This window comes from Asprobacillus argus, from assembly GCF_032248395.1.
Classification (GTDB): domain Bacteria; phylum Bacteroidota; class Bacteroidia; order Flavobacteriales; family Flavobacteriaceae; genus Polaribacter; species Polaribacter argus.
The window spans coordinates 57,672-115,342 of sequence record NZ_JAVTTO010000002.1 but is presented as its reverse complement, the minus strand read 5'-3'; the positions used below and the strand labels follow the sequence as shown (position 1 = coordinate 115,342).

26 protein-coding genes (2 of these 26 cut by a window edge) are annotated in these 57,671 nt (G+C 36.4%); 5 read left to right on the top strand and 21 right to left on the bottom strand.

Annotated elements, in window-relative coordinates:
* Together RQM59_RS04340 and RQM59_RS04335 are read right to left on the bottom strand one after the other, a co-directional pair.
* Positions 1-4,897: the 5' portion of a BspA family leucine-rich repeat surface protein gene (locus RQM59_RS04340; RefSeq protein ID WP_349240854.1), read on the bottom strand. It extends 2,567 nt beyond the left edge of the window; only the first 4,897 of its 7,464 coding nucleotides appear in the window; the start codon lies at positions 4,895-4,897; its stop codon lies off the left edge, out of view.
* A gap of 365 nt (positions 4,898-5,262) precedes the next feature.
* On the bottom strand, positions 5,263-12,285 hold the full coding sequence (locus RQM59_RS04335; RefSeq protein WP_349240853.1) for a BspA family leucine-rich repeat surface protein: 7,023 nt from the start codon (positions 12,283-12,285) through the stop codon (positions 5,263-5,265).
* Positions 12,286-12,632: 347 nt separating this feature from the next.
* On the opposite strand from RQM59_RS04335, the gene RQM59_RS04330 reads away from it, so the two are divergent.
* Positions 12,633-13,679 (top strand): nucleoid-associated protein, encoded by a 1,047-nt coding sequence (locus tag RQM59_RS04330; RefSeq protein ID WP_349240852.1) that lies wholly within the window; start codon positions 12,633-12,635, stop codon positions 13,677-13,679.
* Between the two features lies 1 nt (position 13,680).
* On the opposite strand, the gene RQM59_RS04325 is transcribed toward RQM59_RS04330, so the two are convergent.
* The 19 genes from RQM59_RS04325 to RQM59_RS04235 all read right to left on the bottom strand — a co-directional run bounded on the left by RQM59_RS04325 (position 13,681) and on the right by RQM59_RS04235 (position 51,760).
* Positions 13,681-14,331: a response regulator gene (locus RQM59_RS04325; RefSeq protein WP_349240851.1), complete on the bottom strand. Its 651-nt coding sequence runs from the start codon at positions 14,329-14,331 to the stop codon at positions 13,681-13,683.
* Entirely contained in the window at positions 14,328-16,313 is a 1,986-nt protein-coding gene (locus RQM59_RS04320) for a tetratricopeptide repeat-containing sensor histidine kinase (protein ID WP_349240850.1), read from the bottom strand. Before RQM59_RS04320 ends, RQM59_RS04325 begins: the two co-directional genes overlap by 4 nt.
* Positions 16,314-16,689: 376 nt before the next feature.
* Entirely contained in the window at positions 16,690-18,609 is a 1,920-nt protein-coding gene (locus RQM59_RS04315) for an OmpA family protein (RefSeq protein ID WP_349240849.1), read from the bottom strand.
* Between the two features lie 15 nt (positions 18,610-18,624).
* Complete coding sequence (locus tag RQM59_RS04310; protein WP_349240848.1) at positions 18,625-19,548, bottom strand: PorP/SprF family type IX secretion system membrane protein; 924 nt, start codon at positions 19,546-19,548, stop codon at positions 18,625-18,627.
* A 6-nt stretch (positions 19,549-19,554) separates the two neighbouring features.
* Positions 19,555-20,790 carry a T9SS type B sorting domain-containing protein gene (locus RQM59_RS04305; RefSeq protein WP_349240847.1) on the bottom strand — a complete coding sequence of 412 codons (1,236 nt, stop codon included), beginning with the start codon at positions 20,788-20,790 and terminating at the stop codon, positions 19,555-19,557.
* Between the two features lie 138 nt (positions 20,791-20,928).
* Positions 20,929-24,321 carry a beta strand repeat-containing protein gene (locus RQM59_RS04300; protein WP_349240846.1) on the bottom strand — a complete coding sequence of 1,131 codons (3,393 nt, stop codon included), beginning with the start codon at positions 24,319-24,321 and terminating at the stop codon, positions 20,929-20,931.
* Positions 24,322-24,350: 29 nt separating this feature from the next.
* Entirely contained in the window at positions 24,351-30,521 is a 6,171-nt protein-coding gene (locus RQM59_RS04295) for a phage tail-like protein (RefSeq protein ID WP_349240845.1), read from the bottom strand.
* A gap of 246 nt (positions 30,522-30,767) precedes the next feature.
* Positions 30,768-31,607, bottom strand: a complete 840-nt coding sequence (locus RQM59_RS04290) for a transglutaminase-like domain-containing protein (protein ID WP_349240844.1) — start codon at positions 31,605-31,607, stop codon at positions 30,768-30,770.
* 146 nt (positions 31,608-31,753) lie between these two features.
* Positions 31,754-32,506, bottom strand: coding sequence for a LytR/AlgR family response regulator transcription factor (locus RQM59_RS04285; RefSeq protein WP_349240843.1), 753 nt, complete (start codon positions 32,504-32,506; stop codon positions 31,754-31,756).
* Complete coding sequence (locus RQM59_RS04280) at positions 32,503-35,358, bottom strand: sensor histidine kinase (protein ID WP_349240842.1); 2,856 nt, start codon at positions 35,356-35,358, stop codon at positions 32,503-32,505. The genes RQM59_RS04285 and RQM59_RS04280 overlap by 4 nt, the downstream gene beginning before the upstream one ends.
* Positions 35,359-35,586: 228 nt before the next feature.
* Positions 35,587-37,701 carry a glycoside hydrolase family 97 protein gene (locus tag RQM59_RS04275; RefSeq protein ID WP_349240841.1) on the bottom strand — a complete coding sequence of 705 codons (2,115 nt, stop codon included), beginning with the start codon at positions 37,699-37,701 and terminating at the stop codon, positions 35,587-35,589.
* Between the two features lies 1 nt (position 37,702).
* Entirely contained in the window at positions 37,703-39,346 is a 1,644-nt protein-coding gene (locus RQM59_RS04270) for an alpha-amylase family glycosyl hydrolase (RefSeq protein WP_349240840.1), read from the bottom strand.
* Position 39,347: 1 nt separating this feature from the next.
* The gene (locus tag RQM59_RS04265) at positions 39,348-40,754 is read right to left on the bottom strand and encodes an alpha-amylase family glycosyl hydrolase (RefSeq protein ID WP_349240839.1); all 1,407 of its coding nucleotides are present in this window, start codon (positions 40,752-40,754) and stop codon (positions 39,348-39,350) included.
* A 4-nt stretch (positions 40,755-40,758) separates the two neighbouring features.
* A complete protein-coding gene (locus RQM59_RS04260) occupies positions 40,759-44,247 on the bottom strand; it encodes a TIM-barrel domain-containing protein (RefSeq protein WP_349240838.1) in 3,489 nt (1,162 codons plus the stop codon).
* A 1-nt stretch (position 44,248) separates the two neighbouring features.
* On the bottom strand, positions 44,249-46,192 hold the full coding sequence (locus RQM59_RS04255) for a glycoside hydrolase family 13 protein (protein WP_349240837.1): 1,944 nt from the start codon (positions 46,190-46,192) through the stop codon (positions 44,249-44,251).
* Positions 46,193-46,215: 23 nt separating this feature from the next.
* Positions 46,216-48,522, bottom strand: coding sequence for a glycoside hydrolase family 65 protein (locus RQM59_RS04250; protein WP_349240836.1), 2,307 nt, complete (start codon positions 48,520-48,522; stop codon positions 46,216-46,218).
* Between the two features lie 22 nt (positions 48,523-48,544).
* The gene (gene pgmB, locus RQM59_RS04245; protein ID WP_349240835.1) at positions 48,545-49,222 is read right to left on the bottom strand and encodes a beta-phosphoglucomutase; all 678 of its coding nucleotides are present in this window, start codon (positions 49,220-49,222) and stop codon (positions 48,545-48,547) included.
* The gene (locus RQM59_RS04240) at positions 49,212-50,594 is read right to left on the bottom strand and encodes an MFS transporter (RefSeq protein ID WP_349240834.1); all 1,383 of its coding nucleotides are present in this window, start codon (positions 50,592-50,594) and stop codon (positions 49,212-49,214) included. The genes pgmB and RQM59_RS04240 overlap by 11 nt, the downstream gene beginning before the upstream one ends.
* Positions 50,595-50,740: 146 nt before the next feature.
* On the bottom strand, positions 50,741-51,760 hold the full coding sequence (locus RQM59_RS04235) for a LacI family DNA-binding transcriptional regulator (protein ID WP_349240833.1): 1,020 nt from the start codon (positions 51,758-51,760) through the stop codon (positions 50,741-50,743).
* Positions 51,761-51,958: 198 nt separating this feature from the next.
* Between RQM59_RS04235 and RQM59_RS04230 the strand changes: the two genes are divergently transcribed.
* The 4 genes in view from RQM59_RS04230 to RQM59_RS04215 are tightly spaced (at most 25 nt apart) and all read left to right on the top strand, a layout consistent with a single transcriptional unit that may run on beyond the window.
* Positions 51,959-54,871: a SusC/RagA family TonB-linked outer membrane protein gene (locus RQM59_RS04230; RefSeq protein ID WP_349240832.1), complete on the top strand. Its 2,913-nt coding sequence runs from the start codon at positions 51,959-51,961 to the stop codon at positions 54,869-54,871.
* Positions 54,872-54,883: 12 nt separating this feature from the next.
* Positions 54,884-56,488, top strand: coding sequence for a RagB/SusD family nutrient uptake outer membrane protein (locus tag RQM59_RS04225; RefSeq protein WP_349240831.1), 1,605 nt, complete (start codon positions 54,884-54,886; stop codon positions 56,486-56,488).
* 19 nt (positions 56,489-56,507) lie between these two features.
* A complete protein-coding gene (locus RQM59_RS04220) occupies positions 56,508-57,605 on the top strand; it encodes a SusE domain-containing protein (RefSeq protein ID WP_349240830.1) in 1,098 nt (365 codons plus the stop codon).
* Positions 57,606-57,630: 25 nt separating this feature from the next.
* Positions 57,631-57,671 carry the 5' end (the start) of a SusE domain-containing protein gene (locus RQM59_RS04215; RefSeq protein ID WP_349240829.1) on the top strand. 1,642 nt of this gene lie beyond the right edge of the window, so only the first 41 of its 1,683 coding nucleotides appear in the window; the start codon lies at positions 57,631-57,633; the stop codon falls past the right edge of the window.

Sequence of the window (57,671 nt, the reverse complement as noted above, 5' to 3'; positions counted from 1 at the left end):
TAGCTTCACGAAACATACCTTGCATATTGGTTACCATACTTAAATTTGGAGCACCAGCATTTGCTGCTATGTTCATATTCTCACATCCATAAAAAGCATTTAACATGGAGATCCACACAATGGCATCCCCCCAATGGTCTATACGCGTCAATTTTAAAGCATGTACGTTGATGTTGTTAAAATACACCTGCATTTGTTTACTACTATTGCTAGTATTCGGGCGAATCCGTACCGTATAATCTCCCGGAGTGGATACATCTATATAATGCGCTCCGGATAAATTAGTAAGCACTTTTCCGCTATTGTCTTTATCTCCATAAATACCGTCGTTATCTATATCCACATCATAATTCCCGTTAAAAAGAGGTAGGTAAAAAGTATCGGTATCCGAGCTGATTCGTGTATCGAAAGTCAATGTAAAGTCTTTACAAGAGGCAGTTCCTGAGTCTCCTGAAATGGTCCATCCGGCTGCACTTAATGCATTTCTTCCTGCCTGACCATTGCAAAATGTTGTTGGTGGGGCACCAAAAGTAACGGAACTTTTTACACTGAGTCCAGACCACGCAGTTAATAAAGCATCGTAATTCACAGAACTAAAACGAAGAGCACTTGTAAACATAGCATCCATTTCAGTTACGTTTGATACATTCCAATTCGAAATATCCTGATTAAATAACACAGCGCCATCAAACATATTATTCATACTGGTAACCTTAGAAACGTCCCATGCATTAAGATTCTGATTAAAGGAAGTGGCATTTTGGAACATACTCGGCATATACGTTACATTCATAATATTCCAACCACTGACATCACCATTAAAAGCGCTGGCATTTGCGAACATAGATGCCGTGCTAATAACATTCGAAACATTCCAGGTACTTATATTTCCGTTAAAAGCAGTTGCACTACTAAACATATTTGTCATAACTGTTACTGTTACCGTATTCCAGTTATCCAAATTTTGATTAAAGGATGTGGCTCCTAAAAACATAGAAGTCATAAATTTCACTTTTGAAGTGTTCCAGGAGTCCAATGGTTGATTAAAAGAAGTAGCTCCTTCAAATATAGAAGTCATATTCGTTACATTGGAGGTACTCCAGGTATTAATATTTTGATTAAATGCGGTAGCTTCATTGAACATATTGCTCATTCTGGTCACACCTGCAACATTCCAGGAACCAATGTTTCCATTGAAAGAAGTGGCCTGTCTAAACATACTGAACATGTCGGTTACATTGGCCGTATTCCAGGAATTTAATGGTTGGTTAAACGATGTAGCTCTCCAAAACATGTATGACATATTTGTAACGCTAGAAACATTCCAAGCATTCAACGGTTGATTAAATGAACTAGCATTATAGAACATAAAACTCATATTTGTTATATTGGAAACATCCCAATGACTAATATCCTGATTCAAAGAAGCGGTACCGTAGAACATTACAGACATATCGGTAACCATACTCAGATCCGGTGTTCCTGCGCTCGGAGAAATGTTAAGGTTACTACAGTTGTAAAATGCACCATGCATGGATGTCCAGACAATACTTTCTCCCCATTTGTCGATACTGGTTAGTTTTTGAGATTGATTGCTTCCGTTATAGAAAATACGCAATTGATTGTTGGTATTGCTACTGTTCGTGCGAATACGAATGGTATATACACCAGCACTAGCGAACGTAATTGTTTGTGTTCCTGTTAAATTATCCAAGAAAAGTGGTGTTGGTGCAGAATCGGTATCTCCATAGATTCCATCATTATTGATATCTACATCATAAGTACCCTCGCTTATGGGTAAGATAATAGTTGTATTGCCAGCATCTCCCAATTCCGTATTGAATGTTAGTATCATTTCCGGACATGACTGCCCTAAATCTCCAGTAATGGTCCAATTGTGATTGGAAACCAGATCAATTCTCCCATCTGCACCACTACAATAGGTTTTTGGAGGCGCTTGAAAAGTGACTCCTGGCTGTAGTGACAACCCTGACCAACTAGTCAATAATGTATCATAATTGTCTGATGAAAAACCCGTTGCATTTGCAAACATGGAATTCATACTGGTAACTGCTTCAATATTCCAACTGCTAATGTCTTGATTAAAAGGTGTAGCCTGAAACATTCTTCCCATATCTGTTACTACAGAAACGTTCCAGGAGCTTATATCCTGATTAAATGAGGTATTTGCCAGCATTCCTTCCATGTTGGTTACCTTAGCCGTGTTCCACGAGCTAATATTCCCATTAAAAGCACTAGCCACTTGAAACATGTTGTTCATGTTCGTTACATTAGAGACATCCCAGGAATTTAAATTTTGATTAAACATACTGGCATTCGAAAACATGGCTTTCATAGTAGTGACATTAGAAACATCCCATGCATTCAAATCTTGATTAAAAGATGTTGCACTTATAAAAACTCCATGCATATTCGTTACATTCGATACGTTCCATGCACTAATGTCTTGATTAAACGTACTTGCCGCCGTAAACATAAAGCTCATACTGGTCACCATACTCAAATTTGGCACTCCGGCATCGGCTGCTATGTTCATATTTGAGCATCCCCAAAATGCATTTTCCATGGAAGTCCATACAATTTCAGTGCCCCAACTATCAATGCCGAGTAGTTTTTTTCTACCGGCACCTGTAGCATATGCTATTCTCAACTGCTTGGTGGTATTCGTACTATTTGGGCGAACTCTAATGGTCTTATTTCCTGTGGATCCAAAATCAATCGTTTGGGTTCCTGTCACATTTAGTAGTGTACCGGCATCTGTATAATCTCCATCATTATCAATATCTACATCATAAGCACCAACAATGATAGGTAGAACAATCTCTGTGCTCGCGGGATCGTCCATTTCTGTATTGAATGTAAGTACCAGATCCGGACAAGATAGTCCTGTATCTCCGGAAATTACCCAATTGTTAGGTGAACCTGTTAGCGTATTTCTTGCCGTAACGCCGTCACAGTAACTCGTTGGCGCGGCTCCAAAAGTAACACCAGGTTGCACTGTTTGAGCTACCCAGCCTGTCAATAATTTATCGTAGTTCTCTGTACTAAAATTGGTTGTACTAGCCAGTAAGCCAGTCATATCTGTAACCGCTTCTATATTCCAACTGCCCATATCCTGATTAAATGCTGTAGCTCCTGCAAACATGTACGGCATTACCGTTACACTTGAAGTATTCCAACTACTAATATCTCCATTAAAAGATGTGGCATTACCGAACATCGAAGTCATATTGGTGACACTTCCGGTATCCCAGGTGCCAATATTTCCGTTAAAGTTAGTAGCACCTGCAAACATGGCAATCATTCCCGTTGCTCCTGAGACGTTCCAACCACTTAGATCTTGATTAAAAGCCGTTGCATCGTTGAACATATAGCCCATATTACCTACTATGCTCGATGTATTCCAGCTACTAATATTCCCATTAAAGGCACTTGCCTTCTGAAATATATTATTCATCGCCGTTACTTTAGAAACATTCCAACTACTTAGGTCTTGATTAAACACTGTAGCGTCGCTAAACATCGAATTCATTAAGGTAACATTGGATACGTTCCAAGAACCAATATTTTGATTGAACACAGGAGTTAAACGAAACATAGCAGCCATTCCTGTTACACTCGATGTGTTCCAAGTACTTACATTACCATTAAAAGCACTTGCTTGATTAAACATATAGTTCATATTGGTAACCTTCGAAACATTCCAAGTGTTCAAATCCTGATTAAATGCAATCGCATTGGAAAACATATTGGACATGGTTGTGATATTACTCGTATTCCAACCTCCTATGTTCTGATTAAAAGCCACAGCACCGGCAAACATATAGGACATGTTTGTAACATTGCTCGTGTTCCAACCTCCTATATTCCCATTAAATACTGTGGCATTGCCAAACATCGATATCATCTCTGTGACACTGGACACATTCCAGGAGTTTAGATCTTGATTAAAAGCAGCGGTCTGTCGAAGCATATAGGACATATCAGTAACATTTCCCACATTCCAACTATTTAAAGGTTGATCAAAAGCAGAAGCCTGACTGAACATCGAGCGCATACTAGTAACACTAGCTGTATTCCAGGTACTGATATTTCCATTAAATACCGGTGCTTCTTCAAACATCGCGGTCATGATCGTTGCACTAGAGGTATTCCAGGAATTCAAGTTCTGGTTAAAGGCCGGGTTTTTATAAAACATCCAACCAAAATGTGTCACTTTTGAAACATCCCAGCTATCTAGTGGTTGATTAAAATTCGTCTCAGAAAACATTCCGATCATGTTCGTTACATTCGAAGTGTTCCAGGTACTTACATTGCCATTAAAAGCTGTAGCCCCTACAAATAACGAAGCCATATTGGTCACTGTAGATGTATTCCAACTACTCAGATCGCTGTTTAAACTACTCGCTCCAGCAAACATACGGTTCATTAAGGTCACTAAACTTAGATTCGGAACTCCGGCTGAAGGGCTGATGGTCAAATTAGAACAGCCCTCAAAGGCATTAGCCATAGAGGTCCAAACAATGGATGTTCCCCAATTATCTATACTTACCAGTTTTTCCGCGTCATTGGCATCAGCATATGCAATACGCAAAACACCAGTCGAGTTTGTCGTAGCATTAGGTCGAATACGAATGGTTCGGATTCCCGGTATAAACCCACCTATGTTGATCGTTATTGTATTTGATTGATCAAGCAGGTCGAAACTGCCATTATTATCTGTATCGACATCATAGGTCCCAGCACTCATTGGCAGAATAAATGATGTTCCTGCGGTACCTTTTGATGTATCAAAAGTTAGTGTTAATTCTTGTCCCCAAATAGTACCATTCACAAACAGGAAAACAAGGATAAATAAGCATTTGTTTTTTCTCATTTTAGAGGGGATTATGTCGTTACTCTTTTCAAAGGGAAGAGTAGTATATCTCATCTAAAATGACCATTTCTCCACCCTTTCTAACAAAGTTCCCAGTTATTTATTCCAAACCCTATAGGAAACAATACTTATGTAATACAATGTGTTTTTATTGTTACAATTAATTATAAAATCGTAACAAAACGGTCTGTTTTGATATATTTTTTATACTTTTTATATTAAATTATTGAGGAAAAACTAACAAAAAACGCAATTTTATACACAAAACGCATTTATTTAACTATTACATAAAAACACCAGTATATTACATGTATCATGTACTATACTGGTGTTAAACCAACCCCGTTAAAACTGTATCCCTTTTCCTAAAATTGTTTACCCTTTCCTAATCCTTTGACCAACACATTGATCATGTCGGAAGTTTGTGTTTGACCATTCAAATCGAGATCACGAATTAAATAACCGGGAAGACCTAGGGATGCAAAGCCTAATATTAGGTCAGTTGTATTGATTTGACCATCTCCATTCAAATCTCCACCAAAGGTTGCATGCTTCCCTTCTCCTATATCCTGCATGAAATTAGCTCCTCCTCTTACATTAGCGCCTATTGTTAAATCTACAGTAGAAACCACATTACTTAAGCTAACGACTGCGTCAGTAGCAATTGGAATATGATTTCTATGCTTTACCGATACATAGTAATCATCTTGTCCTGCAGTAATCGTCAATGCAGATGTACCATCCGTGCCTACGATGTTTCCATCTCGTTGCAATAGTCCTGAAATACCATGTAAAACCGTAGTGATGTCATTCTTATCTCGTAATTCCACCCATACCCAATCTACAATGGCCTTATTCCCTGTAACGTTAAAAACAGATACATTAGCTGTAGCAGCATCTGAATACTGTGTAGTAGTAGGTAAATACGTAGACCCTAAGGAAGCACGCATCATATTAGAAGATGATTCGTATGCGCCATGCAAAAAGATCTTGGTATTTAATAAGACCAGACAACTTTTTCCCTGGTTATTATTAACGGTCCAGTTATTCGTAGCGTTGGTAAGAATATTCAGTCCTGCTTCTCCATTACAATAGGAGATTGGAGGAGCCGTAAATGTTATGCTACTTACTACCGGTCTTGAAGACCAGCCTGTTAATAAATTATCGTAATTTGCCTGACTAAAGTTAGTTGTGCCTGCAAACATATTGTTCATGTTAGCTACTGCACTTACATTCCAATTACCAACGTTTTGATCGAAAGCTATCGCTCCTGAGAACATATACTCCATCAATGTGACCTTCGATACATTCCAACTATTCAGAGGTTGATTAAAGGCTGTAGCATTCTGGAACATCCAACCCATATTCGTAACCTTCGAAACGTTCCAACCATCAATAGCTCCATTAAAAGCAGCGGCCCCAACGAACATACTATTCATGGAGGTCACACTAGCGGTATTCCAAGAATTCAAATCCTGATTAAATGCAGTAGCAAATCTGAATGTGTTGACCATACTGGTTACCGACGACGTATTCCAAGTACTGATATTACCATTAAAGCTGGTTGCGTCAATAAATAATCCAGCCATATCTGTCACACTACTTGTATTCCATGAATTCAAATCCTGATTAAAAGAACTCGCGTTTCGGAACATAGAGTTCATGTTTGTTACATTCGACATATTCCAGGAATTCAAATCCCGATTAAATAAACTGGCATCATAGAACATATTGCTCATATCGGTTACTATACTTAGATTGGGCGTACCGGCTACAGAGGTAATATTCATGTTGGAACAACCATAAAAAGCATTTGCCATAGACGTCCAAACAATGTGATCTCCCCATCTATCAATACTGGTTAATTTTGCTGCATCATTGGCATTATTATATTCGATGCGTAAGTGATTGTTGGTGTTAGATGTATTGGGACGAATACGAATGGTATAGTTCCCTGCACTACCAAAGTCAATTGTTTGAGTCGTTGAAACATTTACTAATGAACCGTTATCACTATAATCACCGTCATTATCTATATCTACATCATACCCACCTCCGCTAATAGGTAATTGTATGGTGGTGCCTCCTGCCCCTTGCGTCGTATCGAATCGCAACACTAGATCCGAGCAAGAAGTCACGGCTAAGTCTCCATTAATAGACCATCCGTGCGTACCTGTTAAAATACCTCTGGCGGCTGCTCCTGAACAATAATTTACTTGAGGAGCCAAAAATGAAATTCCCGATTGTACGGATTGAGCAGCCCAGCCAATTAATAATGCATCATAGTTTGCTGTGCTCATACCTGATGTTGCCGCGAACATATTTGTCATATCTGTTACAGCACTAATATTCCAACCACCTATATCCTGATTAAAGACAAATGCATTATGAAACATGTATTGCATATTAGTTACTTTTTCGATATTCCATCTTCCGATATCTTTATTAAAAGCTTGTGCATTTTGAAACATATATCCCATGGTAGTTACATTCGCTGTATTCCAATTACCAATATCCTGATTAAAGGAAGCTGCTCCTGCAAAAACACTGATCATACTTGTCACTATTGAGGTATTCCAACTACCTATATTTTGATTGAAGCTTGATGCATTATGGAACATATAGTCCATGCTTGTAACTCCAGAAACATCCCAACTACTCAATGTACCATTAAATGCTCCTGAATTCTGGAACATATTGCTCATATTGGTGACTGCTGAAACATTCCAAGAATTTAAATTTTGATTAAAAGAAGCTATTCCCGAAAACATAACCGACATATCCGTTACACTAGAAGTATTCCAATTAGAGACAGCTCCGTTAAATGCGGTTGCATTCAAGAACATTTTACTCATTGTAGTCACCTTAGACGTGTTCCAGGAATTCAAATTTTGATTAAAAGCACTCGCCTGTTCAAACATGCCTTCCATAGTGGTTACATTAGAGACATTCCAACCGCTTATGTCTTGATTAAAAGATTGGCTTCTGATAAACATTGCCGACATGTTCGCTACATTAGAGACATTCCAAGCGCTAATATCTGCATTAAAATCTCTAGTGTCTGAGAACATTCCCCTCATGTTCGTTACATTGGATACATCCCATCCATTTAATGATTGGTTAAAATTTCTAGTACTTGCAAACATATTCTCCATGTTTGTTACAGTTGATACATTCCAACTAGTTATGTCATCATTAATACTGAGACAGCCTTCAAACATAGCCCTCATGTTCGTAACCGAGCTTAGGTCAGGAGCTCCTGCTGCTGGTTTAATGATCAATTTATTACATCCAAAAAATGCATCCTCCATTGAGGTCCACTCAATATTATCTCCCCAGCTCTCAATCCAATTTAATTTCCCTGGATCTTTTGCGCCTTTATGCACAAATCTTAGCCTGCCATTCGGATTATTTGTAAAATTCGGTCGAATACGAATCGTTTGTACTCTAGGGGAGCCAAGCAGGTCTATTTCCTGACTACCAGACAAATTTATCATATCAAAAACCCCATCATCATCAGTATCTACATCATAAGCACCGACTGTAAGCGGTATAGTGATCTTAGTACCTGAAGAGTCATGATTTGTATTATAAGTTAATCTCAAATCAATACAAAGGAAACTGCTATCCCCCGTAATGTTCCAGTTTGCATTGGTTAACGTAGTTCTGGCAACCGCTCCTCTGCAATAATCTGTTGGAGGTGCCCTGAATGGAACATTTTGCTGTACCGTTTGTGCGGCCCAGCCAATCAATAAGTCATCATAATTTTTTTTACTAAAACTAGTAGCTCCTATAAACATATCTGTCATATTTGAAACTACCCCAATATTCCAACTTCCCAGACCCTGATCAAATGTAGTAGCTCCTGAGAACATTGAAGACATATTCGTTACGGCAGCTGTATTCCAATTGCTTAGATCTCTATTGAAGGCGGTTGCTCCTGCAAAAACACTGATCATACTTGTCACTATTGAGGTATTCCAATTACTAATGTCTCCATTAAATGCAGTAGCTCCGGAAAACATCTGTTGTATGATCGTTACATTGGCCGTATTCCAGGAATTCAAATCCTGATTAAAGGAGCTAGCATTTTGAAACATATTCTCCATGGTTGTTACACTTTGCACATTCCATGAATTTAAACCTTGATTAAAAGCACTTGCATTTAGAAACATATTATGCATCGTTGTTACGCTGGATGTATTCCAATTGGAAATCGCTCCGTTAAATGCCGTAGCTCCTGAGAACATGTTACTCATACTGGTCACATTCGAAACATTCCAACTACCTATATCCTGATTAAAAGCAGCTGCGCTTAAGAACATACTTCCCATATTGGTTACACTTTGTGTATTCCAGGAATTCAAGGCTTGATTAAATACTCCGGCTCCTGAGAACATACTACTCATATCGGTCACACTGGAAACATTCCAACCACCTATATCCTGATCAAAAGCAGCTGCGCTTAAGAACATACTTCCCATATTGGTTACACTTTGTGTATTCCAGGAATTCAAGGCTTGATTAAACACTCCGGCTCCTGAGAACATACTACTCATATCGGTCACACTGGAAACATTCCAACTACCTATATTCTGATCAAAAGCGGCTGCACTTAAGAACATACTTCCCATATCTGTTACACTTTGTGCATTCCAATTGGAAATAGCCCCGTTAAATACGGTAGCTCCTGAGAACATATGGTTCATTGTTGTTACAGCAGATGTATTCCATGAATTCAAGTCCCGATTAAGTGTGGTAGCACCTCTAAACATATTGCTCATATCATTTACTATGCTTAGATTGGGTGTACCTGCCGCAGCGGAAATATTCATATTGGAACAACCATAAAAGGCATTCGCCATGGATGTCCAAACAATATCATCTCCCCACCGAACGATACTGGTTAATTTTTCTGCATCATTTGCATTGGCATAGGCAATTTGTAATTGACCGCCCGCATTGTTGGTAGGGTTGGGACGTATACCAATGGTCTTTGGTCCTGAACTATCAAACGTAACTGTCGTAGTAGTTGTTAAATTATCTAATGAAATCGGTGTTGTCGCAAAATCAGTATCTCCAAACACTCCATCGTTATTAATATCTACATCATAGGCTCCCCCACTTATCGGCAGTGTGATCGTTCTTCCTGCAGATCCATGATTCGTATTGAAGGTTAAGGTGAATAGACAAGATTCAGTATCTCCATTAATACTCCAACCTGCACTCACTAAAGTGGCTCTTGCAGAAGCTCCACTACAATAGGTGGTAGGAGGTGCCCTGAAAGTAACATTTGGGCTTACCGATTGTGCTGCCCAACCAATCAATAATGCATCATAGATACCTGCACCAAATCCTGTGGCTCCCGTAAACATATTATTCATATCTGTAACAGCACTGATATTCCAATTCCCTACATTCTGATTAAAGGAAGTTGCTCCCGAGAACATATACTCCATTAGTGTCACCTTCGATACATTCCAGTTATTTAGTGATTGGTTGAAAGAAGTAGCCCCCCAGAACATCCAACCCATATTGGTTACTTTAGAAACGTTCCAGCCGTCAATGTTTCCATTAAAATCAGTGGCTCCAACGAACATACTATTCATGGAGGTAACACTGGCTGTATTCCAATTACTAATATCTCCATTAAATGTACCAAGAGATCTAAACAAATTGACCATACTGGTAACCGATGATGTATTCCAATTACTGATGTTCCCATTAAAGCTTGTAGCTTCATAGAACAATCCATCCATATCCGTCACACTACTCGTATTCCACGAATTCAGATCCTGATTAAGAGAACTGGCACCTCGAAACATAAAACTCATATCTGCCACTATGCTCAGATTGGGCGCACCCGCTGAAGCTCCAATGTTCATATTGGAACAACCATAAAAAGCATTCGCCATGGAGGTCCAAACTATTTGATTCCCCCATTTGTCGATACTGGTTAATTTTGCTGCATCATTTGCATTGTTATATTCGATGCGTAACTGATTGCTTGAGTTTGAGACATTCGGTCGAATACGAATCGTATAAATTCCTTCACTACCAAAATCAATCGTTTGAGGCGTTGAAACATTCACTAATGAACCGCCATCGCTAAAATTCCCATCATTATCAGTATCCACGTCATACCCACCGCCGCTAATGGGCAATTGAATAGAAGTCCCTACTGAACCTTCTCTGGTATCGAAGGTTAAGGTAAAACTACATTCTCCTGCATCTCCAGTAATGTTCCAAGAATTAGGAGCATCCGTTAAGGTAGTTCTGGCCAACGCTCCTAAACAGTATTCCACTGGAGGTGCGTAAAATGAAACACTCGGTCTTACATTTTGAGCTGCCCAACCAATCAATAAGTTATCATAGTTTACTGCACTAAAACCAGTAGCTCCCTGAAACATTTGAGTCATATTTGTTACTGCCTCTATATTCCAACTTCCTATATTCTGATCGAAGGAATCATTTCCAAAAAACATATTTACCATGGTGGTTACACTAGCTGTATTCCAACTACCAATATCCTGATTGAATACATCCGCGTTTAAAAACATTTCGGACATATCAGTTACTTTGGAAACGTTCCAACTACCTATATTCTGATTGAATGCATTTGCATCACGAAACATATCTTCCATGTCTGTAACATTTTCTGTATTCCAATTTGAAATAACTCCATTAAAGGCAGTGGCCCCAAAGAACATATTTTCCAGTAGTGTTACACTTGATACATCCCAATTATTGAGGGATTGATTAAAGGAAGTGGCTCCATTAAACATCCAACCCATATTCGTTACATTGGAAACATTCCAACTGCTAATATTACCATTAAAAGCAGAGGCACCCACGAACATACTATTCATAGTGGTAACAGTACTCGTATTCCAGGAACTCAAATCCTGGTTTACTGAAGTAGCAAAACGAAACATATTGACCATACTCGTAACCATACTTAGATTAGGTACACCTGCTGAAGCCCCAATGTTCATATTAGAACAACCACTGAAAGCGCCATTCATAGACGTCCAAACAATAGCGGTTCCCCAGTTATCAATACTCATCAGTTTTACACCGTCATTGCCACCAGCATAGGCCATAGCCAATTGACCACTAGGATTATTGGTAGGATTTGGGCGAATACGGATAGTTTGTGATCTCGGCGATCCTCCCAAATCTATGACCTGTGTATTCTGAAGGTTTGTCAATTCAAAAGTCCCATCATCATCTATATCTACATCATAATGGCCACCATTCATAGGTAAAGTTATGGTAGTTCCTGGTGATCCTTTTGTCGTATCGAAGGTTAAGGTAAAATCCTGTCCCCAAATAGCGCTATTCATCAACAGACAAATAAGCATTAGTTTGTAGTTATTTGTTTTCATTTTTCGGGAGTTTTTAAGTTTTTCTTTTAACATGGCGTAAGAAATGCTTTATAAAACACTCATACACTTGCTTTTATATATAAAATTCCCCTTAACTATATAAAAACATAGTACTAAAACCATCAATGTAATAAGCGTAGTGTTTGTTGTAATAAAGTACCAAAAAAATGTAATAAGTCTCGCTGCCTTTTACATATCATTTACATAGTTCAAAGTGGAAAACGAATTCGTTTTTTATATTAGGCTATTGAATATTGTTGAAAAATACTTTCTATTTGGAAGGCTTATGATTTCTTAACTTTCTATTTTAGCGCCTGATTTAATCATGCCTATTTTATATATCAGCGATGTTAAAAACGACAAATGCATCTATCATAAAAGCCACTTTACAAAGAGTTGGGAATAAATTAAGCCAAGAACTTAGTTACAGTACACAGCAAGAAATCGTCTTTTCTGAAGAAGAAGAAGTTTTATTGAAGTCCTTTTTCTTACGCTCTATAAAGTCAAGTTTAGAACTGCTAAAATTTTCACATCATGTGAGCCTGGATTATAATACCGCATACGATAACAGTAAAAAGTATTTTGATCAGGAGATTTCTTTTATTGAATATTCTAACCATATCCTGAATCATTTATATGAAAAGTCTAATCACCCCCAAATAAAGACCGGGGAATTGTTTGTGATTCATTTTGAAGGGTTTCAATTTAATGATATCTCTACAGATGCTATCGGTATTTTTAAAATTGAAAATAAAATAGATTATTTAAAGTTTCATCATCAGGATAACGATTTAGATTTTACCATTACTAAAGGAGTGAAGCTTCAGAAGATAGATAAAGGGTGTTTGATCATCCCTACAGAAGTTTCCGATGGTTACAGAGTTATTTCTATAGACAATAATAGTTACGACGCTAATTATTGGAAGAAATCCTTCTTAGGGCTGGAAGAAGTATTGAATGATTCGTATCAAACCAAGCATCATCTACATCTATTATCCAGTTTTTCAAACACATTGGTAGAAAATAACGATACGTATGCTCAAAAGGAGTTTATAAGTCAAGGTATCCAATTGTTTAATGATCATGAAAGTATCAGCAAAGATCTCTTAGAAGAAGAGTTGTTATCTCCATTTGATGTAGTGGATTCATATACTCAGTTCAAACATCAGTATAACAAAGAGAATAATCTGGATCTCGAAGAGCATTTTAATGTATCTGGAAATACCTTAAAAAAGGAAAAGAGAAAAATTAAGAACCAAATTAACCTGGATACGAATATTCAGATTAAATTAGATATTGGGGATGGAGATGTGATTAAAGAGCATATTGAAAAAGGGTATGACGACGAACGAAAAATGCACTTTTATAAAGTGTATTACAATGAAGAAACCTAATCTAGGTGATCCCTTCGATTAAGTTTTTGTTTACCAAGGTCCAGTTAGTCAATGCGTTTGTACCTCCATCAATGTCTAGCTTTGAAATAATATTGCTTCGATGCTTTTCTATTGTTCTAATAGATACAGATAATGAGTCTGCTATTTCCGCATTCGACATTTGACTAGCGATCAACTTTAAAATCGTTACCTCTGAAGGGGTTAAGAATTGTATCTTTCTCAGTTCTTCACTAGCATTTTGTAAGGACAGGTTATCAAAAGATGGGCTGAAATATGTTTCACCTTTTAATACACTGCTGATGCATCTTTTAATTTCCAAAAAACTATCTTCCTTTAATAAGTAACCGTTGATTTGTAGTGCCTTTGCCTTTGTTACATAATCTACTTCTTTGTGATAGGATAGCATTATAAACTTAGTATTCATCCCTTTCTCTTTTGCTCTTTTGACCACATCGAAACCTGTAAGTATCGGCATATCTATATCTAATAGTGCCAGATCTGGCTTATATGTAGTGATCAGGCCTAATGCTTGTTTGCCATCTACAGCTTTTCCAACAATATTAAAATCGTTGGCATCTAATTCTTTATACAAACCATCTAATAACAATGGATGGTCATCTGCTATAACAATGGAGATTTCTTTTGGGGTCATGATGCTATACTGTTTGGAATAATCAATTCGACAATAGTTCCTCGAGTGGGTTCAGTATAAATACGAAATTTTGCGCCAATTATTTTAGAACGTTCCATTAAAGTTTTCATTCCCAAATTTTTATTGGTACGCAAAGTCTTTAAAAAATCAAACCCAATACCATTATCTTTTATAATAACCTCTATGGTCTCGATGTTATTAATAATCGCCACAGATGCCGATTTTGCCTTTGAATGTTTAACCATATTATTTAGCGATTCCTGAACAATTCTATATACATGTAACGTATTATTCTTAGGTAATAAACCATCTATATTATCTATTTCTTGTGTAAAAAATATGTCGGTATGCGCATCTATTTCTCGTACCATAGATTCAACTGCCGCTGTAATACCTATTCGTTCTAATGTAACCGGATGCAAGCCTTTCGAAATACTTCTTAGCTCTTCAAGTGTATTTTCTGCCAGAATATCAATATCGTCATTATTATGTTCTTTGGCTTTTTTAGTTAATAACATAAGCTTCTGCCCTACACTATCATGAAGATCTCTTGCCAATCTAGTTCGCTCTTCTTCTTGTCCTTTAATCAGGTTTCTTGAATATGTAGCTTGTAAACTTTGCTTTCCTCTAACAAATTGCTTTGTTCTAAATAGGTAAAAAATTACAAAGATGGCCAAAAGTCCAATACCTCCGAAGAGCATCCATTGTGCTTTAAGTTTGTTCTCAGAGTCAAGTATGGTAATCTCTGATTCCTGATTTGCAATTTTTGCATCTCGCTTCTCGGACTCATACAACGTTTGATAGTATAATAATGCCTGTGCCTTTTGCACACTTGATATAGAATCCTCCATTCTAGCGTATTCTTTGTAATGGGTAAATGCAGCTTCTATCCTTCCCATTTTCTCATACACTTTGTACAGTAAAATTTGGGAAGCCATTATACTTTCTGCATCCCCCGAATTTGCTTTTCTCAATGCATATATTTTTGCCAAACTCAACGCCTTTGACACATTCCCTATACTTAAATTGTAATAGGCATATGCCTTCATATACATAGGAGCAAACAACCCTTTTGTATAACGATCTGGGTCTTTTTGAATCTTTCTTAAAATAAGCTTGGCCTTACCAATATCGTTGTTTTGGGAATATGCTAAAAGCAGCTTTATCAATAATTGTGGTTCGTACTGATCTCTAAGCTCTTCTGATTCATTAGCATAGGTAAGTCCTTCATTTAAATAATTAATTCTGGATTTATATTCTCCCATTTTCCCTGCATCTATCGCCGCATTAAATAGTGCAGATAACAAACCAGGATAGTATAATTTCTTTTTAGAAAGTTCAATAACATTATCCCTTTCTTTCTTAGCTTCTTTATAAAAGCCATTGAGACTATATAGGTTTGCTCTAGAACTTGCCGTATTCAAAAACCGGATCGTATCTCTTGTTTTCTTATATATGTTCTCTACCTCCTCCAATAACTTTAAAGACTCAGAATAGTGCCCCAATTTAGAATAGGCATCTGAAGTATATTTTTTGGTTATTCCAAACAGCAAAGAATCTCCTCCTACCAATGCATAATTCGCAGCTATATTATACATATCAATAGATTTCTCTACTTCATCTGAAAAATAATAACTATCTCCTCCATTTACATAAAATCGTGCTAATACCAGATTATTCTTCACGGGTAATCTTCTATTCTGGAATTCATTGAAAAATAATTTGGCTTCTCCGGGTCTACCTAGTCGATTGCTTAAAGACCAAACAAGTCTAGCTGCCTGTCTCATGGCAAGATTTAATGAATCTAATTGGATGGCATACTCAATAGTTCCCTTTACTATAGAATCATATTTATAGTCTAATTTGTCTCGGGTATACCAACACAAACTATCCATAAACACGAGCTTCTCTCCCTTATCTGCCTTTTCAATCTTGGCTTTCAGGGATGCAACTTTGTTATCTAGAAATGAATTTTGCGCCATTGAAAAAGTAGATATCAACAACACAAAATAAAAAATAATCGCCCTCACTAAATTAATTTTGAATAAAGGTATTTAATAATTATCCATCAAAAGTTAGTAGTAGCACTTATTTTTTAACCTCACATTACATATTTGAAAGCTTCTATACTTAAAAAAGCTCGTCTAAATGAAGGGCTTTTTATGGTTACCATAGACCTTGTTTATTCTAAGTTCAGATCCTATCGCTCGCTCTCCTTTTCAAATAATTTTATGTTTCCCAACCAGAAAAAGAAGAAAAATAGTTTGCATAATTTCAAATAATTCGGAACTTCAAAGAAGTAAGGCAAAAATCCTATCAATCCTAAAAACCCCAAATACTGTAGTTTTTTCATACGTATTATTCAACGATTATAAATTCAGTTCTTCTATTTTGCTGATGCTCTTGTTCACTGCATACTACTCCATCTTTACATGCATTCGTCAACTCTTTTTCACCAAAACCCTTGGCTGTTAGCCTATCTTTAGAAATTCCTTTACTTAAGAGGTATTGCATAGCGGCCAGCGCTCTTCTTTCTGATAATCTTTGATTATAAACTGCCTCGCCTTTACTATCTGTATGCGCTCTTAAATCTAACTTGATCATCGGGTATTGCTTCAACGCAACAAATACCTTTTCTAATTCTACCTTGGCGTCCTCTCGTATATCGGATTTGTCAAAGTCAAAATAGATCACCACATTCAATAATTTAGCGATATCTACGCCTTCTTCAACTTTTTCAATATTCTTTCCGAGTTGAATGTGAACATTTGTGTTCTCATTTTTTTTGCTTATAACAATGCTCTCGGGATTATAATCTTTCTTTTGCGCTAACAACGTATGTATTTTAAATCTATTTACCGAAACGGTAAACCTTCCTATTTCATCTGTTCTTACCTCACTCACTACTTCATTATCTTGATTGTTTACCGTTACGATTGAATTCGTAATTGGTACATTCGTCTGTTTATCAGTAACCAATCCATGTATCTCTTGCTCTAAAATTTCTTTTATAGGCTTGGTCTCAACAAGACTATATATGTCGTCAGACTTCCCTCTATTCGAGCTAAAAAACCCTTTCTTGCTAAGGTTGTCTATGGAAAAAGCATAATCGTCTCTAGGGCTATTAATCGGCTTTCCTACATTTACCAATTGCTTTTCTTTAGTCCCATAGTCCAAATAAAAAACATCATAACCTCCTAATCCAAAATGTCCGTCTGAAGAGAAATACAATTCATAATCACTTGTGATAAAAGGAAAGGACTCTCTACCTTTTGTATTTACTTTATGACCTAAATTCATAGGTTTTCCTAAACTACCATTAGCTAAGATATCCACGTAGTACAAATCAGTTTGACCATAACCTCCAGCCATATTGGACACATAAAAAAGTCGATCTTCTTTTGGGCTCAAAACAGGGTGCGCGTTCGAAAATGTTTCTCCGTTAATGGCAAGATCTTCTATATTCGTCCATCTTCCTTCAATTTTGGTGGCTCTATATATCTTTAGTTGGGCAATGGCGTTTTTATCTTCATTATACTTTTTAGAGTTGTTGGATCTTGTAAAGTACATAGTCTTGCCATCTTTGGTAAGTACTGGCGTTGATTCATGATATTTTGTATTGATGACCCCTTTTAATTCAATAGGTTCTTCATAGCTTTTCGTTTCGATATCATAGGTCGCTGTATAAATGTTTAAAAACGGTTCGTTGGTCCAGGTGTCTATCCTTTTAACACTTTTTCTCTTACTTCGGGTTGATGAGAAGTACAAGACACTATCTCTCATATGCGCCCCAAAGTCTATATTGTCAGAATTTATAGAAAGGCTATCAATCTTGTATCTATTTGAGTTCTCTTCTATGATAGCTAGATAATCTTTTGCGGACGCAAGGTCATCATTTAAAACCTTTGACTCTTTCAAGAATGCATCATACATCTTAGCAGCCTGACGTGACCTGCCAATAGCTTTTAGGGATTGAGAATACCTTAATAATATATCTGAGCTTACATCTCCCCTACTTAAATCATACAATTTCTTATACCATTTAGCAGCTTCTCGGTACCTCGAATTAAAATACAAAGCATTACTAAGCCTTGTGTAGAGCTCTTCTGATTGATATCCTGATTCAGCTACTTTTAAGTAAATATCGGTAGCATTGATGTATTCGTATTCATCATACTTTTTGTTTGCTCTTTCTAATTGCCTAGTTTGACCATAGCTAAAAACCGTCGTGGCCAGAAAAACAACTATGATCGCTACTAATTTATTTGTTGGTTTCATGAGTTATTTTTTAATTTAAAAGAATCTTGGTGACACCTTTCCTTTTACTCTTGATATAAGTTCATATCGCAGGAAAAATTCATGTGACCCTGATTGATATCCTCGTATATCTGTGGTGTCAAAATCGTAAGCATACCCTAACATCATCTTCTCTGATATTTGAAAACCTGCCAGTCCACTTATCGCTGCATCCAGTCTATAGGATGCTCCTAGTGTTATTTTATCTCGTATTAAAAAATTCGCTGAAAGGTCAAAAGATAATGGAGCACCTTTCACCATTTTTATTAGCGCAGCAGGTTTGAATTTTAAATCGGGATTCAGATCAAAAACATATCCCACTATTCCATATAAGTGCATATCTTCTGATGCTTTAGAAACTGAAGAATTGGTATAATGATCCGTTTTTAACAGATTCGGTGTGGAAATTCCAACATACCATGTATCCGTATATAAATACCCTCCTACTCCAATTATAGGAGACGTTTTGTTTACGTTGTTTTGTTGAATGGCTACATCCGTTGGATTGTAAATGAGCAACTTATTAAAATCAACATTTAATGAATACAAACCTCCTTTAACTCCAAATGCAAAATTGGTTCCTTCATCATTTATAGGTAACGTATAAGATATATCAAAGTTGGCATAGGTTTCTGAAGATGGACCTAACTCATCTCTTACCACAGTTATCCCCATTCCTACCCGTTTGCCCATAGGACTATTAATCGATAAAGTTTGTGTTCTAGGGGCTCCTTCAAGTCCTACCCATTGTGCTCTGTGAACACCATTAATACTCAGTACATTTCTACTTCCAGCATATGCAGGATTGATCACTACTGTATTGTACATATATTGCGTAAACTGTGCATCTTGTTGTGCTTGTATTTCAACGCTGGTTACTAACACAACTATGCTTACTATTTTTAATATTCGTAATCTCATGTTGTCTTATTTGTTTCCACTTATATATAAATACCCTGCCTTTTTAATCTGCTGAGAATTGTGTTTATAGGTAAGTATGTAATAATAGGTTCCTGTTGGTAATTGGTCTCCTCGATTTACCGTACCTCTTCCATCTGAATATCCTTCAAATATATTTCCAGAAGCGTTATAATTTTTTGTGTCAAAAACTCTCGTTCCCCATCTGTTAAAAATTTCAACGGTATTATCGCCTACTAAGTTTAGTCCTTCAATACGAAGAAAGTCATTGTCTCCATCGCCGTTAGGAGTAATCAGATTATAGATCACGATTCCTCCAGGTAATATCAAATCTTCTTTTACTCTTGCTAACGCAAATACTCCATATCCAGAAACAGTCGTTACTGTAGTTACCGTCTTATTGGCTTCATCTACGATGCCACCTTCATCTACCCAAAAGCCATTGATTGCATCCCAACGCACAATATGAATGGCTGATGTTGGACCTATTAATAATTCTGGTGATGAGATGGTTTCATCCCAAGTAAGGGTAATCACCACATCCGAGCTACCTTGATTTCTTGTCAGTGTCCAGTATTCGTTTGTATCTATTAGATCAATAACTCCTGCTGTTAAGTCGTGGGAGTAGGTTGGGTGACTATTCTCTTTATAATACTTTGCCGTAAATGAATCATTCTGGTCATCGGGTGTTGAGATCTGAATTTTTCGATAGGAAAGATCATCTCCTGTCGGAAATTCAAAAGGTGTATCTCCCAACTTCTCTACTTCGCCATCTACAAAACTCATATCTGATGTACCAGAATGCACGGCATCTTGTCCAAAAATGAATTCTCCAGAAAATCCATCATTTTGTACAATCCCATTTGTAAAGTTTACAGCATTCATTGCATAGATTCCTCCGCTCAATTGAAAGGGTGTATCCATAGAAAGGTTGTCGAAAGAAAGATCGTAGAATGTACTAATACTAGAGCCTGTGATCTGTTGCAGCATACTTCCTACAAATCGAGTGATTCCACTGTTGTGAGCGACTAAAAAACTCACCTGACCATTGTTCTGATAGTTTTGATAGATCCATAAGTCACCATTGTTGATCAAACTTGCAGTAGCGCTGTTCTCAAAGTCATCTAAAATAGATACTTCCGTATTTGGGGCAATCGTTAATTGCCCCAAATTTGTTGTCTGTGCAATTCCATTTCTAATAGAACCTATGAGTACTAAAATTGCGATATATAGTATTTGTTTCATGTTGTTATCTTTAAAGTAGAAGAGCTGTTCGCCTTTAAGGGCTTACATGTAAGTAAAAGGGCTTACAGCTCTTCCGGAAAATTAACATAGTACTATTAACCCCTACGTATAGTCTACATTAAACTTGTTATATGTTTTTTAGTTCAAATCCTCCCAGGTTGCTCCCGTCCAAACTCGTACTTTCTTCAACACGGAATCGTAATAAATAGTTCCTTCTACTCTTGATGTTCCTGATGGAGCTACAGCTCTTGGCTCTAATTTCATAAAGGCATTAATGTTTGCTATTCCAGCGACATTTAACCCATGTCTTAATGTCAATTCACCTGCTTCCAGTGTCGAACCGTTGAATGTGGAATTTCCATTCTTCAACATTACAAATCCATCACTTCTTGTCCCTGACGTCCCATTACCAATTACAAATATTCGATCCGTAGAAATTGAACTTGTCAGGTTTCCTAACACTTCTGTGTTGTATGATCCTATTGAAATTTGGTTTACAGAACCGGCATGTGTTCCTGTTCCTATTGCAAAAGAATTTGTTCCTAAAGAATTTGATAATGTTCCTAAAGAAAAAGCGCCAATCCCAGATGCTTTCGTTCCTAATCCTAATCCAACGGAAAAGGAACCTACATTTGCAGCATCAAACTCATCCCCAAAAAGTGTCTGTCCAGCTCTAAATGCTCCTTTACTTTTATCAAAGAAAAATCGGGAATCATCTCCACTACCTCCAATATCATCGAGAGAAGAAGAACCGAATACAAAGTCTTCGGTAGAAAGTGTTGCGCTTAGACCATTACTTACTACTGTGCCTGTTTTAGTAAATACAAGCGTACCTCCCTCTTTTAATTCTCCCGTAGTTGCATCTGCCGTAACAATAACATCTGTAGATGCATCCGTTCCTGTTAAATTAGAAATTCGAACCTTTCCGTTTACCTCTAGTCTTTCATTAGGAGTTGTAGTTCCAATACCAATATTCCCTGCACTGACTGATGTTCCTGTTACTTCATTGACTCCGGTACCGAAAATAACCCCTGCAATATTCATTTGATTACTTCCTGTAGCTAAAGGAGCATCAATGCTACTACCTATTACCAAGTTTAAGATACCGGTGGTATTAGAAGCTCCTGCTCTATTTCCAACAAATGTATTGAAGGTTCCTGTCGTATTACTTATTCCACTTCTCCTTCCTAAAAATGAATTGAAATTACCTGAAGTGTTAGCAATTCCTGATTCGTATCCTAAAAATACATTGGCTCTTGCTGAAACTCCGTTAGATCCCGCACGATCACCCACATAAGTGTTTTGATCACCCGTAGTGTTAACCAAACCTGTTTGGTATCCTAAAAATGTATTACCAGTTCCAGTGGTTATATTTCCTGCCTGATATCCAATAAATGTGCTGTTTCCTACTGTTGCATTGGTACCCGCCTGAGTACCGATAAAGACATTATTAGATTCTGTGGTATTTGATGCCCCAGCACTAGATCCGAAAAATACATTACTACCTCCTGTAGTTGAAGCAATCCCCGCATCATTTCCAAAGAAAGAATTAATAATTCCGGTAGTATTCGCTCTTCCAGATCGTCCCCCAATAAAAGTATTTCCTGTACCGGTGGTATTTGCAGCTCCGGTGGATTCTCCCACAAAAACATTTAATGCTCCGGATACGTTAACCGCCCCAGAATTATTTCCAATAAATGTATTCCTTGCACCCGTAGTATTTGCTGCCCCTGAAACGCTTCCAATAAAGGTATTTCTATCTCCTGCGGTGTTTGCCAACCCAGATTGATACCCTAAAAATGTATTACTAGTTCCAGTAGTTACATTTCCTGCCTGATATCCAACGAAAGTACTGTTTTCCGATGTTGCCAATTGACCAGCACCCGATCCTAAATACACATTATTACTTTGCGTAGTAGATGTAAGCCCAGCTGATTCTCCAATATATAAATTGCCGGCTCCAGTAGAGTTTATACGACCAGCTGCATTTCCTATAAAGGTGTTAGAAGAACCCGTCGTGTTAAAATTTCCTGCTTGAAATCCAAGTGTTGTATTCCCAGTTCCGGTAGTGTTATTATTTAATGCTTTAAATCCTACTGCAGTATTGTTATCTCCTGTAGTATTAGCACTACCAGATGTGAAACCTACAAACGTATTCTTTACTCCAGAAGTATTTACTAGTCCCGATTGATATCCTACAAAGGTATTTTGAGCTCCAGTGGTCACATTTCCTGATTGATATCCAATAAATGTGCTATTTTCTACTGTAGCAAACCTTCCCGCCTGGGCTCCTAAGTATACGTTGTTCGATTGGGTTGTATTGGAAGCCCCAGTATTCGAACCTAGGAAGAAATTATTACCTCCTGTGGTATTTGCTAGTCCTGAAGCGTTTCCTATAGCAATATTACCTCCTCCAGTAGTATTCTGTTGTAGCGCATTCAATCCTATGGCAGTATTCACAGTACCGATGGTATTATCACGTAGTGCCTGTGCACCTATTGCTGTATTTCCAAAACCGGTAGTATTTGAACTTCCTGCAGTTCTTCCTAAAAATATATTAAGCCCTCCTGTAGTATTTGCAATACCCGAATTATGCCCAAAAAATGTATTCCCAAAACCAGAAGTATTCACCAAACCTGATTGATACCCAATAAAGGTGTTTTCTATACCTGTGGTTACATTTCCTGATTGATATCCAATAAATGTACTGCCATCGACAGTGGCATTTTTTCCAGCTTCATGCCCTATAAATACATTGTTGGATTGCGTCGTATTTAACTCTCCAGAATTAGCGCCTAAAAAAACATTGCTTCCTCCTGTAGTATTTGCTAATCCAGCATTAACACCAAAGCTTAAATTTGCTATTCCTGTAGTATTACTTCGCAAAGCATTCAAACCTATGCCTGTGTTTGCGCTTCCAGTTGTATTATCTCTCATAGCCTGTGCACCTACTCCAATGTTTCCTGCTCCTGTAGTATTTAATGTTCCCGTATCATTTCCTATAAAAACATTGATGCTCCCTGTGGTATTATCCCTTCCCGAATCACTACCCAGAAAAACATTTCCATTTCCTGATGTATTGGATGATCCCGAAACGTCTCCAATAAAAATATTGTCAGTTCCTGTACCGGCCGAAGTTCCATTACCTCCAACACCTCCATCAGAGCTCACGTGATTTCGAGTTCCAACCAATTTAACATCAACTCCGGTTATATCACTGATTTTTAACCAGCGTGTTCCGTTGTTATAGTAGAAGCCGGGTGTTACACCAACAACGGGGCCCGCTGACACCACTGTAGCTGTATTATAAATTAGCATTCCAGCTACATGTGCACTTAGAGGTGCAGAAGCTACTGCATCTGTTAACGCAACGCGTGGAATTAATACTCCTTTATTGGTGCTGGTGATATCTAATGCTGCTGATGCATTAGGGTTATTGGTTCCTATTCCTTTTTGAGCTTGAATATTTACCTGTATGAATAGAGCAAATACGATACTATATATTGCTCTGATAATTGAATAATTTTTCATGTTACTTTTTAAATTAATTGAACCATATGTTAGTTAATGATAAACCAATTGGTTCCATCACTTTGCAATACATATGTTTGATATGGGTTTGTTGTAGATTGTGTTGCTAAACCATCAATGGTATTTCCTCCTCCTGAAATAGTTACTGCATTTACAGTACCATCTACCTTCTTTACCACATATTTTCTTCCTGCCACAGGTGTTGGAAGTGTAATGGTTACAGCTCCTGATGATGCATCGACTAATACGGTTGCATCTGTTGTTGTGATTGAATAATTAGCACTTTCTGTACGAATAGCAGACGTGCTAGAAATAGCAGTCTGACTAATAGATTTTAATTCTCCGGTTGTCGCATCTGCCGTTACAATAAGGTCTGATGATACATCGGTTCCTGTTAAATTGGAAACCCTAACTTTTCCGTTTACTTCTAATTTCTCATTAGGTGTTTTTGTTCCTATTCCTACATTTCCGGTACTAATAGCTGCTCCTGTAACCTCATTAACTCCCGTTCCAAAAATGATAGACCCTATATTCAATTCATTACTCCCATTGGATTGCGTAAGGTCACTTCCTATTAAAATATTATTAGAACCTGTAGTTGTCCCTCCTATATTATATCCCATCATCGTATTCCCAGATCCAGTATTTAAATCAAATCCAGTTGCATTACCTAACAATGTATTTTGAGACCCCGTAGTATTTGCCGTTCCATTTACTCCTATAAAAGTGTTTTGAGAACCTGTAGTATTTAACCTTCCTGCTGAATAACCTAAGAAAGTATTTACTTGTCCTGTAGTATTATTTTGACCTGATTCTACACCCAAAAACGTTGATTTTATAACCCCTGCACTATTTTCTCCTGAGTTAGCTCCTATGAAAACATTTTGTCTGCCATTATTTAAATTTCCTGCATTATATCCTACATAAGTATTATTACTTTCTGAAGTATTTGACATTCCAGCGCCATTACCTAAAAACACATTGTTTCCACCTGAAACATTTACCAAACCTGATTGGTACCCTAAAAATGTATTGTTCGCACCAGTCGTAACTCTACCTGATTCATAACCAACAAACACACTATTCTCTGCTCGAGAATTGTACCCAGATTGATATCCTAGAAATACATTGTTACTTCCATTCAACCCATTTCTTCCTGATTCAAATCCTAAAAATGTATTATTTACTGCGCCCGCTGTAACAATGACTCCAGATTCATATCCAACATAGGTATTATTATTTCCTGTATTTCCGCTTCCTCTTCCTGCACCACCTCCTAAGAAAACATTAAATGACCCAGTAGATTCAATACCTGAAATATGTCCGATCATTGTATTTGAGCTACCTAGATTTCTTTCTCCAGCCGTATATCCTAGGTATGTATTAGAGGTTCCTGTAACCACTCTATGTCCTGATCTTGATCCTAAAAAAGTATTTTGAGCACCAGTTGTTAACTGAACACCTGACTCATACCCTATTAAAGTATTGTCATTTGCTATACTTCTTTGTCCAGCAGAACTTCCTAAAAACGAATTGTTATTTCCTACTAAATTTCCTCCCCCTGAAGCTCTTCCAACGAATGTATTTCCCGCTCCAGTTGTGTTACTAAATCCTGCAGTGGCACCTATAAAACTATTGTTTATTCCTGTACTAGTTGCTGCTCCTGTTGAGGATCCTATAAATGTATTCCTTGTTCCGGTTGTATTTAAATTTCCCGCATTATATCCAAAAAAGGAGTTATCATCAGCTGTGCTATTTCTTCCTGCCTGATATCCTACAAAAGCGTTTCTGGTATTCGATATATTTGTTGCTCCAGCTCTTGTACCCACAAATACGTTCTGTTGTCCTGTAGTATTATCTTCCCCTGAAGAATCTCCTATAAATACATTGCTCCCACCTGTGGTATTTCTTCTACCAGAGAAAAAGCCTAAAAAGGTATTACTTCCTCCAGTCAAATTTTGCGCTCCTCCTTGATAACCTATAAAAGTATTATTGCTTCCAGTTGTATTGTTCAACCCCGATTGGAATCCATTAAAGACATTATTACTTCCGGTTGTATTATCCTCTCCTGTACTAATTCCTAGAAATACATTACCTGAACCTGTCGTATTAACAAAACCTGATTGAAACCCAATAAAAACATTTCCATTTACGGTTGTTGTGGCTCCTGCAGATCTACCAATAAAAACACTATTATGTGTTTGAGCTGTTCTACCAGCAGAAACTCCCATGAACACGTTATTACCTCCTGAAGTAGTGCTTAATCCAGTACTATGCCCAACAAAAACATTCGAGCCTCCAGAATTAAGGGTACCCGACTGATATCCTAAAAATGTATTATTTCCTCCCGTAGAACCTGAACCTGATTCATATCCTAAAAATACACTGTTAAAGACAGTATTTCCTGAGGCACCAGCGGAATACCCCAACATTACATTATTACTTCCTGTTGTATTTCCTGAGCCTGAAAGAGTCCCTAAAAAAGCATTATTTCTTCCAGATATATTGCCTCTTCCAGATTCACGTCCAATAAATGTATTATCTGACCCAGTAGTATTTGTTTGACCTGTTCGGTAACCTAAAAATGTATTATTACCACCAGTGGTTACCCTTCCTGAATTAAACCCGACGAAAACGCTATTACTTGAATCATGTAATGCTCCTGAGCCACTACCTATCATCACATTTAAAGATCTATTTGTAGCTACATTTCCTCCTGCACTATGTCCTAAGTATACATTATCATTTCCAGATATATTGGCGGAACCCGCTAAATACCCAGAATACACACTTCTTCTTCCAGTTATATTATTTTGACCAGAAAAATTTCCCAGAAAAATATTTTGCTCTCCTGTAGTATTTCTTATACCTGCGGAAGAACCAAAGAATGAATTGTTAGATCCAGTAGTATTGAATGCTCCTGCCGATTTCCCAAAGAAACTATTGCCAGAAGATGTATTATCTCTACCCGTTGCAGCTCCAAAGAAAGTATTGTCATTACCTGTAGTATTTGCTGTTCCAGTTCCGTTTCCGAAATAGGTATTTGACGCTCCAGTTGTATTTCCTGCGCCTGAATTAAATCCAAAGAAACTATTTCCATTGGAAGTATTATTAGCTCCAGAGTTATATCCCACAAAAGTGTTGAAATTTCCCGAAGAAAACCTACCTGCATTTGTTCCAATATAAATGGCATTTGCATTATTAATAGCGGAAGTTCCCGAATTTGCTCCAAGGAAAATATTACCCGACCCACTTCCTAAACTGGACCCTGTATTTGCTCCTATTAAAATATTATTGATCCCAGAACCTGGGTTCGTTCCATTACTTCCAATTCCTGCATCAATAGTGATATGGTTTCCCGTTCCAAGCAGTCTCAAATCCGCTAATGCAGATAGGTCAAGTGACGTGGTTATCCCTACCTCATTGATATATTCTAGTGTTTTTCCGTCGGCATTAACTCCTAATGTTGTTATCGTTTCATTAATATCTGTAGTTGTTCCATTCTCGTTCGTATAATCCAATATTTTATGCCCTGTTACTGTATTTGCAACATTAGTAACTGTTTCATTAATTGAGGTAATTGTGCCATTTTCACTGGTATAATCTGCGATTTTGTTTCCTGCTATAGTATTGGTTATGGTTGTGTTTGTTTGTAAACTAGACAACGGAACACTTACCGTATTTCCTCGTTCCAGTGTGAGCACTAAATTCCCTCCTGAGATTGCAAAATTTGTAACTGTTTGGTTGTCCGTATTTACACCTGCTGTTATACTGGCTAGGGGAACTGTTCTAGTTGCCCCTCCATCGATAATCTCCAAATTGTTCCCATTAATCCTAAAGTCTGTAATCCACTCATTTCCGATAACACTATCCGAATCATTTATGTTCAAATTATCCACATAAAACTTTGTAGCCGCATCTGAATTATTTACCGGTGCTGTTAAATTGGTTACCGTATTGGATCCCATATTTAAATTACCAGTCATGGTATCTCCTGTAATATTTACATATCTTGAATCGTATATGGTAGCATTGAAAGGATCTATTTCTACCCAACTTGTAGTATCTGCATCGTAGATATAGGTTCTACCCACCTGACTTGCATCTGCCGCTGCACTATTCACAATATAGATATCACCTTCGTTGGGTACTCCGCCTATTTCATTGGCATTGATATCTGCAACCACAGTGGTAGATCCGGTATATACCTGACCAATAGAAATGTTTACATTTCCATTGGCATCCGGTTGCGTATTATTTACTGAGGCAACCCTCCTTTGATAGACCCATTGTGTTCCGTCCCAGAAAATTCCAGTATTGGAAGAAGTTCCATCAGCCAACATTGGTAACGTTATTTTTTTGGTTAAATCTACACCTGTTCCATTGGTAATATTTAAGTTATTACCTGTGAGACTCAAGTTCTGATTATCGGTATTAACTCCGGTAGTTATATTTGATAAGAGCGTACTTACCGTATTTCCATCAGAGTCTGTAATGACTAAATCTGAACCTACTACGGCAATACTGGCATTGGTTGTATTGGTATCTACTCCTGCAGCTATGGTAGCTAAAGGCACATTTACTGAATTTCCATCAGAATCTGTTAACACCAAATCTGTACCTACAATTGTAAAATTTACATTTGTTGTATTTGTATCTACTCCGGCCGCAATGCTTGCTAAAGAAACAGTTCTAGTAGCTCCACCATCGGTAATTTCTAGATTTGTACCGTTGATCCTAAAGTCTGTAATCCACTCGTTACCTATAACACTATCTGCGTCATTTACATTCAAATTATCTACATACCCTTTTGTAGCAGCGTCAGAATTATTGATTGGTGTACCTAACCCTGTTACCGTGTTGCCACCCATATTCAAATTACCCGTCATGGTATCTCCGTTTATTCGGACATATCTCGGGTCGTAAATCGAAGCATTGAAAGGATCTATTTCTACCCAACTTGTCGTATCTGCGTCATAGATGTAGGTTTTTCCCACTTGTGTTATGTCTAATGCTGCATTGTTCACAATATAAATGTCTCCTTCATTGGGAATTCCTCCTATCTCGTTAGCATTTATATTTGCTACCACAGTAGTTGGCCCTGTATATACCTGACCTATTGATATACTAACATTTCCATTAGCATCTGGCTGTGTATTATTGACAGAAGTCACTCTTTTTTGATATACCCATTGCGTCCCATCCCAAAAAATCCCTGTATTAGAAGAAGTACCATCAGCGAGCATTGGCAATGTGATTTTTTTGGTCAGATCGACACCAGTACCGTTGGTAATATTTAAATTATTACCTGTTAGACTTAAATCTTGATTATCTGTATTTACACCCGCTGCGATGCTTGCTAGAGAAACATTTACCGAGTTTCCGTCAGAGTCGGTCATTACTAGATCTGAACCTACTATGGTAAAACTAGTATTCGTTGTATTAGTATCTACTCCTAATGCTATATTTGACAAGGGTACACTTACCGTATTTCCATCAGAGTCTGTAAGTACTAGATTAGACCCAACTACAGCGAAACTTACATTTGTTGTGTTGGTGTCTACCATTGCTGCAATGCTTGCTAACGATACAGTTTGTGTATTCCCGTCTTCCAGCGAAATACTTAAATCAGTACCTGTAACTCCAAAATTGGTAATAATCTGATCATCAGTATTTACTTCACCTGCAATCGTTGATAGTAGAACGCTTACCGAACTTCCATCAGAATCCATAAGTGTCAAATTAGGTCCCACCACCGATAAACTCACATTGGTCGTATTCGTATCTGTCGTTAATAAAGGTGATAAATCGATTGTATTAATGTTTCCATCTTCTGCTCTATACAATAAGTTTTGCCCAGGAATATCAATAGACAACGTAGTCAATGTTTCAAAACTAGATATGTTTGAATCGTTTATAATTCTGTCCCATCTAGCTCCATTCCAATAATAGTAACCTGGTGTAATATCTATACCAACTGTTGCGGTATTATATACTAACATACTGATTACATTACCACTAGAAATTGTAGTTATATCCGCGGAACCTGTTAATGCCAATCTAGGAATTAGTACTCCTTTGCTTAAAGAAGTTACATCTAACTGAGCAGATGTATTTGGGGTTGTGGTACCTATACCTACTTGCGCATTCGCATATATTGATAATAGTAATAACCCTAAAAATAACAATTTAGCCCTCATAAATTTTGTTTTTAGTTATACTTATTTTGAGGGAATACTTCTAGAATTGCAATGAATTATTCTTAAAATGTAAAAAGTCGTACCAACACTTTAGGTGTAGATTGTGTTTAATACCGATAAACGTGTAATTGTAGAATTCCCCCTTCTAATAACAAAGTACTTTAAGAAAGGGCTTGCTATTATTTTTATCTTTTGAAAGCGTTATTTTTGCTTTTAAAACAACTACTATCACTTCTAAGTGTTTTGCTATTTTTCAGAATTCTTAATAGGTGTTTTGTAAAAATCGCGCACGTTATAGGTGTATATTAAGTAGTCTAAAGGAGTATATACTTGAAATTTCTTTGGCTTTTTTGCATCGACAGGCACTAGCATAACCCTGCTCTTTCCATTACACTTTTCGCGTTTCTGTGATGCATCAAAAGGTGCATCAAAGTAGTATAAATAAGGCATTACCCATTTAATAAGTTTTCTTGCCTTGCGTTTTGAGATCACCCCTTGTTTGTTTCTTAATTCAATATTTTCGCTGTTCATTTGAATTGCCTTTCGATATTCAACGGCATTTAAAGGAATGTCATTTAAAAAAGGGATATAGTTCATTTGAGCATCCATAAATATCCACTTATTTAAAGCTGGCATATACGTTTCAGAAACAATATGACCCGCACCATATTTGTTTGTTTCAACATCCTTCTTTTTAATTCCAATAACTCTGGATGGTAGCCCAATTGCATTACATACAGCAGATAATACGATGCTATATTCAACACATCTATAACGTTCGCCCTTATCTGCCTGTTCTAGAATATATAATGGGTCATATTTCTCAGGAACGTTATTTCCATCATGCTTCCATCGGGAATGCGTCCAAGCCAATATCGAAATTGCCTTATCTATCTCTTTTTTGTCATTCTTAACTATGGATTCAAGATCATACCTTTGCTTCAACTTGGTAAGCTCCAATGATTCTTTTGCTGGAAATGTAAATTCACATATAGTGGAATCAATCGATACTTCATCAAATTTAAGATTGATCTTTTGTGCATATAAACTAATCCCATTTGCGCTCCCCCATAACGCAAATGACATAATAATTATCCTTATCCTTTTCACAAAATACTTTCCCTTTAGATTTTAAATAACATAGTTATGAAAAAAGTGAACTAGAATTTTGTTTTTCTTCTGAAGATATGTGCATTCTTTACTAAAGGTTTTTATCTGCTTTTAAGCCATTATTAAAAAAGTGTCTGGATACATTTCATAAATTCTTCTTTTTTATTCTTTGCGATAGGGATGTTATTTCCGTTTGACATTACAATGTACCCTCCATCTTGCTTTAAAAACTGCTTGATGTGTTTAAGGCTCACCAGATAAGATCTGTGGCATTTATAAAAAAAGTCATTCCCTTCCAGTTGATCTGAAAAATACTTCAATGGTTTCGATACAAGCTCTATACTTTGGTCTTTCATATGTACTTTTGTGTACATGGCATCTGCTTCAAAGTATAAGATATCATCATACGAAACAAAGGATATACCTTTCGGAACCTCTAACGGTAATGTATTTAATTTTAGATGTTGAATGGATTTTTTAAGATTTTCAAGCTTTGAAGAGACCTTTTTATTTCCTAAATGTCTTATAGTCTTTCCCACTGCATTTTTGAGCTCATCTACATCGACGGGCTTCAATAAATAATCGATTGCAGACAATTTAAAGGCTTCAATTGCATATTTGTCATAGGCTGTAATAAACACTATTTGAAAATCGACTTCTTTATCTTCAAAGAAATCTAAAATCCTCAGACCCGAGTACTTTGGCATTTCAACATCCAAAAAAACAACCTCCGGTGCTTCTTTATGGATGGTTTGGATACCTGTCTCTAAATCTGCCGCTTTTAAAATAGTTTTAACTTCAGGGCATACATCCAAAAGCATGGTCTCAATTAGATTTCTAGCACTTTTTTCATCGTCAATAATTAATACCTTCATAAATGTTGGGGTATAGAAATGATTACTTTTGTTCCAACAGGTTCAGAATTTTCATTGTAGTTATCTACAACCTGAACCTCTATTTTCCTTTTTCTATTTCTATTTAGCAAGTCTACTCTATTGTTATTAGCCTTAGTCGCAAAAGAGGTGTGATACTTATTGTTAGCTTTATTTATAGATTTTGATGCTTCTCTTCCAACACCGTTATCTTCTATGATACACACCAACACATGGTGTTCTTTTTTATAGTCGAATTTAACGCTCAATTCTTTGTCTTCTCGTTTATGCAACAAACCATGTTTGATAGCATTCTCCACATAAGGTTGCAGAAATAAAGAAGGAACGTATAACTTTTCCGGACTGATTCCTTTCACTTCTTGAATTGAAAATGCAAAATCATTATCAAACCTATTTTTCTCTAATCCTAAATATATTTTTAACGCACTCAATTCTTCATTAAGCTGAATCTCTTCTTTCCTACTGTGATCGAGATACATTCTAATTAATTTGGAAAATTCTACTAAGTATGTACTCGCCGCATATTTATCGTTTCGCACGATATACTCCTGAATAGAGTTTAGCACATTAAATATAAAATGAGGATTCATCTGAGATCTTAAATTCTCAAGTTGCGAAAACACCAATTTTTTGCTTACCCGTTCTTTCTCTAATTTTTCTTCTTGCTTTTTACGCACTCTTTTTATGGTGAATCGAAAATATCCTATTCCTATAAAAATAATTAGCAAATAAAACCACCACTGATTCCAAAATGGTGTGGTTATAAACAATTCAATCGTCTTTATTTCCTTAGTTGAAACTCCTTTATTGGTAATCGCTCTTACTTCGAAAGTATAATTCCCCGAAGGTAATGAAGGGTATCTTACAACACCTGTGTTGGTTTCTTTCCAATCCTTTTCGATGCCTCGAAGTCTATATAAATACGTTAGCGATTCTTTAGAATTATAAAAATTTGCATTGAAACGAGCCTCGAAAGAATTCTCTTTATAAGAGGTCGTATATTCATTTTGTGGCCCCTTATTCTCGTTTCCGATCACTACAGATTCAAAATATACTTCTGGCGCTTTTTTGGCGTCTTTTAGATAACTCTTATCAACAATAAAGATCCCACTATTACCTGAAAGGTATATTTTATCTCTATAATTTTTTATGCCGCTGATCTTTTGAATGGGTATTTCACTTTTAAAGCTAAAACTTTTAAACGACACTTCATTTCTATCAAAAAAATGTAATCCTTTATTTGTCACTACCCATACATCGTTCTTATCTGCTAAAACCTTTAAGGCTTGGTCAGTTTGTAATCCATTCGATTTATTATAATTAAATACAACCTTATCTTTTCGCAACCCAAAAATGCCATTTTCATTTGTTGACACCCAAATAATACCATCGTTCGTTTCTGCTATATCCGTCGCAAAAATGGAGTTACCCATATATAAAACTTCCTTTTTACTCCCTTTTTTATCAATAAAATAGAGCTTATCTATTTGTCCAATATATATGCTAGAATCTTTTCTCAATAAATTGGTATAACTTCTCACCGTGCCCATCTCACGACGGTCCTTCGCTCGTATTAATTTCCCTCTATATCTAAAATTGAGATCTATGCTGTCGCTCTTGGTGTTAATCTGGTAATTTGAATAATCCAATAAGGAAACACTATTGTGATTAGAGATAAGTAATAAATTAGCATTTACAGTAGATAGATCTTTAGCACCTCTAACTTCAAATGCCTCTTTAACGTTACCTGTATTTAAATCCCACAGATATGATTGAACATCTCCGCAAATAAATAATACATTTGTTTGGTTGTTATATGCCATTTTAAGCACTCTTAACCCTTTGAATAACTCAATCGCTTTTGTGGCTCCTGTTTCAAGATTATTGACAATAATACATCCTTTATCTGTCCCGTATATCAAGTTATCTTTTACAACCGACAACGAGGTAATATTCTGAATTCCTTGAGGGGTCTCTAGTCGATTAATACTCAAGTTTGGAATTACATAAATACCATTTCTTAATGTAGCAATCCAATAATTGTCATTATTATCTCTAACTACTCTAGTAGTATACCTTTTTTCATAAAATCGCTTTTGAAATATCCATGTACCATCAACAATTTGATATACAAATGTTCCATCATTTGTATTGAACCAAACTCTATTATCAATTTCAGAAACATTAATAATCGTTTTCGATCGTATTTCTAAGGGTGTAAATACTTCTTTTAGTTTTCCTGAATCGGGTTCAATCTTATAAAATGTTGTCTCATTAATTCCTGACGGAGTAAAGTATTTTTCTCTACTTGAAATAAAGTAAAAGGTATTGTTAAAACTAAAGAAGCGATTATAAATATTGTTAGAATCGAATGTATATGACTGATGAAACTTACCGTTTCTAAATTGTAATATGGAATCATTAAAAAAGAACACATCCCCCGAATGACGTGCAATATTGGGTGGTATTTTTAGTAAGTTATTCTTGATCCTAGTAAGTTCCTTGATTTTTTTCGTGGAAAAATCGACATGGTATAAACCTTCATCTGTTGAGATACTTATCCCATCATTCTCATCCGTCGTAAAAACCGGTAATTGCGTGGTTTTAACTCGATCCTTTATATCAAAAAACAAATGCAATACATCATTTTCAATATAAAAAAACTGACCAGAGACATTGCTACACCAGATCCTTCCTTTATGGTCTTTTTGGAGGTTAAAAACGGATAATCCTCTCTTATTCGGATGTGAATAATTGGTATATTCCTTTCCGTTATATCGAAATAAACCTTTATCTGCGGCCAACCAAATAAAACCATCATCATCCATAATCATATCGTAAAACTCAACATCTGGAAGACCGTCCTTTTGAGTCAGGTGAATAGATACCGGTTCTTGCGAAAACGCAAAGCTTGCGCAAAAGAAAAGTGCTATGACTAGTTTTAGTTGTCTAATGAGCGGGGAATTTAGGACTGGGCTAAATTAGAAAAAATACAGGATAAAAGTCACTGTATTTTCTAAATCAATTTTAACACAAAACTTAAAACACTAACGAACAAGCAATTACAACTTAACAAAACTAATTGCTACGCCTCCCCCTTCGGCCAGATTTACTGCCAATTTTGAATCTTTATTTACTTTTATGGTTTCTATATCTAAAGATAGCGGCTTTTTATCCCAGTGCGCATCTTTTCCATCTTTATAAATAGTTGCTGTATATTCTTGATTTCCGTCTAAAAAATCAAGATTTAATTCAAATGAACGTTTATTCTCATCTGTGATACTCCCTAAAAACCAATTTCCAGTACCTCTTTCTTTTCTTGCTATGGTAACATAGTCTCCAACTTCACCATTCAGTACCTTAGTTTGCTCCCAATTTACACCTACATCTTTTATGAATTGTAAAGGTTCAGGGTTCGCTTCGTAATGCTCTACCAAATCCGCAGCCATTTGAATTGGGCTATAGATTACCACATACAATGCTAATTGTTGGGCTAAAGTTGTATTAACCTGATTTTCTTTACGATATTCATCAAATTTAATATTAAAAATACCAGGCGTAAAGTCTATAGGCCCTGCTAACATTCTTGCAAAAGCTACTATTGGTAAATGCTCCGGAGGATTTCCTCCATCTCCTGACCAGGCATTAAACTCTTGTCCTCGAAGCCCTTCTCTAGATATAGTATTTGGATATGTTCTTCTTAAACCTGTTGGTTTTATGGGTTCATGCGCATTGATCGCTACTTCATATTTTGCCGCTTTCTCAACTGTCCTGTTATAATGGTTTACCATGTATTGCCCATGGTGATATTCTCCTTTGGGTAATATCTTCCCAACATAACCTGTTTTTACAGAATGAATTCCGTATTTCTTCATCAAGGCAAAAGCAGCATCTTGTTGTTTGGAATAGGTCTCGGTCGCAGCTGACGTTTCGTGATGCATAATAATCTCCACTCCTTTTTCTTTAGCATAACGAACCACTTCATCCAAATCATAATCAGGGTACGTTGTTACAAAATCAAAGACTCCTTCTCTATCTTCAAAACCGATCCAACGTTCCCAGCCAGTATTCCATCCTTCTACTAAAACACCTTTTATATTGTTCTTTGCAGAAAAATCGATAAATCGTTTTACGTTTTCAGTAGTGGCTCCATGTCTTCCATGTGCTTTTCCTGTATCTGTCCACTTGCCATTTACCATTTCCATTCCATAATCCCAAGAGGATTTTCCTAAATGCATTTCCCACCATACACCAGTGTACTTCATAGGAGTAAACCAAGAGATATCTCCTAATTTATTAGGTTCGTTTAAGTTAACGATTAAATTAGATTCGATCAATGAAGGAGCATTATCCGTAATATGTATGCTTCTCCACGGTGTATAAAAAGGCGTCGTTCTTTTCACTTTATAATCGTTATTTCTCGAGCCCACCAAATGACTTTTAAGGTTCAAGTTAACTGTATCCACTTTTAAGGTCATTCCAGAATAATCTACTAAAGCGGCTTCGTGAAAGCTTAAATGTACACCATCCTTACCGACCATGGTTACTGGTGTGTTCACAGCATTTTCTGGAATATAGCTTTGCGCCAGATTGGTTTTCGGGATATATGATTTTGCATCTATATTGGAGAGTTTCGTTGTGCTATATAAATGTTCATAGATATCCCAATCACCAGGTATCCAAAATGTCTTATAGTCTTCTGTAAGGTTGAATTCTGTATGTTCTTCAGCAATCAAAACTTCTTTTAAATTTGGCTGCTCAGGGAACTCAAATCGAAAGCCGACACCATCATTATACACGCGAAAAACTACATTCATTTTTCGTTGCAAATCAAACTTTTCTTCCAGTTCTATCTCGACTTCATTGTAGTAATTAAGCACATTTAGCTGCTCTCCCCAAAGCATCTGCCAGGTTTCATTTACTTCTATGGGTCTTTTCACCCTAGCTACAAACCCATTATCCAGTACTGGGGCACCTTTTAACTCAAAACCTACGTAAGAAGTATCAATAATTGCTCTTTCCTTATAATGAATTGTATAAAAAAACCTTCCTTCTGGACTTAAGTGAAAGTTTACTGAAATGTTTTCATTAGGAGAAGTTACTCCAGCTGATTCTACCTCGCAAGAGGTGATTACCAATGTCAATAGTCCTAAGAGGAAAATAAACTTTATCTTCATTTTATAATTTTTCAAGCAAAACTAATTCAAAATCTGAATCAATAACCACGGTTCCATCGATTACTTTTCCTGTTTGGTTAGAGTATGCGTCTCTTACCTCAGATCCGTCTTCAAATATAGCCCCTACCGAGATCGTTTTCTTTCCTTTTTGTAGATCTAGAGCAACCACTACTTTATCGCTATAATCTTGATGGGTGTATGATCTCGAAAAAGTATACGGCTTCTCAGATATCATTTGATGTCTACCTACTCCCACCGAAGGATGATTTGTTCTAAACCTACCTAGTTTTTGCCAATGCTCATGTATTTTTTTTGTTTTTTCGTCGTTCGTCAGAGCACCCCAGTTCATAAAAGATCGTAATGTAGCATCTCCTATTGTTCCTTCTATTACTAATGATCTTGCAGATTCATCTCCATAGTATATTTGTGATGCTCCTGGAGCCAACAATAACCAAGTAGCGGTTTCGTATGGCTTCTCTCTCTTAGCATCATACGGTTGACCATCATCGTGAGAGCTGAGATAGTTCAATATTCCGTACCCTTTCATTTCGCTATGCAATATACTGTCGTATCTACTAAAAACTTCTTCTCTACTTTTTTGTTTTGCATTCCACTTAAACTCAAAATTAATAAGATCGTTAAAAGCATTATCAAAATAATTTACCTTCTTATCTCCAAAATTGTAAAACTTCCCTGAAGAAATTCCGTAGCCATAAACTTCTCCAACTAAATAGAACTTATTATCATCTAATACCGCATCTGAATTATTGTTCTTATACTGCGTAAAAGCATAATCACATTCAGTTTTAAATTCTTGCCATACATTTTCTTCGGTATGCTTTACGGTATCTACACGATATCCATCAATACCAAATTCTGTAATATAATCTGTTAGCCACTTCATAATATAAAAGCGAGGTGCTCTAGGATATCCAGTTCTTTCAAAGAAAGCGTCCAATTCCTTTACTTCTTGCTCGTACCTGCCTTCAGCTTTCCATTTAACTACCAATTGAGCCGGCAGCTCAACCGCCTTATCACTATCCGTAAGAATATCTGGAAGGTTTTTTACTAGCGTACATTTAATCGTATTCTCGTAATTATTGTATGTACATTGCGGTTCTGTTCGTACCCAATCCGATGGCCACACAGGGTCTTTTTCCGTTACCGGTCCAGTATGGTTAATTACTGCATCCAAAAGAATTCGTATTCCATTCTTATGGGCTTCTGCAACCAACTCTTTCAAGTCTTCTTTCGTTCCATAATTAGGATCGATAGCGGTCCAATCCTTAGTCCAATATCCATGAAATCCGTAGGTTATCCCTGTTCCTTCATCTGTCCCTCCATGTATTTGTTCTACAATAGGAGTCATCCAAATTGCATTAATTCCTAAGTCTGTAAAGTATCCTTCTTTGATTTTTTGCGTAACTCCTTTAATATCTCCTCCTTCAAACCCACGTAATTTACCTGTCTCTTTTGTTCTATCAAAGTTGATATCATTGGTGGTATCTCCATTATTAAAGCGATCTGTAAGTAAAAAATATACATTTGCATTTTTCCAAACAAATGGAACTTTCTGAGGCTTTTTTTTGTGTGTGCACCCGATGAGTACTAAGAAACTTAAAAATATAAGGCTGATTCTTTTCATATTAATTGATTAAAACTTTATATTCTCCTGGTTTTAATGAGATTTCTTCTCCGTTCAATTTTAATTCCACGTTGGAAAAATAATCAGTGTAACCACCCTCTTTTTCCAATTTAATAGTTGCTATCTTATTCGACAAGTTTGCTAGATAAATCAATGTTTTATCATCCTTTTCCCTTTCAATAGCAACGATATTTCCATCTGTCGTTAATGATGCATAACTCGCAGCATTTCTACCTCCAGACAATGCTGGGTGTGTTTGTTTTAGCTTTCCTAGCTTTTCCAATAATATCCACATACTTCCTTTCTTCTTAGGAATGGAGTCCTTTTCAAAAAATTTTAATCGATGACTCAAATTATATTCTTGACCTGAATATATCAATGGCATTCCTGGAGCAACATAACTCAATACCGTCAAAGCTTCAGATGCTTTCCCCATGCGTTCTTCAATGGTGCCATTCCATGAGTTTTCATCATGGTTAGTTACAAAGATCATTAGTACATCATCTTTTGCATAACGCTTTTGGTCCTTTTCCATTACTTCGTTCCATTTCTTAACTACATCTTCTCCCTTAGCAATATGATTCATCGTGTGATGTCTGTCCCAACCATACGCCATATCAAACAACCCATCATTCATCAATTCAGGTTCCCAGGCTTCTGCCAGCATAAAAATATCTTTCTCTTTACGTAGCTGTGGAATCGCCTCTTGCCAAAAATCGAATGGTACCAAACCAGCTACATCACATCTAAAACCATCTACTCCTTCTTTTGACAACCAGAACTTCATATCGGCAATCATTTCCTTACGCATCTCTTTATTATCATAATTTAGATCTGCTACATCCGTCCAGTCAGTTCCTTTTGGGTGAATTACTTCCCTTTTTTCATTTTGAGTATAATAATCAGGATTCGTTTTCAACCATGTATGGTCCCAACCTGTATGATTTGGCACCCAATCCAAGATTACATAAATGTCATTATCGTGTGCAGTTTTTACTAGTTTTCGAAAATCCTTCATGGTTCCAAATTCAGGATTGATCTTTGTAAAGTCGGATACAGCATAATAACTTCCCAACATTCTTTTGCGTTCGTTATCGTCCTTGATTAAGCTCGCAAACTCACCACCCGTAGCCTTCCTTTTAGTTTCTGATATTGGAAAAATAGGCATTAACCATATGATCTTTACACCTAATTTTTTAAGTTCGGGAATGTCCTTCGTAAAGGCATCGAATGTACCTTCTTTAGAATATTGTCGGATGTTTGCCTCATAAATAATAGCACTCTCCATCATATCTGAGGAAAAAGAGGCTATCTCCTTCGACTTTTTATTTACTACTTCCTTCTTTTTCTCCTGACAAGAAAAAAAGATGGTGACTCCCAACAACAAAAGGGTACTTCTTAGATTCATTTACTTATGATTTTAACTTGATTTTTACTTTTAAATTTCTCTCTGGGTTCCATTGGATAGGAATGGTTAATTTTTTCTTATACAATCCAGCTTCTACTTTCTTTTTGCCAATTTTAATAGATCGAGGGTATTCTGAAATATTATGGATGATTAATTCGATTTCCTTAGGCTTACTTTCAAAGTTTTTACCAATCTCTGCTTTTAGTGTTATCTCCAAAGCGTTACTTCTTAGGTCACTTTGAAAGAATAATTTCTCGTAAGCCCCTTTTTCATAAGCATTTGCCGTCATCCCATCGTCATTATATAATTCTCTTCTGCTGATGTATACTGAAGGGTCATTATAATAATGTAACTGGATTTTATTGGGATCGTACTCTCCTGTATGCTGCATTGGGTAAGCCATCGGAATAAATGCTCCTCCGCGAACAAAAGTCGGAATGTGGTTTTCTCTGGTAGCTATTCTTCTGGTAATGCCACCTTCTATTATATCATCTGAGTAGAAATCAAACCAAGCATTTCCTTCTGGAAAATACATGTTTACGGTTTGTTCTTTAGGTTGAAGAATCGGCGCAACAAGAATATCAATACCCCACAAATACGTTGATGATAATGAGCTTAGTTGACGTTTCTTTGGCTCTTCGAAAAACAATGGACGCATTAGTGGGGCTCCTGATATATGATTATGGAACGCCAATGTATAGTTGTAAGGTAGTAATTTATATCGAAGTTCAATGGCTTCTTTGGCAAGTTTTTTAGTTTTTGGTGATCTAAAAACGGGCTCGCTAGGTACTTCTTCTTGTGCGTGCGGTCTAAATATTGGTTGAAACACGCCGTATTGCAACCATCTTACATACAGTTCATCATCCAGGTTTGCTCCTGCGAAACCGCCTAGGTCGGAATGCATATAACCGATTCCTTGAAGTCCCATTTGTAAAGAAATCTCTGGTTGAGATGCCAATCCTCCCCAACTCCTGCTCACATCTCCAGACCAGGGAATGAGTCCATATCTTTGTGATCCTGAATATCCAGCCCTCATCAATATAAATGGGCGCTTGTTTGGGTAATATTTTTGATACCCTTTATATATCAATCCCGCCCAATCATGTCCATAGGTATTGTGCACTTCATCAGCAGTTCCCGTGGCATGTAGCAGTTTTGAAGGATGTACTTCGGGTTCTCCTAAGTCTCCCCATAAACCTTGTACTCCCATATCTATAAGTCCCTTATAAACATTCCAAAACCATGTAGAACCCTTGGTGCTGTATATGTCTATTAATCCTGTATTTCCGAAATAGAAGTCGTAAGTAAATGGTTTTCCAGATGAATTTTTAGCTAAAACATCTTGTGCTACCGCTTCTTTCCATCGATCGGATGTTGTTAATACAAAAGGTTCTGTAATAAGAACCGTTTTGACACCTTGCTCATCTAAATTCTGAACCATTCTCTTCATATCGGGAAAAGAATCTTTATGCACTGCCAAATTCCCCATCGTTCCTTTAATGTCCTTTCCAAACCAATAGAGGTCCAGAATAACGGCATCAACAGGAATAGAGTCTTGTTTAAACTTGGCTATAGTTGCTTCTGTTTCTTTTTGAGAATGGTATCCAAAACGACTGGAAAAATTCCCTAATGACCATTTTGGTGGTAAAGGTTGTTTTCCCGTGAGGTCTGTATAGCTATCTACTATATCTAACCAGGAATCTCCTACAATTACCTGATACGTTTTTCTTCCTGAAATAGTTTCATACGTTAGTGTATTATTCTGCTTACTATCCAAATCTAAATAACCAATAGGAGCATTGTCAAAATGAATCATATACATATTAGATGAAGCTACAATAGGTAGTGTAAAATTCATCAACTCGGATCGTTCTTGATATCCGTAGTGTGCTTTATTATATAACTGTAATCTGTTACCACGCCTATTCATTCCTAATGCTCTGGCTCCTCCTCCATATAATACTTCATCTGGCGTTAAACTGAACTGTAATGTTTCGTGATCATTGGTCCTCTGATAGCCGTTCTTTTCAGATATCACCTGTTCTCCGTTATACCAATACGAAATCTTAAATGGTCTTTTCTTGATGCGTACTTCAAATTCTTTACTTTTAAATACACCTAACGAATCGTTATCACTATAACGAACACTTGAAGGTGTGGCCTTAAGTACCACTGCATGTGATTTTTTTTGTAGTGTTGTTTCTCCTTTTGGAGTAAATGTTGTTTCTACAATGGTCGGTGTATAAAATTTCATCTTATAAACTCCATCAGAAACACTGACTCTCAACTGATCATCGGCAAATTGGGCATCAATAAATTCTCTTTTCTTTATTGCGTCAGAAAACAACCATAAAATAGTTTCTTCAAAATTAGTTCGCCATAATTTTTCATTATGCTTTCCTTCGGGAACGACTTTGGAATGAATGTTTTCAGAAGGAAATCCTTGAGATTTTAAAATACCCACCATACTATTCATACCCTGCACAGTCTGGTTTATTTCTTGAAAACGCGTATTACCTCCTTCTTTTCCTCCTGCCAAAAAATAGATCTGTGAATCCTTGATATTTCCATTTACCTTAGAAAATTCATTAACTACAGGAGCAAACCAAAATGCTGGTGAATACACTCCTATTTTACCAAAAACTTCTGGGTATTTAATTCCTGCATAATGAGATATCAATCCTCCCATGGAGCTTCCAATTATTGCCGTATTTTGTTTACTTGTTAAGGTTCTATAATTCTTATCTATATGTGGCTTTAACGTGTTTACTATAAATTCTAAATAAGCATCTCCTTCTCCTCCTCCATATTCTTTATGGATCCAAGGCGAATATTCATCCAATCGTTTTTCGCCTCCATTGTCAATTCCAACCACGATCAACTTTAGATTCTTTTCACTGAATAGTTTATTCAATGTTTCATCAACATTCCATTCTCCTGAAAACGATGTGCCTGCATCAAAAAGATTCTGACCATCATGCATATAAACAACAGGATAAGATTCTTTAGATTTTTCATATCCTGGTGGTAAATACAGCCAAATTCTTCGCTTTCTTTTTAGTTGTGGAATTTCAAATTCTTTTGCCAGGACAGTAACATTTTTAGCCGCTGTAGTAGTTATTTTTTTTTCAAATAGGTGATCCCAACCTTCAATTGTTACTCTTAATGTATCGTTACGTTTATCGAAAGTATATGAACGATTATCAATACTGGATCCTTTAGCATCACATTCTACCGATTTCCAGGAACCTTGGGTAAATTTGAATTGAATCTGTTTTAACTCTTTAGGCAATGTAATCCTATAGTTATTTCCTTTCTTAACAAGCTGATATTCCTTTTTTCCGCCAGACCAACCTTCGAAATTTCCTGAAATGAAAATAGCAGCATCTTGTGTAGTTTCTTTTGGAAGTTGATCAACAATAATTGTAACCTGAGCAGAAAGAGTGAACCCAATAAATAATGGAATAGTTAATAAAAAGAGAGATTTTTTCATCTTAGTTACGTTTAGTAGTTAACAAAGTAACTCCTTTGGGGTTAATCTTTAATTCACCTTCCCAAATCATTTCTTCATCTGTAATGATATTTTTTACCTTCTTTCCTTTAATTCCAATTTCTTTCATCATTTCTGTGGATACAGAAGTTCTATCAGATTTGTTTAAAATGATAGCAACCACTTCATCCTCATACATCCTAAACAACACATATAGACCTCCTCTAGGAGCAAAATGTATCGTTTTACCGTCGTGCATGGCTTTACTCGACTTGCGATAGTTCAACAGCTTTTTTAAGAACATTTGCATATCTTTTTGAGCTGCGGTCAATCCTTTCCCTGTAAACGCATTTACAGCATCACCATCCCAACCACCAGGAAAATCTGTTCTGATCAATCCGTGGTCTCCCGGCTTTTTAAAATCATCCATTAAGATTTCTGTACCGTAATATATCTGAGGCGTTCTAGGCATCATTAGGTAATAGCTTAATGCCATTTTTGTTTTATGTACATCACCTTTTAGCTGTGTAAATATTCTGCTCATATCATGATTATCTGGAAATACCATAATATCTTTAGGATTGTAATAAGCAAAATCATTTGCCAAACCTTCGTAGATCTTTACCAACCCTTTATCCCAACTCTCTTCTTCGTTTAAAGCTTGTACTACCAAACTTTGCATGGCAAAGTCCATAGACGATCGCAAATTCGAATTGTATCCGTCTTTATTTACCTTCCCTTGTTGCCAATATCCTATGAGCAAAGGGTTATAACTCCACTCTTCTCCTACAATATTAAAATTAGGATATTCCTTCATGATAGCACCTGCCCACTTAGCCATAAATTCTTTGTCCGGGTATGGATACGTATCTTGTCTGATACCTCCCAAACCAAGTGTCTCAATCCACCAAATGCTATTCTGAATAATATAGGTTGCCATATATGGATTACGTTGATTAAGGTCGGGCATAGCCTCAACGAACCAGCCATCTGTTAATCCTTCTTTATCTATTTCTGAAGCATATACGTCTTGATTTGCAGTACGTCGATGATTAGAGAATTTAGTTTTCTTCCAATTCCAGTCTTCGATATTGTCTTCATAGTTTTTTTGATAATTCAACCAATCTTCAAAAGGCAAATCTTTCATCCACCAGTGATATAATCCGCAATGATTAGCTACTTGATCCATAATCAATTTAATACCTCTCTTACGTCCTTCGTCTGCTAACTTTCGGTACTCATCTAGCGTTCCAAATCTAGGGTCTACCTTGTAATAATCCGTCATTGCATATCCATGATACGATCCTTGTTTCATATCATTAATCAATAAAGGTGATGACCAAATAGCGGTAAAACCCATATCTGCAATATAATCTAAGTGATTTGTTATCCCAGTAATATCTCCTCCATGACGTGCATAATCGTCCTTTCGGTTGATCTTTTTCTCATTGAGATCTTCAAAAATATCATTGTTTGGGTTTCCATTCACGTACCTGTCCGGAGTAATCAAATAAATAACATCTGAGCTATTAAATCCTACATATTTATCTGCTTCTTTTTCTCTGGCTTTTAACTCGTATGTATGGATTTTCTCTTCTCCATTCTCTAGTTTGAAGATTAAATCGAATGTACCAGGCTTGGTTTTATTAGAAATATTCAAGTCCACAAATAGATAGTTCGGACTCTTCGCTTTATGCAATTTTTCTATGACAACACCGGGATACTCTATTGTTAATTCGGCCTTACCAATGTTCGGATGCTTTATAAGCAACTGTACTTGTGAGTTTTCAAAACCTACCCACCAGTTTGGTGGTTCTACTCGATCAACCTCATAAACTTCTTTTACAGTACGCTTATTATCATTGGTTGACACTTGCGTTTCTTTCTTTTCGCATGAGGCTAAAAAGAAGACAAAGCTTGTGCAAAAAAGGAAGAGTTGTTTTTTCATGGTAAAAGAAGTTTACTAGATTGTTATACGGTTACTAAATTATTTGGGGTCACCAAAACTGATGCTCCATTAACTAAAATGGAAATCTTATCGCCATTTATCAATTCAAAATTGGTTTTATTTTGGGTGACATTAATTTTCAATATTTGATTTCTAAAATTGATTTTAAAAGAGTAGGCCTCCCACTGCTTGGGAATTCTAGGTTCAAAAGATAGTTTTCCATCTATTATACGCATTCCTCCAAAACCTTCTACAATGCTCATCCAGGTACCTGCCATAGAGGTAATGTGTAATCCCTCATGCACTTCATGATTGTAGTCGTCCAGATCCAACCTCGATGTTCTTAAATAGAATCTATATGCCTGATCCATCTTACCTAACTTGGCAGCTTGTACGCTATGCACGCATGGCGATAGTGAAGATTCATGAACTGTAAACGGTTCATAAAAATTAAAATGACGTTCTAGATCTTCTTCAGAAAATTTATCTTCAAAGAAATAGAATCCCTGAAGTACATCTGCCTGCTTAATAAAAGGAGATCTCAAAATTCGATCCCAAGACCAGTGTTGATTAATAGGTCTTGACTCTTGAGGGAGGTCCGCCACGGTAATAAGATCTTTATCCAAGAAACCATCTTGTTGTAAAAAGACGTTATGCTCTTCCGAATACGGAAAATACATGTTATCTGCTACTTCTTTCCACTTTTCAAGTTCATTGACATCAATAGTAGTTTTCTCACTAATTCTTTGATAATCCGTATTGAATTCTTGCGCTACTCTTTTGATATTTTCAATCGCATAATTAATACACCATCTGGCAATATAGTTTGTATACCAGTTATTATTTACATTGTTTTCATACTCATTTGGTCCCGTTACACCTAATATAACATACTTCCCTTTTTTTGTTGAATACGTTGCTCTTTGGTGCCAAAATTTGGCAATTCCAATGAGCACTTCCAATCCTTTTTCTGGAATGTAATTATAGTCATTCGTATATCGACAGTAATTATAAATTGCAAAAGCGATCGCTCCATTTCTATGAATCTCTTCGAAAGTTATTTCCCATTCGTTATGACATTCTTCCCCATTCATAGTTACCATTGGATACAGCGCAGCTCCATTCTTAAAACCAAGTTTCTCGGCATTCTCAATGGCTTTGTCTAGATGATGATATCTATATTCTAGTAACTTCCTAGCTACCTTCTGATCTTTGGTTGCCATATAAAATGGAATACAATATGCTTCCGTATCCCAATACGTACTTCCTCCGTACTTTTCTCCAGTAAATCCTTTAGGCCCAATATTTAATCGAGCATCAGTTCCCAAGTATGTTTGGTTTAATTGGAAAATATTAAATCGAATTCCTTGCTGTGCTTTTACATCTCCTTTAATGGTAATATCAGCTGTTTCCCAGATACGAGACCAGGATTTCTTTTGAAGTTCTAATAAACCGTCGAACCCTATATCTGTAGCTTTTTTCAGTACGTTCTTTGCAACATTTACCAATTCGAGTTTATCATGATTTCGATCTACCACATACCCTCCAAATTTGTGTATTGCGAATGTCTGTCCCTGCTTAATTCCTTTTTTATATGAGCAAGAAGCGTAGTTAGATGATTTTTTTTCTACACCAGAAATTTCTTGTTGCTTTCCATCCAAAAACACTAGAGACTCCATATATGTGCAAGCGCAGAAATTTGTTTTCATCGTTCTTGCCTGTAAGAATGACTGTTGCTCTTTTTGAGTCACATCTAATATGTCCCAAAATTGATCGTCCCAATTCGTATCTTCATTAGTAATTCCTCCATCTATATAAGGAGAGAACTCAACAGTAGCATCGCCATTTACTAGAGTAACCGAATACTTTATAGCACCAACTTCATCAAACTCTAAGCTTAAAAAACGTTGAGTATATACATTGACTTTAATTCCATTTTGTAGCGTAGCATCAAAGCTTCTGGACAACCAACCTTCTTTCATGTTCAATTCTCTTTTGAAATTGTTCACTTCAAGGCACGTATGTAAGTCTAATTTTTCATCATTTATAGTAACGTTGATTCCAATCCAATTTGGAGCATTCAATACCTTGGCAAAATACTCTGGGTATCCATTCTTCCACCAACCAACTCTTGTTTTGTCCGGATAGTAAACTCCGGCAATATAACTACCTTGAAAGGTAGGGCCTGAATAAGACTCCTCGAAATTAGCTCGTTGTCCCATAGCGCCATTTCCAATACTGAATAAGCTCTCTGAAGCTTTTACCGTATCAGGATTAAATCCTTTTTCTATAATAGACCATTCATTAGGAATGATATAATCTTGATTCATTTTGTTTTCTTTTACTTAGTTATTAAGCATCAATTTTCACTTCGTTTTTCAACAGGTTATTTAAAAAATCTACACTGATCTCCGTGAAATCCTTAAATACATAATCTGCTTCATGCAATACTGCTTTGCTTCCTACACCTATCGATATCATATTGGCAGTATTGGCTGCTTTTACACCTGAAACGGAATCTTCAAAAACAATACACTGTTCGGGTTCCATTTCCATCGATTCGGCTGCCCTTAAAAACACTTCCGGATCTGGTTTTGCTTTTGTTACATTGGTACCATCAACAATAACATCAAAGCTATCGTACAAGTTTACTTTCTTTAAAATGGTTCTGGCATTTTGACTTGCCGATCCAAGTGCAATGGGTTGGTTTATTGATTGAAGATGTGCTAATACCTTAACAACATCTGGTAAGATCTCAGACTCATCCATCTGATAGACATGATTGATATAATCATCATTCTTTCTTGCCATCAATTCCATAAAAGTATCTTCCGATAATTCAATATTACCCCATGCTAAAATTTTTTCTAATGATTCTACTCGACTTACTCCTTTTAATTGTTCGTTCTGTTCTTCGGTAAAATCTACTCCCACACTGTTGGCTAATTTCCTCCAAGCGAGAAAGTGGTATTTTGCGGTATCCACAATGACACCGTCAAGATCAAATATGAATCCTTTTTTATTCTTCATATGCTTCGGATTGATATGTAATAGCGTTCTTTTCTGTAATTAAAAAATTACAAAACCCTGCAATTATTAAACTCGAGCCTGCAACAAGCATTGCATTAATTGTTTTTTCACCTAATAAACTAGAAACGTAATTGATTCCTCCGACTGCCGCTATAATTTGAGGGATCACAATAAACATGTTGAATATTCCCATGATTACACCCATTTTCTTTGGATCGACTGAACTAGATAACATTGCATAAGGCATAGATAAAATACTTCCCCAGGCAAAACCTATTAAAGCAAATGACAATGCCAAATATTCGGGAGATGGTATTACGTACATTGAGATGAATCCTATACCTCCTAAAATAAGTGAGGTCATATGCACATATTTTCTATTGATCCTTCTTTTAGCTGTATACAGTACCAAAATAAGCGCGAAAGCCATTGATGATAATCCGTAAATTCCCATATAAGATCCTACTTCATTGGATGCTTTTTGAAACGCCGTATTGGCAGTATCAAAAGCTGATTTCTCCACACTGTTATCCATATTGTAATTTGCTTCTATGGGCGCAGGTGTTTTATAAACGTGCTCAGTCAGTGCAGGATTTGCCATACTCCACATTGTAAAAAAGGCGAACCAGCTAAAAAATTGAATTAAACCTAGTTTTTTCATGGTACTAGGCATACTTCCAATATTGTTTATGATATCGGGAAGGAATTGATTCTTCTTCTTTTTTTCTTTTTTGAACTCTTCCATATCCTCCGGAGGATATTCCGATGTTGTAAAAACTGTATATAAAATAGTCACCAAAAAGACAATTGCTCCGATGGCGAATGCTACTTTTACAGACATTGGAATCACACCAGATTCTGCTGAATCACTTACTCCTAGCTTAGAAACCATCCAGGGTAAACTACTCGCAACCCAAGTACCTACACCAATAATCAATGTTTGTACAACAAACCCATAAGATCGTTGGGACTTTGGTAATTTATCGGCTACCAATGCCCTAAAAGGCTCCATTGAAATATTAATAGATGCATCTAGAATCCATAAGAATCCTGCTGCCATCCATAAGGCTGATGAATGTGGTACAAAAAGTAGTGCTAATGAGCTTAAAATAGCTCCGATTAAAAAGTAAGGTCTCCTTCTTCCCCATCTAGGATGCCATGTCCTATCACTCATATATCCAATAATTGGTTGTACGAGTAATCCGGTTAAGGGCGCAGCAATCCACAATATAGGAATATCATCTATTTCTGCTCCAAGTGTTTGAAAAATTCGAGACATGAAGCCTCCTTGTAATGCAAATCCGAATTGTATCCCTAAAAACCCAAAACTCATGTTCCAGATCTCGAGGAAACCTAATTTACGCTTCTTCATTATCGTAATTATTAGTTAATACTACGATAAGCGCGATGACTTATCAATTAATAAATGTGTGGAATGTAATTTATTGATAAATCGATTAATAAAGTCGTAAAGATATATATTTTTGGTTTACACTTGCAAAAAAACCAATTTTTCTACTACTTCGATTTCGTAGATTCTCGTACATGTAAGTTACTAGAAATCACTTTGGTTCTAGGTGGGAGCGATTCGTTTTCATTTTCAATTCTTTCTATAAGTAGCTCAACTGCTTGCCTTCCCATAGTCAATCCATGTTGTACAATTGCAGTAATAGAAGGAGACGAATATTCAGAGATCAACCCGTCTGTAAATCCTATTACCGAAACATCTTCCGGCACTCTTAAATTTTGCTCTTTAGCTAAACGAATGGCTATGGCCGCATATATTTCATTTACGGCAAAAATGGCATCAATTTCGTTATCAAACACCTTGGCTATTTGTGTTTTCGCATCTTCTTTTTCATCTATCTCTAGTACCAAATTCTCATTCGACATCAAATCGAATTCTTTCAATGCTTTTAAATATCCTTGTTTTCTTAAAGTTCCAATATTCACGTGTTCTGGAGTACTTAACATGGCTATTTTTTTTCTACCATTTTCTGCTAAATGCTTTGTTGCTTTATACCCTGCTCCAATGTCATCTACGATTACTTTATCACAAAAAATAGAATCATGAACTCTATCGAATAGCACCAATGGAATTTCTTCATTAACTAAACCTTGAAAGTGCTCGAAATGACTATTTTCTAACGTTTCATTAGATATAGAAACAATTAAGCCATCAACACTTCCGTTCGATAAAACTTTAAGATTATTAACCTCGCTTTCGTAAGATTCGTTCGAAAAGCACACCATAATATGATACCCTTTATCATTGGCCCCACTTTCAATTCCTTTTATTACCGTAGAGAAAAAATGATGCACAATTTTCGGTAAAATTACACCAATGACTTTCGTCTTTTGATTTCGTAATTGTAAGGCTAAATTATTAGGCTTGTAATTATAATAATCGGCATAGGCCTTTATCTTGTCCTTCGTTTCAACACTAATTTCATGACTATCTCTTAACGCCTTAGAAACAGTAGATGTCGACACCCCCAATTCTTTAGCGATTGTCTTTATGGTAATTTTTTGCCTCATTATTTACTAAAATCTTTGTTTTCAGGGTCGATTTTTGTCTAGTTTACAATTTTAACGAAAAAGTTGTCAACACGAAAACGTTTTCGGTAGTTATATACTAAAGGAGTAACTCTTTTAAATTATATATTCACGGTGTGGAATGTAAATTTATTGTTAATCACAAGTCAAATTTACGGTTATTTATTTAACAAAATATACATGAGAAAATTTAAATTATTGTTAACAGGTATACTTTTATGTTTCTCCTTTACCGTGTTTGCTCAACAAACATTAAAAGGGGTCGTAAAAGACAAAACAACGGGTGAAGGATTACCCGGGGTTACTGTGGTAGTTAAAGGTACTAATAACGGTACATCTACCGATTTTGATGGAAATTTTGAACTAAAGAATGTTAAATCAGGTGATACTATTGTAGTTACCTATTTAGGATTTAAAGAACAAGAGGTTACCATTGGAACAAATTTTAACATAACGATACAATTAGAAGAAAGCACAGAACGACTAGATGAAATTGTTGTTGTAGGATATGGTTCTACAACGGTAAAGGATGCTACAGGGTCTGTAGAAGCAATTACAGCAAAAGATTTTACGAAAGGAAACATTGTAACGCCAGAAAACTTACTATCAGGTAGAGTTTCTGGAGTAAGTGTTAAAACTAGTGGAGCTCCAGGTTCTGGATCTGAAATTAGAATTCGTGGCGGATCTTCATTAGGAGCTTCCAACAATCCTCTAATTGTAATCGATGGATTACCAATAAATGAAGGTTCTGTAACAGGTTCTAGAGGGATCTTAGCAAGTATCAATCCAAATGACATTGAATCTTTTTCGGTTTTAAAAGATGCATCTGCAACAGCTATCTATGGATCGAGAGCTGCAAATGGTGTGATTATTATTACCACCAAAAAAGGATCTTCTAGTTATTCTTTGGATTACGATCTACAATTCAACTTTGGTAAGCTAAATGATCGTGTAGACGTTTTTTCTGCAGGAGCATTTAGAGATCTTATTGCACAACGCAGACCAGGGGATCTTGGACTTTTAGGAAGTGCATCGACAGATTGGCAAGATCAGATCTTTCAAACTTCTGTTTCCACAATCCATAACCTATCTGTAAGAGGTGCATTATTTGATAAGATTCCAACGAGATTGTCTGTTGGATTTACTGATATAGAAGGTTCTATTTTAACATCAAACTTTAATAGAGCAAATGTTTCATTATCTATGAATCCTAGTTTTTTCGATGATCACTTAAAAATTGGATTGAATTATAACAGAGCTTTTGAGGATAGCAGATTTGGTGACTCTGGTCAAATTGGTTCTGCATTACGCTATGACCCAACACAACCCGTGTATGATGCTACAAACCCTTATGGAGGCTTTTATCAACACATGAGCGGAGCTATAATAGCAAATGGTACAAGAAATCCTGTTGCCGAACTATTGCTTCGAAATAATACAGGAAAAGTATTCAGACAATATGGAAACTTAAAGTTTGATTACAAATTTCATTTCTTACCAGAGTTAAGTGCTGTTGTAAACTTAGGAATTGATAAAACGAAAGGTTCTACAATTGACTTGAACGATTACGATTTAGGGAGACCATCAGCAGCTTTAATAAATGCAGGAGTAGATAGTAGAGGAAGTCAGGAAAGAAAAAATGAACTAATCGATGCATATTTAAAGTATGGAAAAGAGTTTGGAGATTTTAAGTTCGATGTAACAGCGGGATATTCATATCAGCGGTTTGAGAACTTTGGAAGTTTTACAGGGAACATTTTTGCGCCTAATAATGTAGCTTCTTCTTTTGCAGACCCAGATGTTGTCAATATTGGATATTTAGGTAGAGTGAATGTAAGCTATAAAGACAAATATCTTCTTACCTTAAACTATAGAAGAGATGGAACCTCTCGTTTTTCTGAAAAGAACAGGTGGGGTGACTTCGGAGGAGCTTCATTTGCTTGGCAAATGAGTGAAGAAGATTTCCTGAAAGACTCAAATGTAATTTCTACCTTAAAATTAAGAGCAAGTTACGGTCTTACAGGTCAACAAAATCTACCTGGTGTAAACGATTTATATTTACAGAGATATCGTTTTGGAAATCAAAACTCTCAATACTTATTTGGAAATCAGGTAATTTTATCTACCATACCTTCAGAAATCAATGAAGATTTGAAATGGGAAGAAACAGCTACTATCGAGGTAGGTATTGATTATGGTTTATTCGATGATAAAATAACCGGGTCTTTAAATGTATTTAAAAAGAACTCAACAGATCTTTTAGCAGATTCACCAACGGCATATAACTTTACCAATAGTGTATTCCAGAATAATGGAGAGTTTGTAACTAGAGGTATTGAATTTTCTGCAAGTGCAGATGTGATCGCTACAGAAGATATCAATTGGAACGTAAATTTCAATGCAACATTCTTAGATAGAGAAATTGAAAAATTGGCATTAGGACAAGATGTACAAATATTCAATATCTCAGGAGGTACTGGAGGGTACGCCGTGTTAAGAAGAGAAGGAGAAGCTCCAGATTCTTTTTATGTATTTAAGCAATTATATGATACTGCTGGAAACCCTATTGAAGGAGCTTATGCTGACTTAGACGGAAATGGTATTATCAATGATGATGATAGATACATTAAGGAAAATCCTCAAGCCAATGTTATATTAGGTCTTCAATCAAGTTTCAATTACAAAAAATTTGACCTAGCATTTAACTTAAGAGCAAACATTGGGAACTACGTATATAACAATGTAAATTCGTCAAGAGCTCAATATGCGTTATTACAAGATAATGCGGTGGCAGGAAACATTCCTACTTCGGTATTAAATACGAATTTTATAAATACGTCTGATGTTATAACCTCAGATATTTATATTGAAAACGCATCTTTTTTAAGAATGGATAATATCACATTAGGATATACTTTTGATAGACCTATAAAGAAATACAGCACAAACAGCGTTCGTATTTGGGCAGGTATGCAAAATGTGTTTACAATCACAAATTATTCAGGTCTAGATCCTGAAGTGTTTAATGGTATAGATAATCTAATCTATCCAAGAGCAAGGACTATCTTGTTGGGAGTAAACGTTAAATTTTAAAACAACATTATAATGAAAAAAGAATTCAACATATTTAAAATATTCGCGATTGCTATCTTTTTGTTAAGCATCACTACTTCATGTAATGATGACTTAAATATTACACCTGAAGATGATCAATCTGTATTAGGTGAAGATTTTTTCCAAGATGAAGCAGCATATAAAAGAGCTTTGGCTGGAATCTATTCAAACTTAGCACTGACAGGAGTAGACGGACCGACTTCATCAAATATTGATGGCTTAGATGCTGGTACCAGTCAATTCGGAAGAGTATTGGTATACCTGCAAACTTTAAGTGCGGATCAAATGATCTGGTCTTATGAGAATGATGCCGGAACTAGAGAGATTCAAAGAAATTTATGGACGGCTCAAAACCCTATTTTAACGGGTATGTTTGGTAGAAATGATGTAACAATTGCGTTTGCAAACAATTTTCTAGCAGAGACAACCGATGCTAAACTTGATGCAAGAAATGTTTCGACTGGTACAAGAGCAGAAATCGTAACATTTAGAGCAGAAGCCAGGTTAATGAGAGCATTAGCCTATTATTACGCTATGGATCTATTTGGTAAAGCCAATTTTTCTGATGAAACTACGCCGATTAATAGTATTCCTGCAGTATATGATAGAGCACAATTGTTCGATTTTATTGAATCAGAATTAGTGGCTATTGAAGCTGATTTACTAGATCCAAGACAAAACGAACATGGAAGAGCTGACAAAGGGGTTGCTTGGATGATTTTAGCTAAAATATATTTAAATGCCGAAGTATATATCGGACAAGCTAAGTACGATAAATGTATTGAATATTGTGATAAAATTATTGGAGGTGGTTATGCATTGGCAACAAACTATTTGCACAATTTTATGGCTGACAATAATACCAATTCAGCAAACAGCGAAATTATATTTCCTATTGTTTCAGATGGAGTATACACCCAGAATTATGGGCCTACAACCGTTATGATTAATGGTTCCGTAGGAAGCATTGAAAAAAATGGACTTGACGTTGGTGTAGGTGAAGAAGGTTGGGGCGGTGCTTTAAGAGTACGAAAGCAATTTGCTTTATTATTTAATGGAAGCCAGTTTAATAATGACACAAGAAATACTATTATTTCTGGTAATAGGTCAATTGAAATTACAGACATTTCAGATAGAGATCAAGGGTATATCATTCAAAAATACTCTAACCTAACATCTACTGGTGCTCTAGGAAGTGATCGGGAATTTGCTGATGCGGACTTCCCTCTATTCAGATTAGCAGATGTGTATCTAATGTATGCCGAATCTAACCTAAGAGGTGGCGGAGGTATGCTAGATGATGCTGTAGATTATGTAAATCTCCTTAGAATGAGAGCGGGGAATCCAGAAACTGTGACTAGCGGTATGTTAACTTTAGATTTCATTTTAGATGAACGATCTAGAGAATTGCATTGGGAAGCGCATAGAAGACAGGATTTGATCCGTTATAACAAGTTTACAGGAGGTAACTATAATTGGGTTTGGAAAGGAAATGGTAGCAACGGTATTGCATTACCAGCGCACTTAAATTTATATCCAATTCCTAATTCGAATTTAGCTACGAACCCAAATTTAACCCAGAATCCTGGTTATTAATTTAAAACGATTTTAAAAAATGAAAAATTTAAAACGATTTTCTATCACAAGTGTTCTTAGCTTAGTATTGCTTTTATTCTATTCTTGTGATGACAATTCAGACATATTCACGGTTTCACAACCAACAGCTCCCGTTTTAGCAGGTTTAAATTTCACTAACATCGAGTTAGATGCAGTGAACACGGACAATCCTGCCTTAACGTTAAATTGGCAACATGCTGATTATGGTGTACAAGCTTCTATAAATTATGCGATTCAATTTGCTAGTGATCAAGATTTTACAAATCCGGTCACTGCGGCAACCACAACAGGCCAGACTTCTGCAACACTATCAGTTAGTCAATTAAATTCGGCAGCTGGAAATGCTGGTTTGAACCCTTTTGAATGGGCAACCATATATGTACGAGTTGTATCCTCCTTGGGAGCTCAAAACGGAGTTCAATCAACTTCAAATGCGGTTAACTTTATGGTTTTCCCATATTTTAATTATGTATTTAATGATTACTTCTTAGTAGGAGATGCAACCGCACCAGGTTGGGATAACAATGGTAACAATCCTGCATTATTTAGAGATGAGAACGATCCAAATATATTCTATTATACAGGGCTATTTGCCAATAACGGTCATTTTAAAGTACTTGAAACAAAAGGACTTTGGCAACCACAATGGGGTACTGATGATGGCGTAACTGTTGGTACAAACCCTGGTGGCGGAACAGATCCAGAAAGATTCCCATATGGGGGCGGTAATGGTATTCCACAAGGGTTTTATACATTCACGATTAACTTTGCTTCAAACACGTTTACGTTTGAACCTTTCAACGCATCAGGTATAACGAGCCCAGCAAGTTTAACCTTACAAGGTTCAAGTACAGCCAATGTTGCAATGACTCCATTAGCTTTTGATGGGCATATCTGGTATGCGAATAATGTTCGTTTAACACCAGGAGATGTTGCATTTGTTACTGGAAGTGCAGATTCTTGGGGAAGTACAACTTCCTTCTCAGGGGTTGCAACTTCAGGAGGTGGATCTATTCCGGTGATTGTAGAAGATGACTACGATGTTTGGTTTAATGACCTTACAGGGCGTTATATTCTAATTCCTTTAAACCTATAAGTCAAACTAATACAAAAAATATAAAATGAAACGATATATAAAAAAACTGAGTTATCTCTTGCTTAC

Coding starts and splice junctions, on each gene's coding strand:
- RQM59_RS04335 (WP_349240853.1), bottom strand. CDS start 12,285: ATGAAAACAAATAACTACAAACTAATGCTTATTTGTCTGTTGATGAAT.
- RQM59_RS04330 (WP_349240852.1), top strand. CDS start 12,633: ATGTTAAAAACGACAAATGCATCTATCATAAAAGCCACTTTACAAAGA.
- RQM59_RS04325 (WP_349240851.1), bottom strand. CDS start 14,331: ATGACCCCAAAAGAAATCTCCATTGTTATAGCAGATGACCATCCATTG.
- RQM59_RS04320 (WP_349240850.1), bottom strand. CDS start 16,313: ATGGCGCAAAATTCATTTCTAGATAACAAAGTTGCATCCCTGAAAGCC.
- RQM59_RS04315 (WP_349240849.1), bottom strand. CDS start 18,609: ATGAAACCAACAAATAAATTAGTAGCGATCATAGTTGTTTTTCTGGCC.
- RQM59_RS04310 (WP_349240848.1), bottom strand. CDS start 19,548: ATGAGATTACGAATATTAAAAATAGTAAGCATAGTTGTGTTAGTAACC.
- RQM59_RS04305 (WP_349240847.1), bottom strand. CDS start 20,790: ATGAAACAAATACTATATATCGCAATTTTAGTACTCATAGGTTCTATT.
- RQM59_RS04300 (WP_349240846.1), bottom strand. CDS start 24,321: ATGAAAAATTATTCAATTATCAGAGCAATATATAGTATCGTATTTGCT.
- RQM59_RS04295 (WP_349240845.1), bottom strand. CDS start 30,521: ATGAGGGCTAAATTGTTATTTTTAGGGTTATTACTATTATCAATATAT.
- RQM59_RS04290 (WP_349240844.1), bottom strand. CDS start 31,607: ATGTCATTTGCGTTATGGGGGAGCGCAAATGGGATTAGTTTATATGCA.
- RQM59_RS04285 (WP_349240843.1), bottom strand. CDS start 32,506: ATGAAGGTATTAATTATTGACGATGAAAAAAGTGCTAGAAATCTAATT.
- RQM59_RS04280 (WP_349240842.1), bottom strand. CDS start 35,358: ATGATTATGGATGATGATGGTTTTATTTGGTTGGCCGCAGATAAAGGT.
- RQM59_RS04275 (WP_349240841.1), bottom strand. CDS start 37,701: ATGAAGATAAAGTTTATTTTCCTCTTAGGACTATTGACATTGGTAATC.
- RQM59_RS04270 (WP_349240840.1), bottom strand. CDS start 39,346: ATGAAAAGAATCAGCCTTATATTTTTAAGTTTCTTAGTACTCATCGGG.
- RQM59_RS04265 (WP_349240839.1), bottom strand. CDS start 40,754: ATGAATCTAAGAAGTACCCTTTTGTTGTTGGGAGTCACCATCTTTTTT.
- RQM59_RS04260 (WP_349240838.1), bottom strand. CDS start 44,247: ATGAAAAAATCTCTCTTTTTATTAACTATTCCATTATTTATTGGGTTC.
- RQM59_RS04255 (WP_349240837.1), bottom strand. CDS start 46,192: ATGAAAAAACAACTCTTCCTTTTTTGCACAAGCTTTGTCTTCTTTTTA.
- RQM59_RS04250 (WP_349240836.1), bottom strand. CDS start 48,522: ATGAATCAAGATTATATCATTCCTAATGAATGGTCTATTATAGAAAAA.
- pgmB (WP_349240835.1), bottom strand. CDS start 49,222: ATGAAGAATAAAAAAGGATTCATATTTGATCTTGACGGTGTCATTGTG.
- RQM59_RS04240 (WP_349240834.1), bottom strand. CDS start 50,594: ATGAAGAAGCGTAAATTAGGTTTCCTCGAGATCTGGAACATGAGTTTT.
- RQM59_RS04235 (WP_349240833.1), bottom strand. CDS start 51,760: ATGAGGCAAAAAATTACCATAAAGACAATCGCTAAAGAATTGGGGGTG.
- RQM59_RS04230 (WP_349240832.1), top strand. CDS start 51,959: ATGAGAAAATTTAAATTATTGTTAACAGGTATACTTTTATGTTTCTCC.
- RQM59_RS04225 (WP_349240831.1), top strand. CDS start 54,884: ATGAAAAAAGAATTCAACATATTTAAAATATTCGCGATTGCTATCTTT.
- RQM59_RS04220 (WP_349240830.1), top strand. CDS start 56,508: ATGAAAAATTTAAAACGATTTTCTATCACAAGTGTTCTTAGCTTAGTA.